General features: G+C 60.2%; 55 protein-coding genes (1 of these 55 running past the window's edge). 19 read left to right on the plus strand and 36 right to left on the minus strand.

The annotated features are described in order from the left end of the window. Nucleotides 1-11 precede the first annotated feature (11 nt). The 6 genes from CQ017_RS10580 (at nt 12) to CQ017_RS10605 (ending at nt 6117) form a co-directional block, all read left to right on the plus strand. The gene (locus CQ017_RS10580) at nt 12-908 is read left to right on the plus strand and encodes a sulfite exporter TauE/SafE family protein (RefSeq protein WP_096287260.1); all 897 of its coding nucleotides are present in this window, start codon (nt 12-14) and stop codon (nt 906-908) included. Between the two features lie 54 nt (nt 909-962). After that, complete coding sequence (locus tag CQ017_RS10585; protein WP_105553694.1) at nt 963-2291, plus strand: MFS transporter; 1329 nt, start codon at nt 963-965, stop codon at nt 2289-2291. 88 nt (nt 2292-2379) lie between these two features. Next, complete coding sequence (locus CQ017_RS10590) at nt 2380-2799, plus strand: DUF302 domain-containing protein (RefSeq protein ID WP_022876883.1); 420 nt, start codon at nt 2380-2382, stop codon at nt 2797-2799. A gap of 397 nt (nt 2800-3196) precedes the next feature. Further along, nucleotides 3197-3790: a recombinase family protein gene (locus tag CQ017_RS10595; protein WP_096287264.1), complete on the plus strand. Its 594-nt coding sequence runs from the start codon at nt 3197-3199 to the stop codon at nt 3788-3790. 6 nt (nt 3791-3796) lie between these two features. Beyond that, nucleotides 3797-5305 carry a Mu transposase C-terminal domain-containing protein gene (locus CQ017_RS10600; protein WP_258133592.1) on the plus strand — a complete coding sequence of 503 codons (1509 nt, stop codon included), beginning with the start codon at nt 3797-3799 and terminating at the stop codon, nt 5303-5305. Then, nucleotides 5305-6117: an AAA family ATPase gene (locus CQ017_RS10605; RefSeq protein ID WP_105553695.1), complete on the plus strand. Its 813-nt coding sequence runs from the start codon at nt 5305-5307 to the stop codon at nt 6115-6117. The genes CQ017_RS10600 and CQ017_RS10605 overlap by 1 nt, the downstream gene beginning before the upstream one ends. Before the next feature lie 38 nt (nt 6118-6155). Here the strand turns inward: CQ017_RS10605 and CQ017_RS10610 are convergent, their stop codons facing one another. Beyond that, nucleotides 6156-7049, minus strand: a complete 894-nt coding sequence (locus tag CQ017_RS10610) for an alpha/beta fold hydrolase (protein ID WP_258133593.1) — start codon at nt 7047-7049, stop codon at nt 6156-6158. A gap of 144 nt (nt 7050-7193) precedes the next feature. Continuing rightward, nucleotides 7194-7790: a bifunctional 2-polyprenyl-6-hydroxyphenol methylase/3-demethylubiquinol 3-O-methyltransferase UbiG gene (locus CQ017_RS10615; RefSeq protein WP_105553696.1), complete on the minus strand. Its 597-nt coding sequence runs from the start codon at nt 7788-7790 to the stop codon at nt 7194-7196. A gap of 407 nt (nt 7791-8197) precedes the next feature. Here CQ017_RS10615 and CQ017_RS10620 point away from each other — a divergent pair, with 407 nt between their 5' ends. The 3 genes from CQ017_RS10620 to CQ017_RS10630 all read left to right on the plus strand — a co-directional run bounded on the left by CQ017_RS10620 (nt 8198) and on the right by CQ017_RS10630 (nt 11837). After that, nucleotides 8198-8977 (plus strand): electron transfer flavoprotein subunit beta/FixA family protein, encoded by a 780-nt coding sequence (locus CQ017_RS10620; protein ID WP_181148498.1) that lies wholly within the window; start codon nt 8198-8200, stop codon nt 8975-8977. Nucleotides 8978-9041: 64 nt separating this feature from the next. Continuing rightward, nucleotides 9042-10034, plus strand: coding sequence for an electron transfer flavoprotein subunit alpha/FixB family protein (locus CQ017_RS10625; protein WP_105553697.1), 993 nt, complete (start codon nt 9042-9044; stop codon nt 10032-10034). Between the two features lie 78 nt (nt 10035-10112). Then, nucleotides 10113-11837, plus strand: coding sequence for a cytochrome b/b6 domain-containing protein (locus CQ017_RS10630; protein ID WP_258133594.1), 1725 nt, complete (start codon nt 10113-10115; stop codon nt 11835-11837). Between the two features lie 60 nt (nt 11838-11897). Here the strand turns inward: CQ017_RS10630 and CQ017_RS10635 are convergent, their stop codons facing one another. Next, on the minus strand, nt 11898-12386 hold the full coding sequence (locus CQ017_RS10635; protein WP_105553698.1) for a GNAT family N-acetyltransferase: 489 nt from the start codon (nt 12384-12386) through the stop codon (nt 11898-11900). Between the two features lie 107 nt (nt 12387-12493). Beyond that, nucleotides 12494-12940: a YdeI/OmpD-associated family protein gene (locus tag CQ017_RS10640; protein WP_096287274.1), complete on the minus strand. Its 447-nt coding sequence runs from the start codon at nt 12938-12940 to the stop codon at nt 12494-12496. A 78-nt stretch (nt 12941-13018) separates the two neighbouring features. Between CQ017_RS10640 and CQ017_RS18125 the strand changes: the two genes are divergently transcribed. Continuing rightward, nucleotides 13019-13165, plus strand: a complete 147-nt coding sequence (locus tag CQ017_RS18125) for a hypothetical protein (RefSeq protein WP_181150537.1) — start codon at nt 13019-13021, stop codon at nt 13163-13165. Between the two features lie 30 nt (nt 13166-13195). Then, complete coding sequence (locus CQ017_RS10645; protein ID WP_105553699.1) at nt 13196-13636, plus strand: hypothetical protein; 441 nt, start codon at nt 13196-13198, stop codon at nt 13634-13636. 110 nt (nt 13637-13746) lie between these two features. Here CQ017_RS10645 and rbfA read toward each other — a convergent pair whose 3' ends face one another. The 5 genes from rbfA to rimP all read right to left on the minus strand — a co-directional run bounded on the left by rbfA (nt 13747) and on the right by rimP (nt 19479). Next, nucleotides 13747-14181 (minus strand): 30S ribosome-binding factor RbfA, encoded by a 435-nt coding sequence (rbfA, locus tag CQ017_RS10650; protein ID WP_096287278.1) that lies wholly within the window; start codon nt 14179-14181, stop codon nt 13747-13749. A gap of 94 nt (nt 14182-14275) precedes the next feature. Further along, entirely contained in the window at nt 14276-17266 is a 2991-nt protein-coding gene (gene infB / locus CQ017_RS10655) for a translation initiation factor IF-2 (protein WP_105553700.1), read from the minus strand. A gap of 167 nt (nt 17267-17433) precedes the next feature. Beyond that, on the minus strand, nt 17434-17754 hold the full coding sequence (locus tag CQ017_RS18560; protein WP_096287282.1) for a YlxR family protein: 321 nt from the start codon (nt 17752-17754) through the stop codon (nt 17434-17436). 172 nt (nt 17755-17926) lie between these two features. Next, a complete protein-coding gene (nusA, locus tag CQ017_RS10665; RefSeq protein ID WP_096287284.1) occupies nt 17927-18910 on the minus strand; it encodes a transcription termination factor NusA in 984 nt (327 codons plus the stop codon). 2 nt (nt 18911-18912) lie between these two features. Then, nucleotides 18913-19479 (minus strand): ribosome maturation factor RimP, encoded by a 567-nt coding sequence (gene rimP / locus CQ017_RS10670; protein WP_096287286.1) that lies wholly within the window; start codon nt 19477-19479, stop codon nt 18913-18915. A gap of 164 nt (nt 19480-19643) precedes the next feature. Between rimP and CQ017_RS10675 the strand changes: the two genes are divergently transcribed. The 3 genes from CQ017_RS10675 (at nt 19644) to CQ017_RS10685 (ending at nt 23040) form a co-directional block, all read left to right on the plus strand. Then, a complete protein-coding gene (locus tag CQ017_RS10675) occupies nt 19644-20705 on the plus strand; it encodes a hypothetical protein (protein WP_141393561.1) in 1062 nt (353 codons plus the stop codon). Between the two features lie 339 nt (nt 20706-21044). Further along, nucleotides 21045-22295: a sensor histidine kinase gene (locus CQ017_RS10680; protein WP_105553701.1), complete on the plus strand. Its 1251-nt coding sequence runs from the start codon at nt 21045-21047 to the stop codon at nt 22293-22295. A 16-nt stretch (nt 22296-22311) separates the two neighbouring features. Beyond that, complete coding sequence (locus CQ017_RS10685; RefSeq protein ID WP_105553702.1) at nt 22312-23040, plus strand: response regulator transcription factor; 729 nt, start codon at nt 22312-22314, stop codon at nt 23038-23040. A 489-nt stretch (nt 23041-23529) separates the two neighbouring features. Here the strand turns inward: CQ017_RS10685 and CQ017_RS10690 are convergent, their stop codons facing one another. The 13 genes from CQ017_RS10690 to CQ017_RS10750 form a co-directional block, all read right to left on the minus strand. Then, nucleotides 23530-24336 (minus strand): TSUP family transporter, encoded by an 807-nt coding sequence (locus CQ017_RS10690; RefSeq protein WP_105553703.1) that lies wholly within the window; start codon nt 24334-24336, stop codon nt 23530-23532. A 48-nt stretch (nt 24337-24384) separates the two neighbouring features. Then, complete coding sequence (locus CQ017_RS10695; RefSeq protein ID WP_105553704.1) at nt 24385-26172, minus strand: proline--tRNA ligase; 1788 nt, start codon at nt 26170-26172, stop codon at nt 24385-24387. Between the two features lie 182 nt (nt 26173-26354). Beyond that, the gene (locus CQ017_RS10700) at nt 26355-26765 is read right to left on the minus strand and encodes a hypothetical protein (protein ID WP_105553705.1); all 411 of its coding nucleotides are present in this window, start codon (nt 26763-26765) and stop codon (nt 26355-26357) included. A gap of 123 nt (nt 26766-26888) precedes the next feature. Continuing rightward, nucleotides 26889-27623 carry a hypothetical protein gene (locus tag CQ017_RS10705; RefSeq protein ID WP_105553706.1) on the minus strand — a complete coding sequence of 245 codons (735 nt, stop codon included), beginning with the start codon at nt 27621-27623 and terminating at the stop codon, nt 26889-26891. 76 nt (nt 27624-27699) lie between these two features. Further along, nucleotides 27700-28434, minus strand: coding sequence for a hypothetical protein (locus CQ017_RS10710; RefSeq protein ID WP_105553707.1), 735 nt, complete (start codon nt 28432-28434; stop codon nt 27700-27702). 71 nt (nt 28435-28505) lie between these two features. Beyond that, a complete protein-coding gene (locus tag CQ017_RS10715) occupies nt 28506-29207 on the minus strand; it encodes a hypothetical protein (protein ID WP_146112473.1) in 702 nt (233 codons plus the stop codon). A gap of 194 nt (nt 29208-29401) precedes the next feature. Continuing rightward, complete coding sequence (locus CQ017_RS10720) at nt 29402-30181, minus strand: DUF4081 domain-containing GNAT family N-acetyltransferase (protein WP_255248472.1); 780 nt, start codon at nt 30179-30181, stop codon at nt 29402-29404. A 61-nt stretch (nt 30182-30242) separates the two neighbouring features. Beyond that, nucleotides 30243-31409 carry a flavodoxin-dependent (E)-4-hydroxy-3-methylbut-2-enyl-diphosphate synthase gene (gene ispG, locus CQ017_RS10725; protein ID WP_096287306.1) on the minus strand — a complete coding sequence of 389 codons (1167 nt, stop codon included), beginning with the start codon at nt 31407-31409 and terminating at the stop codon, nt 30243-30245. Nucleotides 31410-31539: 130 nt separating this feature from the next. Then, on the minus strand, nt 31540-32094 hold the full coding sequence (locus tag CQ017_RS10730) for an NADPH-dependent FMN reductase (RefSeq protein ID WP_096287308.1): 555 nt from the start codon (nt 32092-32094) through the stop codon (nt 31540-31542). Nucleotides 32095-32626: 532 nt separating this feature from the next. Next, nucleotides 32627-32926, minus strand: coding sequence for a YciI family protein (locus CQ017_RS10735; protein WP_096287310.1), 300 nt, complete (start codon nt 32924-32926; stop codon nt 32627-32629). A gap of 23 nt (nt 32927-32949) precedes the next feature. After that, complete coding sequence (locus tag CQ017_RS10740) at nt 32950-34299, minus strand: RIP metalloprotease (RefSeq protein WP_105553709.1); 1350 nt, start codon at nt 34297-34299, stop codon at nt 32950-32952. Then, the gene (dxr, locus tag CQ017_RS10745) at nt 34296-35519 is read right to left on the minus strand and encodes a 1-deoxy-D-xylulose-5-phosphate reductoisomerase (protein WP_096287314.1); all 1224 of its coding nucleotides are present in this window, start codon (nt 35517-35519) and stop codon (nt 34296-34298) included. The genes CQ017_RS10740 and dxr overlap by 4 nt, the downstream gene beginning before the upstream one ends. A 123-nt stretch (nt 35520-35642) precedes the next feature. After that, entirely contained in the window at nt 35643-36797 is a 1155-nt protein-coding gene (locus CQ017_RS10750; RefSeq protein ID WP_105553710.1) for an acyl-CoA dehydrogenase family protein, read from the minus strand. 220 nt (nt 36798-37017) lie between these two features. Between CQ017_RS10750 and CQ017_RS10755 the strand changes: the two genes are divergently transcribed. Beyond that, nucleotides 37018-37632: a TetR/AcrR family transcriptional regulator gene (locus tag CQ017_RS10755; protein ID WP_096287318.1), complete on the plus strand. Its 615-nt coding sequence runs from the start codon at nt 37018-37020 to the stop codon at nt 37630-37632. A gap of 71 nt (nt 37633-37703) precedes the next feature. Next, nucleotides 37704-38168 carry a GNAT family N-acetyltransferase gene (locus tag CQ017_RS10760; protein WP_096287320.1) on the plus strand — a complete coding sequence of 155 codons (465 nt, stop codon included), beginning with the start codon at nt 37704-37706 and terminating at the stop codon, nt 38166-38168. Between the two features lie 83 nt (nt 38169-38251). On the opposite strand, the gene CQ017_RS10765 is transcribed toward CQ017_RS10760, so the two are convergent. The 12 genes from CQ017_RS10765 to pdhA form a co-directional block, all read right to left on the minus strand. Further along, nucleotides 38252-38440 (minus strand): hypothetical protein, encoded by a 189-nt coding sequence (locus CQ017_RS10765; RefSeq protein WP_096287322.1) that lies wholly within the window; start codon nt 38438-38440, stop codon nt 38252-38254. A 41-nt stretch (nt 38441-38481) separates the two neighbouring features. Beyond that, a complete protein-coding gene (locus CQ017_RS10770; RefSeq protein ID WP_105553711.1) occupies nt 38482-40158 on the minus strand; it encodes an ABC transporter ATP-binding protein in 1677 nt (558 codons plus the stop codon). After that, nucleotides 40155-41210: an ABC transporter permease gene (locus tag CQ017_RS10775; protein ID WP_105553712.1), complete on the minus strand. Its 1056-nt coding sequence runs from the start codon at nt 41208-41210 to the stop codon at nt 40155-40157. Before CQ017_RS10775 ends, CQ017_RS10770 begins: the two co-directional genes overlap by 4 nt. Before the next feature lie 50 nt (nt 41211-41260). Continuing rightward, nucleotides 41261-42778: an ABC transporter permease gene (locus CQ017_RS10780; RefSeq protein ID WP_105553713.1), complete on the minus strand. Its 1518-nt coding sequence runs from the start codon at nt 42776-42778 to the stop codon at nt 41261-41263. 165 nt (nt 42779-42943) lie between these two features. Then, nucleotides 42944-44749, minus strand: a complete 1806-nt coding sequence (locus tag CQ017_RS10785) for an ABC transporter family substrate-binding protein (protein WP_096287330.1) — start codon at nt 44747-44749, stop codon at nt 42944-42946. A 434-nt stretch (nt 44750-45183) separates the two neighbouring features. Next, nucleotides 45184-46827 (minus strand): ABC transporter ATP-binding protein, encoded by a 1644-nt coding sequence (locus CQ017_RS10790; RefSeq protein ID WP_105553714.1) that lies wholly within the window; start codon nt 46825-46827, stop codon nt 45184-45186. Between the two features lie 2 nt (nt 46828-46829). Further along, a complete protein-coding gene (locus CQ017_RS10795; protein WP_105553715.1) occupies nt 46830-47843 on the minus strand; it encodes an ABC transporter permease in 1014 nt (337 codons plus the stop codon). After that, a complete protein-coding gene (locus CQ017_RS10800; protein WP_105553716.1) occupies nt 47836-48762 on the minus strand; it encodes an ABC transporter permease in 927 nt (308 codons plus the stop codon). Before CQ017_RS10800 ends, CQ017_RS10795 begins: the two co-directional genes overlap by 8 nt. Nucleotides 48763-48949: 187 nt before the next feature. Then, a complete protein-coding gene (locus CQ017_RS10805; protein WP_105553717.1) occupies nt 48950-50590 on the minus strand; it encodes an ABC transporter substrate-binding protein in 1641 nt (546 codons plus the stop codon). Between the two features lie 198 nt (nt 50591-50788). Further along, a complete protein-coding gene (locus tag CQ017_RS10810) occupies nt 50789-52138 on the minus strand; it encodes a dihydrolipoamide acetyltransferase family protein (protein WP_105553718.1) in 1350 nt (449 codons plus the stop codon). Continuing rightward, complete coding sequence (locus CQ017_RS10815; protein ID WP_096287334.1) at nt 52138-53139, minus strand: alpha-ketoacid dehydrogenase subunit beta; 1002 nt, start codon at nt 53137-53139, stop codon at nt 52138-52140. Before CQ017_RS10815 ends, CQ017_RS10810 begins: the two co-directional genes overlap by 1 nt. After that, a complete protein-coding gene (pdhA, locus tag CQ017_RS10820) occupies nt 53136-54254 on the minus strand; it encodes a pyruvate dehydrogenase (acetyl-transferring) E1 component subunit alpha (RefSeq protein ID WP_105553719.1) in 1119 nt (372 codons plus the stop codon). Before pdhA ends, CQ017_RS10815 begins: the two co-directional genes overlap by 4 nt. 152 nt (nt 54255-54406) lie before the next feature. Between pdhA and CQ017_RS10825 the strand changes: the two genes are divergently transcribed. Then, nucleotides 54407-54895, plus strand: a complete 489-nt coding sequence (locus CQ017_RS10825) for an Lrp/AsnC family transcriptional regulator (protein ID WP_096287769.1) — start codon at nt 54407-54409, stop codon at nt 54893-54895. 102 nt (nt 54896-54997) lie between these two features. Here the strand turns inward: CQ017_RS10825 and CQ017_RS10830 are convergent, their stop codons facing one another. Next, on the minus strand, nt 54998-55513 hold the full coding sequence (locus CQ017_RS10830; RefSeq protein WP_176484219.1) for a MarR family winged helix-turn-helix transcriptional regulator: 516 nt from the start codon (nt 55511-55513) through the stop codon (nt 54998-55000). A gap of 93 nt (nt 55514-55606) precedes the next feature. On the opposite strand from CQ017_RS10830, the gene CQ017_RS10835 reads away from it, so the two are divergent. Beyond that, nucleotides 55607-56278 carry an NADPH-dependent F420 reductase gene (locus CQ017_RS10835; RefSeq protein ID WP_255248473.1) on the plus strand — a complete coding sequence of 224 codons (672 nt, stop codon included), beginning with the start codon at nt 55607-55609 and terminating at the stop codon, nt 56276-56278. A gap of 35 nt (nt 56279-56313) precedes the next feature. Next, nucleotides 56314-57357: an LLM class flavin-dependent oxidoreductase gene (locus CQ017_RS10840; protein WP_096287342.1), complete on the plus strand. Its 1044-nt coding sequence runs from the start codon at nt 56314-56316 to the stop codon at nt 57355-57357. 105 nt (nt 57358-57462) lie between these two features. On the opposite strand, the gene CQ017_RS10845 is transcribed toward CQ017_RS10840, so the two are convergent. Beyond that, on the minus strand, nt 57463-57671 hold the final stretch of the coding sequence (locus CQ017_RS10845; protein ID WP_105553720.1) for a cation acetate symporter. 1414 nt of this gene lie beyond the right edge of the window; only the last 209 of its 1623 coding nucleotides appear in the window; the start codon falls outside the window, past its right edge; its stop codon occupies nt 57463-57465.

A 57671-nucleotide genomic window follows, 5' to 3' on the forward strand; every position in this document is an offset into this window, starting at 1 on the left:
AGGCCCCCTCCATGACCCTCACCCTCGCACTCACCCTCCTGCTCTCGGTGCTGATCGGGATCTCCCTCGGCCTGCTCGGCGGGGGCGGGTCCATCCTCACCGTCCCGATCCTCACCTACGTCGCCGGCATGAACCCCAAGGAAGCCATCGCCGCCTCGCTCTTCGTCGTCGGCGCGACCTCCGCCGTCAGCGCCGTGACCCACGCCCGCAAGAAACGTGTGCAATGGCGCACCGGACTCGTCTTCGGCGCCGCCGGCATGGCAGGGGCCTTCGGCGGCGGCCTCCTGGGGGGCCATATTCCCGGAACGATCCTCATGATCGCCTTCGCCCTCATGATGGTCGCCACCTCCCTGGCCATGATCCGCGGCCGTAAGAACCCCGCAGGCGCACCCCACCAGGGGGATCTGCCGGTGCCCAAGGTCATCATCGAGGGCCTGGTCGTCGGCTTGGTCACCGGGCTCGTCGGTGCCGGCGGCGGCTTCCTCGTCGTTCCGGCACTCGCCCTGCTTGGCGGCCTGTCCATGCCCGTCGCCGTCGGCACCTCGCTGGTGGTTATCGCCATGAAGTCCTTCGCCGGACTCGGCGGCTACCTCACCACCGTCACCCTGGACTGGACACTTGTCGGCGGAGTCACAGCCGCCGCGATCCTCGGCTCCTTCCTCGGCGCACGCCTGGCCGGACGCATCCCCGAAGCGGCCCTGCGCAAGGGCTTTGGCTTCTTCGTCCTGGCCATGGGCGTCTTCGTCCTCGTCCAGGAACTACCCTCCCCCGCCAACCTCATCCTGGGCCTCGCGGCCACCGCAATCGCCGCGGCCGCGGCCCTGTGCTGGTTTGCCATCCCCGCATGCCCCCTGCGACGCAAGTCCCTGGGTTCACCCGCCACCACCACGGCAACCGAAGCCCGCTAGCCCCGGCTCCCCTCCGTGTTGCCCCTCCAGCCTCGGCACTCCAGGAGTCCGCGCATGAAACCGTCCACCACCAAGATCCTCCCTGTCCTGGGTTTGCGCGCCAACGCGGCCCAGTTCGCGTTGCTTGTCGCGGTCAACGCACTCGTCGGCGGGATGGTCGGGCAACAGCAAACCGTCCTTCCGCTGCTGGCCCACGCGGAGTTCGGCCTGAGCGGATACACGTTCCTCTTCGCCTACGTGGCGGCCTTCGGGATCGCCAAGGCGACCTCCAACTGGTTCGCCGGGACCCTCTCGGACCGCTACGGACGCACCCCCGTGCTGCTGGCCGGGTGGCTCTTCGCCATCCCGGTGCCGCTCATGCTCATTTTCGCCCCGGACTGGAGCTGGGTCGTCGCCGCGAACGTTCTGCTGGGCATCAACCAAGGCCTGACCTGGTCGACCACCGTCATCATGAAGATCGATCTGGTAGGCCCGGCCCAGCGCGGCCTGGCCATGGGACTGAACGAGGCCGCGGGCTACGGTGCCGTGGCCGCCACGTCCCTGCTGGCCGGATACCTCGCCGAACAGTACGGGCTGCGTCCGGCGCCCTTCCTCTTGGGAATCGCCTACACCGCCTTGGCACTGCTGCTGTCGGGCCTTTTCGTCCGGGAGACCCACCCACATGCCCTCCTGGATGCCGGAAACATGGCTGCCCGGGGCGCCTCCGCCCGGCATGGCCTGGACGCCAACCTAGCCAACGGCCAAATCTTTTCCCTGACCAGCTTCCGGGAACCGGCCTTGTCCTCGGCGAGCCTGGCCGGCCTGGTGAACAACCTGAACTTCGGACTCTCCTGGGCCCTGTTCCCCCTCCTGTTCGCCACCGCGGATCTCAGCATGGGCCAGATCGGCCTGCTTTTCGCCCTGTATCCCGGGGTCTGGGGCATAGGCCAAATGGCGACCGGTGCTCTCTCGGACCGGATCGGACGCAAACACCTCATCACCACCGGCATGTTGGTCCAGGCCGGAGCCCTTGCGATCATCGCGCTCGGGGACGGCTTTGGTGCCTGGGCCTCGGGAACCGTATTGCTCGGCGCGGGAACCGCCATGGTCTACCCCACGCTGCTGGCCTCCGTGGGCGACGTCGCCCATCCCGCTTGGAGGGGACGCGCGGTGGGCGTCTACCGGGTCTGGCGCGACCTCGGATATGCCGTCGGTGCCATCATTGGCGGGATCGTCGCCGACCTGTTCGGGCTCAACGCCGGCGTCTGGATGGCCGCGGCACTCAGTGCAGCCGCAGGGCTGATCGTCGCGATCCGCATGTATGAAACGCACCCACCGCATCCCCGGCCGACCCCTGGGGGCAATGCCCTGGCAACACTTCCGCGCGACCACACCAACCCGTAGCATGGCCACAGAACCGAGGTCCCATGCCGTGGCGGAGCACGCAGTCGCGCTCGGCACGCCTCCACACCACGACCCGAGGAGAACCGCCATGACCTACACCCACGCCATCACCGTCCCGCTGTCATGGCAAGACGCCGTCGAACGGACACGCGGCGCCCTGGCAGAACAGGGTTTCGGTGTCCTGACGGAAATCGATGTGAAGGCGACCTTCACCCAAAAGCTGGGCCAGGAGGCCGGGGTCTCCGTGGGGGACTACATCATCCTCGGGGCCTGCAACCCGCAACTGGCCCAACGCGGCATCACCGCCGAACCGCAGCTGGGCGCACTGCTCCCGTGCAACGTCGTCGTACGTCGCGCTCCCGCCGCCACGGAAACCACCATCGAGGCCATCGACCCGCAAACCATGGTCAAGCTCAGCCAGAGCGACGCGACACGCGAGGTCGCCAACGAAGCCGACGCCAGGCTTCAGGCGGCATTGAAGGAAATCTCCGGAACAGTAGGTACCTAGGTTCTCACCTCATTGGCACAGGTCGCTCGCACGATTCCCACATCGCTAACGGGCACCGATTCCTGCGCGGAGCTCCATGCGGAGCCAGGTACCTCAGGAATCGGCCCATGAACCGTCCGGTTCCGGACAGTGTTAAGGGCACCAAACGCGCCGACCACCACCCGCCAAGTCAGCAAAGAGTGATGGGCGTTGCAGCCACGGACAACAGTTATTGAGCGGATAAGCCGGGAAACCACCGTCTTGAAAACCTAAAGATTATTGAGACACTCTCCTCAGCCCGGCCATGCCGTCTCAATATTCCGTAACGGCAAGGAGTCCAACCGTCTTATAAAGTCGTCCCAACGTAAAACGTCTTACCTGCTTGCCGTGCAGGGGTTTTTGAGCCACACTGGGGCAGGTGAGACATTTGGGATACACGCGCGTGAGCACTTCGAGCCAAGACGCGGCCTTGCAGCTCGATGCCCTGGTTGCTTTAGGGGTGCAGAAGCGCGACGTGTTCGCCGACGTGACTTCCGGCAGCCGCAGCGCGATCGATCGGCCCGGGATGAAGAAGCTGCTGGACTATGCCGAAGCCGGCGACACCGTCGTGGTGTGGCGGGTTGACCGGCTGGGTCGCTCCCTGATCGATGTCTTGAATACCGTGAACCTTTTGCGGGAGCGCGGGATTAATGTCCGCTCCATTTCCGATGGCATCGACCCGGCCACATCGACCGGTCGGATGATGCTGAACATGCTTGCTTCGTTGGCCGAATACGAGCGCGAATTGATCGTTGAACGAGTCAACGCCGGCATTGCCGCCGCCCGGCAATCCGGAACCCGTTTCGGCCGGCCGGTCTCGGACCCGGCGGTGATTGCCGACAAGCTCGCGATCGCCAAAGATGCCCGCACCAGGGGACGCACCGCCGAAGACGCAGCACGCCTGGTTGGCTGGAGCCGCGCAACGTTCTACCGCCACTTGGGCCAAGAGCCCGCATCTTCCAAGAGTCTGTGATCGGCCGTGTCCCTGCGAAGCGAAACGCGCAGGGACGTACCGCTGGGGCAAGACCAGATTGGCAGCAGTACCGAGAAAGCAGGAACTCCTCGTGACTACCTGGCTAAGGCAACAGCACGTTGGGAAATACTGCGGCAACACGTCGAAGACGGAGTGCCGTTGACGGTTCTGGCAGGGGAACACCATATCGGCCTGAGGACACTGCAGCGATGGCACCAGAGCTTCAAGCTCCACGGGAAGCCTGGTCTGGAACCGGTGGCACCGGGCAAACGCGGACGCCGGATGCCCAGCGAATTCGTGAACCTGGTCGAAGGCCTCGCCTTAGCTAAACCGCCCAGGACTACGGCAGCCATCCACGAACAAGTCAACAAGGTAGCGCTCCACCAAGGATGGGCACCGGTTTCCTACTCCACCGTCCGCTCGATCGTCGGCGCGATAGATCCGGGGATGATGACGCTGGCGCAGCAAGGTACGGCGGTGTACCGCGATAAATATGAATTGGTCTGGCGCCGCCGCGCCGAACGTCCGAACGCGGTGTGGCAGGCCGATCATACCGAGCTCGACATCCTGGTTTTTGACGCTGGCCACCAGCCGGTCCGACCGTGGCTCACCACGATCATGGATGATTACTCGCGAGCCCTGTGCGGGTACATGATCTTCACCGGTGCTCCCTCATCCTTGAATACGGCATTGGCGTTGCGTGAGGCGATCTGGCCCAAAAAGACAGCAGATTGGGCGATGTGCGGAATCCCTGATGTGCTCTATGTAGACCACGGAACCGATTTCACGAGCCACCACTTGGCGCAGGCCGCCAGAGACCTGCACTTCGAAATCATTTTCTCCGCTGTGGCCCGGCCGCAGGGCAGGGGAAAGATTGAACGATTCTTCGGCACCCTCAACACCGAACTCTTAGCCCGGCTGCCCGGCTACTTGCACAATGTGCGCAACCCCAAGCCGGGGCTGTCCATCGGTGAACTGGACATGGCGCTGGGTGAGTTCATTGGGCAGAACTACCACCAGCGCGAGCACCAAGAGATCAAGGAAACGCCTCAAACAGCGTGGCAGGGCAACGGTTGGTTACCGCGTCTGCCTGAAACCATCGATGAACTGAACCTGCTGCTGCTCACGGTCGCCAAGCCACGGATCGTCCACCGCGATGGCGTGCATTTCCAAGGGCTACGCTACATTTCCCCGTTGCTGGCTGCCTACGTCGGAGAATCCGTCATTCTCCGCTATGACCCGCGGGACGTTGCCGAGATCCAGGTCTTTCACCGTGGCCAGCACATCTGCAAAGCCGTGGATCCCGCGCATGAACGAGCCACAGTGACGTTCAAGGACATCCAGAAGGCACGCTCCGCACGCAAGCGTCAATTGCGCGGACAAATCAATGAACGAATCGCCACCGTCGCGGAATTTCTACCGGCCGGGCAACCAACCACGGAGGCACCCCAGCCTGATCCGGCGGTCCACCGAACCAAGAAAACGAAGCTGCGCACTTACGCGGAGGACGAGTAATGGGACCAACAACTTTTATCGCAACGAAGGAGCACCGCCGCTTCACTGAGTTCGCCAATGCGGTGCGTCGGCAGCGGACTATCGGGGTCTGCTATGGACAAGCTGGAATTGGCAAAACCCTATCGGCTAAACGTTATGCCAACTGGAGCCCGAAAGCCGAGGCGTTAATAGAGGAATGGGGCCGACGGGAGGACAGTGACCTCCAGATCTACAAGGATCTGGCCAAAACGCGGACCGTCTTCTTCACCCCAGGGGTTCTGACGACGCCTAAGCAAATCAAGGATGAACTCTCTCTGGTCACCACCCGGACCTCGATCTGTATCCATCAACATCTCGATACTTTAGGTGCCACGACGGGCCCGATGAATCAAGACAAGCATGTTGAGCTGATCATCGTCGACGAGTCGGAGCGACTCAACGCCACTGCCTTAGAAGTGCTACGAGATAGGTATGACAGGAACAATATCGCGCTGATGCTGATTGGGATGCCTGGCATCGAAAAGCAGTTCAGTCGATACCCTCAGCTCTATAGCCGTGTTGGTTTTGCTCACGAGTACCGTCCGCTTGCTCAGGATGAACTGCATTTCGTTCTGCAACGAAAGTGGCGTGCCCTCGGAAAAACTCTGGACTTGGAGGACTTCACCGATACGCAAGCTGTCGCGGCGATCGCCCGTATCACGCGCGGTAATTTCCGGCTGATCGATCGACTCTTCACACAAATGCAGCGAGTCATGAAAATCAATGAGCTGGACACGATTACCGATGATGTTGTTGAAGCTGCGCGATCCACGCTAGTGATCGGAATCAGTTGAACCGCCAATATTAGGTGCGCAGAAACCGCCAAACGAAGTTAACAATCACAAATGATGAGCTTTGACCTCGGCCAGCTACGGTGCAGGTTCCACGCGGTGATTGCGGGCCCGGAAATATCGCGTCGACCGTGTATCAGGGTTCCGGGTAGGTGCTCAATGCGCCCCATGCGTTCTAGCAACTGTGAATCTGTTCGGCCCAAATGCGTCCAATAGTGCGTGGTGAGTCGGGCAAAGGCGATTCGAAATGCTTCGTCCTCCCAGCGAGGATCGCGTGCAAATCCGCCGGCGCCAAGCGAGATGTGGGTGTCTTCCCAATGCGCCCATTCCTGCGAAGCATCCGCCCGGGTCTTCGAATCTGCGCTATTCAGCAGCCGGGCATAGGCCTCGACTATTCTCCCTTCTCCGCGTCTATATCCGACTCCGCCGTGCTCGGCGTACGAGGCGAATCTGTCCCATGCCTCGGGAAAAATCGAGCCGACTCCTTCGGTGATCCAATCGATTTCTCTTCTGCTAGTGGTGGTCACCGCGAACAGAACCATTCCAAGGACGCGTGCGGGGCGGGCCTGGGCGTACGCGAGCGCGAGCGTTGATCCCCAAGACACCCCATTGAGTATCCACGCGTTAATGCCTCGTGCCTCGCGCAGCGCCTCAATATCTTCAATGAGGTGGGCACTCGTATTATGCAGAAGCGACGTGTCCGGGTTCGAGGCATGCGGTGTCGAACGTCCGCAGCCTCGCTGCTCAAACCCGATAACACGGGTGTGTTTCAGGTCGAATCTGTGCCGATAGCCACTCGCGCCTAGGGTCCCGCCCGGTCCACCGTGGAGATATAGCGCCGGCACGCCGTCGGCTGCGCCCCATTCTTCCCAATAGATGCTTTGGCCGTCTCCAACGTCAAGCATTCCCCTCTTGCGTGCAAGCTCGTTTGCCACTTGCTAAACCTCTTTCGATTTCTTGGGAAAACGGCCCTTATGCTGTTTCCCCTAGGAGCAAATTGCGGAATCCGCCCCACACGCGGCAATACAGTGAAGGCCATTTTATTCGGCGGCTTTCCAGTGCTAGCCGGTCCGCGTCGATTAGCGGACAGCCAGGAGCGAGCCGTGAGTTCGTGCTTGGCCTTCGTTCCGCGATTCGGATTGGGTCACGGTGAATCCCGCTGCCTCGACATGTGAAGCCAGGAGATCCAAGGGCCAGTAGTAGGCGGTGGCAACCGCATGGTCGAAGGGTTCGAGGGTGGGGCCGGTGAAGAACCCCAAGGCAAGGCCGCCACCGGGGCGAATGCAGCGAGCGAACTCTGCGAGCGCCTCACCGATTAGTTCGGGAATGGTGTGAATCAGTGAATACCAGGCAAGCACGCCGCCCAATGCTTCGGAGCCAACGTGCAAGCTTTCTGCCCGGCCACGTCGGTACCGTTCTTGGGGGTAGCTCCTTTGAGCGATTTTAATGAACTCGGGAACGGGATCTACACCCTCTACGGCAATCCCCAAGGTACTCAAATGATGTGTCCATTGTCCCGGACCGCAGCCGACGTCAAGCACCGTGCCCTTGATACTGCGCGCCCACGTTTCGACAAAAGCCACATCGGCCGCGGCAGCATGTTCAATGCTGCCGACCGCATCCACATACTGGCTTGCCTTGGCTCCATATGAGGACCTGACGGATTCAAAAGTCATAACGCCACTCTAGATGTTTTGGATCTGAGGGCACCCAATGCCGTCGCCTCAGAGCCTTCCCCCCTAATATTCCGTTCCGTGATCGTTTCCGAGATCCGGGTGTGGGCGTTCGAGACGATGGCAAGATATTCGGCATCTTAGGACATATCCGTTAACACTGATCACCGATCCGCCGAATATTGCCTTCACCTAAATGGAAGATTTCGTCATGATTGTCTCTGAAGTTCGGCTTCTATGTGCGCCCCACCCCCATGAGCGCACAATAGACATGTAGAGTTTTTCCTAGTCGGTGACGTTGCTGCGAAGCGCTCGCCATCCGAGAAATTTTCATTTGAAGCGTTGTGCCAGGGCGTTGGATAATCTCCAGAACGTCTGGCCTTAAACAGAACCCTCAGAAGGAGACCAGCGTGAAAATCGCCGTCCTGACCAAACAGGTACCTGATACATGGTCGAGCCGTCGCTTGGACCTGCAAACCGGAATGCTCGACCGCGCAGCGGCAGACCTGGTCGCCGATGAGATCTGCGAACGCGCCTGCGAGGTCGCACTCCAAGCGGAAAAGTCATTGGGCGAGGTTGAGGTCATTGCCGTCTCCATGGGAGATGAGAAGGCAGTGCTTGCACTGCGCCGGCTGCTCTCCATGGGCGCGCATTCGGCGGTGCATATCTCCGACCCGGCGCTGGCTGGGTCGGATATGATCTCCACCGCCCGGGTGCTCGCGGCGGCTCTTGCGAAACTCGACGTCGATCTGATTCTTGCAGGCAACGAATCGACCGACGGCAAGGGTGGCATGGTGCCAGCAATGATCGCCGAACTCCTTGACCGTCCACTGCTGCCCTACGCCGACGAATTGGAAATCAGCGCAAGCGAAGTGACCGGAACCAGCCAGCTGGGCGAAACCACCATGAATTTGAGCGTGCAGCTACCCGCCGTTGTCTCGGTGACGGAGAAGTCCGCCGAGCCACGCTTCCCGAACTTCAAGGGAATCCGTGCGGCGAAGACCAAGCCATTGGAAACGTGGACCCTGGCCGACCTCGGCATCGAGGCAGGACCCGAGGCGGCCCACTTCCGTTCGGTGATGGTCTCTGCGGAGGACCGCCCCGAGCGAGTCGCCGGACCAAAGATTACCGATGACGGAACGGCAGCCACCCAGCTGGCCGACTTCCTGGCCGAGAAGCACTTTATCTAATTCAGCTCGGGTCTTTCCACAATCTTCATCCCCACGATTTGTCCTTGCTCAGGAGGATTTTCCCATGGTTCAAACCACCCACAGCGTGCTCGTCCATGTCCAGGTATCGCCGGACGGCTCCCCGCAGAACACCACCGCAGGCTTGCTTGGAACGGCCGCCCAGTTCGGTACCCCGGTCGCCGTTGCCGTCTGCGCCGCGGGCCAAGAGCAGCAGCTTGCGGCCAAGCTCGGTGAACTCGGCGCCGCCGAAGTTCACCTGCTGCCTACCGACCTTGACGCTTTGGCTCTTGGCTCGGCCGATGTGGCGGCGCTCGCCTCGGCCACCAGCACCGTGGCTCCGGCCGCGGTGCTGCTCTCCAATACGGCCTCCGGCCGCACCATTGCCGGTCGTTTGGCCATTCGGGTTGAGGGTGCCGTCTGCGTTGACGCGGTGGGCATGCGCTGGGCCGAGGACGAGCCGATCGCCATGCACTCGATTTTCGGCGGAGACGTCACCTCAGAATCCACCGTCGAGGGCGGACCGCGCATCTTCACGATTCGCCCCGGTGCCGTAGATGCCCGAGCCGAGTCCGTCGCGGCACCGCAGCTGACCATCATCGAGCCTTCGGCTCTGCCCAAGGTATCCAAGGGCGCCCAAATCCGCTCGGTCGAAGCGATGCAAAGCGATGCCTCCCGTCCGGATCTGCGCAGCGCCAAGATCGTCGTCTCCGGCGGACGCGGAGTGGGCTCGGCGGAAAAATTCGAGATCGTCGAGCAGCTGGCCGATCACTTCGGCGCGGCGATTGGCGCCTCGCGTGCCGCGGTGGATTCAGGCTTTGTCTCACCGAAGCTGCAGGTGGGCCAGACCGGTGTCATCGTCTCCCCGGACCTGTACATTGCCTTGGGCATCTCCGGGGCGATTCAGCACCGTGCGGGTATGCAGACCGCCAAGACGATCGTAGCCATCGATAAGGATGAGAATGCGCCGATCTTCGACCACGCAGACTTCGGCATCGTTGGCGACTTGTTTACCGTAGTCCCGAAACTGCTCGAGGAAATCCGCACCCGCCAAGGGTAATCACGGCATTCTCCACTCAGGTAGGTTCCGGCGAAGCATCACCTGCCGGATACGACGACGCGATGAGGTTCAACGATTATGACCAAGCAACGGATGGCAGGCTACACGCCCCTGCGCGCCAAAGGCGGGGTTAAACCCGACGCGGCCGCCGAGCCTGCACAGAAAATTGAGACACCACCGACGGCGAGCGTGCCCGCAGCACCGGTCACCGAACCGGTGGCCAGCGAGCCGGTACCCGCCGCTCCCCCAGTGCAGAGCGCTCCGGCCCCAGAACAGGTTCCTGCACCGGCCGAGACGGCGGCCGTTCAGCCTGAGCCAGCGCCGGCGCCCGTCTCGAACACCGCCGCTAGCTCCTCACGCCAACGCATGCAGGGCTATACCCCGCTCCGGGCCCCGGCCACGGACACCGCCAGCACTAGCGCACAGGTCGCGGCACCGGCTGCCGCCGCTGCGGAACCCGCTGGCGGGGCCGCAGCAAAGCCGGCGGCACCGCCGAGCGAAACTCCGCCGGCACCGGCCCCGGAACCGGCTGCTCCGGCAATTGCCGCTTCGGGCGCCGAGGCAGCTTCGGCGGATTCATCCGAACGGGCGGCAGTTCCGTCCAATCGCATGCAGGGCTACACTCCCCTGCGCCAACGCGAGGATGCGACTGCCGGAAAGTCCTCCGAGTCTGCGGCTCCCGTTGCCGAGGCCCCAGTGGCTGTCCCGGTTTCCGAACCAGTCGCCGACGATGCAGCCGCACTCGGGCAACCACCGGTCGTTGAAGAAGCCGCCGAGCCCGCGGCGCAGAGGCCACCGGCCGTTGCGGAACCAGCCGCGCAGGCCGCGAGCGCGGCCCAGCCTCCCGTCGCGGAAAAGCGCCCGGCCTCCGATGCCCAAGGAACTTCAAAGATCAAGATGAAGCCCTGGGTCAAGCCGGCGATCCTGGTGATCGGAGCGGTACTTGTTGCCCTGCTGGTAGTTCTTGCCGCGCGCGGCTTGCGCACGCTGGAACCAATCCAGGACTTCATCGCCACCTATGACGGGCATTCAACCATGCCCGACTCTGCGCCGCTTGGAATTCCGGCTTGGCTTGGTTGGCAGCATTTCTTGAATATGTTCTTTATCGTGCTGATTATCCGCACCGGGTTACAGGTACGTCATGAGAAACGACCGGCAGCGATGTGGACGCCCAAGGCGAACTCGTGGTTCTCCCCGAAGGGAAATAGCCCCAAGAAATATTCGCTCAGCATCTGGACCCACCAGGCCTTGGATGCGTTGTGGGTGCTGAACGGGGTGGTCTTCGTGATCCTGCTGGCTATTACCGGCCAGTGGATGCGAGTGGTTCCGACCAGCTGGGATGTCTTCCCGAATATGATCTCCGGCGCCATTCAATATGCCTCGCTCAATTGGCCTGTCGAAAACGGCTGGATTCATTACAACGCCTTGCAGATGACCTCCTACTTCCTCGTGATCTACGTGGCGGCACCGCTGGCCATTGTGACCGGTGTCCGGATGTCCAGCTGGTGGCCGACTCAGCCCAAGGCCTTGAACCGGGTCTATCCGATCGAGCTGGCCCGCAAGGTGCATTTCCCGGTGATGCTCTTCTTCGTCGCCTTCGTGCTGGTCCACGTATTCCTGGTATTCACCACCGGCGCGTTGAAGAACCTGAACCACATGTATGCCTCGCGGGACGCGGCCGATGCATGGGGGCTGGTGATCTTCTTAGTCTCGGTGGCGGTGGTCGCGGCGGCTTGGGTGTTCATGAAGCCAATGTTCCTCCTGCCGGTGGCAACGATGACCGGCAAAATTTCCAAGAACTAGGTCCGTTTACCACGGCGCCTGCAGGCTTCTCAGCGGAGCCGGCAGGCGCCGTTTGGCATCTCAGAGCACCGCTTCGAAAAGCAATAGCTTCGATTCACCGTCGTCGGCACGCACCATGCGAATCTCTTCGCCGGCCGCGATCTGCACAAACCCGAATTTCGCATGCAGGCGTAGCGATGAGACGTTTCGTTCGTTGGTGAAGTAGTACGCGCGCCGGCTCCGCGCAGCGATCCATTCCAGACGCGCCGCGGTGAGGGCCTGGCCGATTCCATGCCTGCGCCAGTTTGGATCTACGATGACCCCGCCGAGGTAGTGGCCTGCGGGTGCAATTCCGTGGGCGTCTTCGTGCCAATGGGTCTTCGCGATGCCGGCAATCTGAGTGCCGGCCACCGCCACTACGACGGTCCGGTGGGAGGTGCCCTGGATTGCCTGCGCCGTCCACGGGTCCCGGCCGCTGTCCACACACAGCTGGGCTATGGCTGCAGCGTCTTCCGCGCTTGCTGCGCGCAGCCGTAGATCCTGAATCCCAACGGCCCTTGGCTGTCCCATGTGGTCGGCTCCCTTGCGCCATGCTCGCCATCGGGCGGGCAATCCGCCCGGCCTATCCTCCGCGGTTGCCTTGAGCGCCGGTACCGACGCACCAAAGTTAGTCGACACTAGTCGACGCGTAGTGCCTTGATGACTTTTTCCACTCGTCGAGCACGGGTATCCGCGCCCTTTGCCGAGATGATCGGTTCAACATGACCGCGTTGCTTGCTGTAGGAGAGATTGTTCCAGGCGTCGGCAAGGGCCGGTTCCAGAGACAGTTTCACCGCAAGGTCCTCGGGGACTTCGATGATTCGCGGTGCCTCGTCGAGTTCCAGTTTCACGGTGACCTCATCCCCGGCACCCCGACCGGTGGCACCGCGCGTTTCGGAATTGAAAGAGATCAAAAATTGCCCGCCCATGGATGAGATGGTATTTCGATAGGTGTAGTCCCCGTCGATCGTCACCGTCACCGGCACCCGTTTGCCGTGATTGAATCCCCGGACGATTTCGTCGGGAACAACAATGCCCACATTATTTCCGGTCGAGGCCATCAAAGTGGTGGTGAATTCCGGCATGAGCTGCTCCTTTGTTTCAGGCAAGTCTTTGATCTCCACGGTAGTCCAGTATCTCCGCGCTGACCACCATCAATTCTCATGAGTTGCGAAACGCTGCCAGCGGCCCGCCGGGGAGCCAGCTTGGTCAACGCGCACTGGCCCCTGCTCTTCATGGTCCTCAATTCTTTCTGTGGCATCATGGACAGCACCCCCAACTCCACGAATACCGCGCGGAGCCATCGCTAATCACGCGTTGCAATCCATGCAAAGGAAAACTTGCCGGAACAAAAACCGAAACCCCACGAACTGCTGATCTTCATCCTCTATCTGGCCGCCTGCGCGCTGATGGCTGGACTTCCGTTTCTCCTCGGATTCCTCACCCCGCTCTGGCTCCCGCAGCTCGGCGAGCTGAAACAGGGCCTTTGGCCATGGGTTCCGCTCCTCGTCATCGTCTTTACCCTGGTACTGCTTGCTACGGGTGAAATCACCGACCGCCTGGTGCGAAGGCTATTTCCCGAGGCCGGCAAGATTGCCGGCAATACCTTGGAATCGTTGCTGAGCTTCGTGGCGATCGTGGGCTGCTACTATCTGGTCATGAGCACCTACCCGCTGGCCCTGGCGAGCGCCGCGGTCAGCGTGGCGGTCTATTTGCTCTGCACCCCGCTGATCAATCGGCTCACATCCAGCGCACCCCGCGATACACCCGGCGCCCCCTAGCTCTTGCTTTTTTCTGCACGCAAAAACCCCAGTGGCGCACGAACTGCTGTTCGGCACCACTGGGGTTTTTGCTCGCTCCCGATTCGCGGAAGCGCAGAGCATGAGGAGGCCTAGGCCTCTTCGTCCTCGTCGTCCTTCTTGTACGGATCGGCATCCCCTGCGTGGGTCTTGCCCTCGCGCAGCGAAGCGACCTCAGCGTCCTTTTCCTTGGCCTTGGCCAGCAGTTCATTCAGAAGCGAGGCGCTCTCTGGAATCTCGTCTGCGACGAAGGCCAGGGTAGGGGTCAAGCGAATGGTCAGGTTGCGTCCCAATTCCTTGCGCAGCGCACCGGTGCGCTTGGCGAGCATCTCGGCGATTTCCGCCTTGATCTCACCCTCACCGAACACCGTGTAGTACACGGTGGCGTGCTGCAGGTCGTTGGTGACCCGCGCGTCGGTCACGGTCACGTTGTCGATGCGCTCGTCTTTGATGACGGTGCGCAGCGACTGGGCCATGAGGACCTGTACGCGCTTGGCCAAACGGGCCGCACGGGCTGAATCAGCCATGGATCTCTCCTAAAAAATTGTCGTGAAAGTGAGGAGCGTGGGCGCTCACCGGTCAGTTTACCGGTGCGCGCCCACGCCGTTGCTCATCTAAGGATTAAGCTCGTGGCTTTTCGCGCATCTCGAAGGTCTCGATGATGTCGCCTTCCTTGACGTCGTTGAACGAGCCAAGGCCGATACCACACTCGAAGCCCTCGCGGACCTCGGTGACGTCGTCCTTTTCGCGGCGCAGCGAATCGATGTTCAGGTTGTCGCCCACTACCTTGCCATCGCGAACCAGGCGTGCCTTGGTGTTTCGCTTGATGGTGCCGGAGCGGATGATCGAACCTGCGATGTTGCCGAACTTCGAAGAGCGGAAGACCATGCGGATCTCGGCGCTGCCCAGGGCAACTTCCTCGTACTCTGGCTTCAGCATGCCGGTCAGGGCAGCTTCGATGTCATCGATTGCGGAGTAGATGACCGAGTAGAAGCGCATGTCAACGCCTTCCTTATCGGCCAGGTCTGCCACGCGTTCTGCCGGACGCACGTTGAAGCCAATGATGATGGCATTGTCAACGGTTGCCAGGTTGACGTCATTCTGGGTGATCGCACCGACGCCGCGGTGGATCACGCGCAGCTGCACGTCGTCGCCCACGTCGATCTTCATCAGCGAGTCTTCCAGTGCTTCGACAGCACCGGAGGCATCGCCCTTGAGGATCAGGTTCAGCGTATCGATCTTGCCATCTGCCACAGCCTGGTCGAAGTCTTCCAGGGTGATGCGCTTGCGGCGCTTAGCCAGCATGGCGTTGCGCTCTGCGGTTTCGCGCTTGTCGGCGATCTGGCGTGCGGTGCGCTCGTCGTCGGTGATCAGGAAGCCGTCGCCGGCGCGTGGCACCGAAGACATGCCCAAGACCTGAACCGGACGCGACGGCAGGGCCACGTCGAGGTTCTCGCCGTTTTCGTTGAACATGGCACGCACACGGCCGTGGGCGGTGCCCACAACCATGGTGTCGCCCACTGCCAAGGTACCGGACTGCACCAGCACGGTGACAACCGAACCGCGGCCCTTGTCCAGGTTCGCTTCGATGGCTACACCGCGGGCGGACTTGTCAGGGTTCGCCTGCAGTTCCAGCACGTCGCTGGTCAGCAGCACGGCATCGAGCAATTCGTCGATACCATCGCGCTGCAGCGCCGAGACATGGATGAACATGGTGTCGCCACCGTATTCTTCGGGAACCAGACCGTATTCGGTCAGCTGGCCCTTGACCTTGTCAGGGTTGGCGCCTTCCTTGTCGATCTTGTTGACCGCGACGATGATCGGCACGCCGGCAGCCTGTGCGTGGTTCAGCGCCTCAACGGTCTGCGGCATGACGCCGTCATCCGCTGCGACAACCAGCACTGCAACGTCGGTGACCTCGGCACCACGGGCACGCATGGCGGTGAACGCCTCGTGGCCCGGGGTATCGATGAAGGTCATCGCACGGTCGCGGCCTTCGTGCTCGTGGTTGATCTGGTAGGCACCGATGTGCTGGGTGATGCCGCCGTGCTCGCCCTCGGTGACGTTCGACTTGCGGATTGCATCCAGCAGTCGGGTCTTACCGTGGTCGACGTGGCCCATGATCGTGATGACCGGGGCACGCTCTTCGAGCTCGGCTTCGCCTTCAGCCTCAAGTTCGGCATCCAGGTCCAGGCCGAAGCCTTCGAGCAGTTCCTTGTCCTCGTCCTCCGGGGAGACGACCAGGACCTTGTAGCCCAGCTCTGCACCGAGGACCTCGAAGGTCGCCTCGTCCAGCGACTGGGTGGCGGTAGCCATTTCTCCCAGGTGGAAGAGCACGGTGACCAGTGCTGCCGGGTTTGCGCCGATCTTATCGGCGAAGTCGGTGATCGACGCACCACGGCGCAGGCGGATCTCGGAGGATCCGTTGCCGCGTGGAACGTTGACGCCGCCCAGGCTTGGAGCACTCATCTGCTCCAATTCCTGGCGCTTGGCGCGCTTGGACTTGCGCTGCTTGCCGCGTCCGGCGCCGCCCTTACCGAAGGCACCGCCAACGCCGCCACGGCCGCGTGGAGCGCCCGGACGGAATCCGCCGCCGCCTGCACCGGCACCCGGAGCGCCACCTGGACCGCCGCCGCCACCTGGACGACCGCGACCGCCGGCACCCGGACGACCGCCGGCTGCTGGAGCCGGACGATCGGTGCGGTTAGGCATCATACGTGGAGTTGCGCCACCTGCGGCGCCTGCGCCACCAGCGCCGGCACCTGCCGGACGTGGTGCACCGGTTCCGGCACCTGCTGGGCGTGGACCGCCCTGGCCCTGGCCGGCCGGACGCTGTCCGCCGGCACCCTGTGGGCGTGGACCGCGTGCTGGTGCACCATCACGTGGTGGACGCGGACCGCCGGTACCTTGACCGCCAGCACCCTGGGGGCGTGGGCCTCGGCCTGCTGGACGTGGACCGCCCTGGCCGCCTTCGCCGCGCATTCCCTGCTGTGCGGAGAATGGCGAGTTGCCCGGACGTGGACCGCCTGGACGTGGAGCTCCTGCGCCGGCGCCCTGTGGGCGTGGTGCACGGTTCTGGCCGCCGTCGCGGGAACCACGACGTTCATCGCCGCCGCGCATTCCCTGCTGTGAGGAGAACGGGCTGTTGCCGGGGCGTGGGGCGCCAGCTGGCTTGGGTGCCGGCTTTGGACCTGGGCGTGGACCGCCCGGGGCCGGGGCTGCCGGAGCCTTGGCTGCCGGGGCGTCCGCCTCGGGAGCCTTGGCCGCTGGTGCTGCTGCCGCCGGAGCGGCTGGAGCCGCCGGAGCAGCTGGCGACTTAGCAGCTGGGGCCGCCGGAGCCTTAGCTGCTGGGGTAGCCGGGGTGGCAGCTGGCTTGGCCGCAGGCTTAGCGCCTGGCTTTGGACCGCCAGCACGTGGTGCTGGGGTCGAGCCTGCTGGTTTGGCTGGGGCTGCCGAACCTGGGAAGGCATCGCGCAGTTTGCGCGCTACCGGAGGTTCAACGGTTGAGGAAGCAGAGCGAACGAATTCGCCCATATCCTGCAACTTAGTTAGGGCTTCTTTTGAAGTAATTCCGAGCTCTTTAGCGAGCTCGTGAACGCGGGGTTTAGCCACATCTCTCCTGTGTCGATGCGATCGGCTAGAACCCCGGGTTCAATAAGACTTGGGTGTTCTGGCTGATCAGCGTTGTAATTCGTGAAATTCTTCCGCCGCACGGTGGATCACGCAAAACCGATTGTTCATCGTTGTGCGCTCAACTTAGCGGACTCATCGGGTTGCCATCAGATTTCTGACCCGCTTTCATCATGATTGCCAGATAGCCGGCCCGTTGCCGACTGATCTTCGTATGCGGCGAACTGCTGTGCCACGCAGGAGTCATCAACCGAACTTCTAAAAGCTCGGGAAAATGCCTTGCGTCGCACAGCATGCCGCACACACTTTTCGGTTCCATGGGTCCAGGCACCCCGCCCTGCGGCGGAGCCCGAAAGATCCAGATGCACACCGCGCAGCGGTGAGTCCTGATTCAAAACCCAACGGAGTAGCTCATCTTGAGAAGTGATGGTTCGACAGCCAATGCACGTACGTTGCTGATGCAGTTTCATGCGAGCGCCATCCTCACCTTCCACAACTTGTCAACGAGCCAACTACTAGTCTAGCGCGTTTAGACCTCGGCGCACGCGTGAGGTCCAGATCACATGTACGCCGAGGCCAAAAAACGTGCTAGGCAAATCTATTTTCCGTCTCCCGTTGACCGGGATCAGGAATTGCTCAAAATTAGAACTGTGGTTCCTTGCCACCGGATGCGGCAATGATGTCGATGCGCCAGCCGGTCAGCTTGGCGGCCAGACGCGCGTTCTGGCCTTCCTTGCCGATGGCCAGAGACAGCTGGCTGTCCGGCACGACTACACGAGCGCGACGCTCGTCCTCGTCGAGGATTTCGACCGAGACGACCTTCGATGGGGACAAAGCGGCAGCGATGAACTTGGCCGGATCCTCGTTGTAGTCAACGATGTCGATCTTCTCGTCGTTCAACTCGTTCATCACCGCACGCACGCGGGTACCCATTTCACCGATGCAAGCGCCCTTGGCGTTCACTCCGGCTTGGGTGGCGTGCACCGCAAGCTTGGTGCGGTGCCCTGCTTCGCGGGCCAAGGCCTCAACCACGACGGTGCCGTCTGCGATCTCTGGAACTTCCATTTCGAACAGCAGGCGAACCAGATTCGGGTGCGAACGCGACAAGGTGATTGCCGGGCCCTTGGTACCGCGTTCGGCGGAGACCACATAGGAACGCAAGCGGCTGCCATGGGTGTAACGCTCGCCTGGAACCTGCTCGGGCGGTGGAAGCAGTGCCTCGACCTCACCGATATTCACCTGGACCATATGCGAGGAGTGGCCCTGCTGGATGACGCCGGAGATCAGCGTGCCCACGCGGGAGGAGTACTCCCCCACGACCACTGCGTCTTCGGCTTCGCGCAGACGCTGCATGATCACCTGACGTGCGGTGGACGCGGCAATGCGGCCGAAACCGTGCGGGGTGTCATCAAATTCGCCCAGCAGCACGCCGGTGGAATCGCGGTCCTCGACGAGGATTGCCACATGTCCATTGCTTTGCTCGATATGAGCGCGAGCACCGGGCATTGCGCCGTCGGTCTTGTTGTAGGCCAGCAGCAGTGCCGACTCGATGGTAGGGATCAGCACATCCATCGGGATGTCCCGCTCTTTTTCCAGGATGCGTAGCGCATCGAGATCAATATCCATGCCTAGCCCTCCAAATCTTCGTTATCAATGTTTTCAAATAGCGCGTCGTCGAAATTGATTTCCGGGTCAACGACTGCCTTGCGGATATCTTCCAGGGCGAAGGTCTTCGGTTCGTCGACCTTGACCTTCATGCCCTTTTTGGCAGGCTCGTGGTGCACGGAAATGACTACCTCGGTGTCGGTGACCTCGGTCAGCCGGCCACGCAGCTTGCTGCCGTCGGAGAGATTAAACTTCACCATCCGGTTCTTCGCACGGATCCAGTGACGATTCAGCGTCAGTGGGCGCGAAAGACCTGGGGAGCTTACTTCGAGTTCATATGGATCTACTGACGCGTACTTGGCGTCCTGATCCAAGGCATTAGAAATGGTGGTAGTTACTTCACCAAGTTCGTCCAAAATCACCGATTGGGTGCCGTCAGCCTTGTCGACGATGACCTGCACGGTCATCTGCTTTCCCGAAGGGCGGACAGAGACTTCTTCCAGCACCAGCCCGTGGGATTCCACTTCCTTCTCCAGCACGGTCGTCAACCGTTGTGCCTCTTGTTCGGTATCAGCCGGCTTAGCGGTCATGGATATCCTCCCACGTTATTCGATGTTGTCCTTTAAGGGTATATGCACGCACGCAAGATGAGAACTGCTTAATGGGCACAGGTGAAAGAACTCACGCGCAATTCGCGCATTCAGCGCGTTTGAACCGGGCTTAGCCCGCAACTTCATGGCATGATCGAATCGCCATGACTGAGAACTCGACACCGCAACCCACCCGACGCACCCCAAAAGCCAGGCGCGCACCGGGCTGGATCGCACCGCTGCTAGCCGGAGTTCTATGCGCTGGCCTCACCTGGGGTGTGGGCATGAGCATCTTTCGAGGGTCGTTGGAAGATCGTGGCCTGCCGGAGGAAATCCGCGGAAGTTCCGAAGCGCAGCTCCAGCTGTGGCAGTACGGCTCAACCCTGGCGCAACTCGCCTCCCAGGCCGACGCGTTGGCCGCGCTGGCAGGCTCGGACAGCGCCGGCGCCCTGAGCGAATTGAGCGCCACCTTGGCTCATGGCTCGCGGCTGGTTGGCCAGTTGAGTTTCGAGGATCAGCCAGCGGAGCCGTTGGCGCAAAGCTTCAGCCCCGAGGCGGTTTCCAAACTGGCCGAACAGGTTGCCGAGCTGAGCACCCATATGCCGGCCATCCCCGAAGAGCAGGCACCGCTGGCACCCGCGCTGACGCAGCTGGCCTTCCAAACAAATCTCGAAGCGCGCAGCGCGCTACGCACCGTAGCCAAGCAGGAGTCGGTGGATCAGCTGCCCGCCCCGCTGCTCTCCGGGCAGGGCGAAGCCGAGGGGGAACCTGTGGGTTGCCTCAGGGATCTGAAGCTCCTAGACGCGGAAACCCCGATTTCCGATCCGGCGTTGCATGATGACGTACGGGTGGCCCGGGCGCTGGACCGCGGCTATGCATTGGACTACATCCTGCAATTGCAGGCTGCGCGCGGAGCCAACGCGGATGCGGCGCAGATCGAAGAGCGCCGCACGATGTTGAATGCCGAACTGCGCAAGGTGCGCTCGGTGCTGCCAGGCGACTGTGCGGACCTACGCCAGTCGGCCTATGTTCTGCCCGAGGACGGATTCAATGAGCTCGGTTCGCTGGCCACAGAAGCCGAGGACGATTTTGTTCAAGCGCTAGCTCTTGCCTCGGGTGCCGCGAAGGACAGCGCGCAAGGCACGTTGGCCGAAACGACCTGGCAGGTTCTGATTGAGCAGCGCCAACGTGGACTAGATCCAGAACTGCTGAACGCCAGCGAGTAATACTCGCCAGGTATTACCTGCACGCCTGGGTCTGAACGATTCAGCGGCCGAAAACGTACCTGCTCAGAATGATGTGCCCGCATCGCCGTGTGTGACAAGATACATTCAACCGCACAGATTCTGAGGAGTTCCCAGTGTTTGATTCCCCCGGTGGAATTTTCGGCAGCCAGGCGCTCGCAGTCCTTTTGACGCCTGGCATCATCCTCTGGTGGACCGGCACTCGGTCGCGAGGAACCCTCGCAATTACTGCGAAGCCTCAGGTAGTCGGCTAATGGACGTCCCTTGCGGCCTCGGTTTTACCGGCTCAGACTACGCTGCATCCCGCCAAAGGATTCCACGGTGAGTTTCTCCACGCCCTCAGGACAGGCGCATTCCCCGCGCGGCACCGCAAGCGGCGTCCGGGTAGCCACGCTGGTGCCAGGCAAAGATCTGGTCCAACGCCTGTTCGTTGCTATCGCCGGGTTTATCTTCGAGATGATCGTCTGGTCCGCAAGGAACCCCGGGGGCTATGCAGGGACAATTCCATCCTGGATCATCATCACGGTTGCTGCTCTGGGTTACACCACCTTCGTGATGACCCGCTCGCCGATCCTTGGCTACTACACGATGATCTTGCTGAGCACCGGCTGCCTCATCGACCCCATGGCACCGACCTTGATGGTCGGGTTCCTCATTGCCGTTTTCTACCTGGCCCGGCGCTTGCCGCGACGCAGGGCATATCTGGCCCTGATCGGCGCAGCCATCCCGATACTGACCGCCTCGTTGGTTTCCACGAAGTTGCAAGTCATCGGTAACCTCACGACGGTTCTCCCCAGCGCGGCCGTCTTCACGCTGCTGGTTCTCGCGGTGTGGGGCTCGGGCGTGGCATTGGCCAGCTATGAGCGCACGCTGCGCACGGAACGTGCTTGGGCAATTCGTGCCCGCGAAGAAGCCACCACGACGGAGCGGCTGCGTATCAGCCGCGACCTGCATGATTCTGTGGCGCACTCGCTCACGGCGATCGTATTGCAGACCGCTGGCCTGAGGGCGGTGCAACGCACCAAGTCGCGCGAAATTGACCTGGATGCGGCACTCGCGGATATGCAGCAGACCGCGGAGCAGAGCATCCGCGAACTACACCGCCTGCTGGGACTCTTGCGCGGCGAGGGAGACGCCCCAGATTCTCCGCCGCGCGGAATCTCCGACTTTGCCGAGCTCATCCAGGCGGCGCGAACTTCGGGGGTCGAAATCCACGAGTCTATTTCCGGCCCCGAGCGTCCGCTCGATCCAAGCGTCGGACACGCTGCCTATCGTGTAGTCCAAGAGGGCCTGTCAAATGTGATGCGCCACGCCGGTCAAGGCGCCAAAGCCTACGTCGAAACCCATTGGGAGTCCGAAGAGCTGACAGTATCCATCCGTTCGCTATCCGGAATCATCGAAAAGTCGGGCCTCTCGGGCGGGTTCGGGCTGCTGGGCTTGCGCGAACGCGTCACTATCTGCGGAGGAACACTAGTCAGCGGTCCTACCGATAGCGGTTTTCTCGTCAAAGCGGTTCTGCCCGTGCGAACTGAACTAGGCTCGGGCCATAACAGCTCGTCGGATGATTTGTGAGTGGAGCGTCAACACGATGATCGCAGACCCAGAACCCACCGCCCACGGCCCGAATGCGAGTTCCAGAATTCGCATCCTCATAGTGGATGATCAGCCAATGGTCCGGGCCGGCATTTCCATGTTGCTTTCCGCCGAGCCTGACCTCTCGGTGATCGGCGAGGCGGGCTCGGGGCCCCAAGCTCTTGAACTTGCTGGCAAGCACCTCCCCGACGTGGTGCTCATGGATGTGCGCATGCCTGGGATCGACGGGGTTGAGGCGACCAAGCAGCTGGTTCGTGAAACCCGGGAGAACCAGGACCGGCTGGTCCGGGTGCTGATTATGACTACCTTTGATGATGAGGAGGTAGTGGTCAAGGCGCTCCAGGCCGGTGCCAGTGGATATCTGCTGAAACACGCCTTGCCCAACGAGATCGCGGCCGCGATTCGGCGGGTGGCGGCGGGTGAAACCTGGCTGGATGCGACGGCTGCCACCCGGCTCGTGCAGCGCCTGCACATGAGCTCCTCGGACTTGCCGGACATCACGGAGCTGCTGACTCCTCGAGAACAGGAAGTCCTGCGACTTGTGGCCGCGGGCCTGTCCAATCAGGAGATCCGAGACCTGCTGGTGCTCAGCGAGGCGACGGTCAAAACTCACGTGGCCCGAATCCTCTTCAAGACCGGCTCCCGGGACCGCGCTTCGGCTGTGGCCTTGGCGTACCGCTCGGGCTTCAGCCGTGCCGATGACAAGATCCCGGGACGAAACTGAAAGTTTCCAGAGAAAGATACCGTGCAGGTATGACGACGGCAGAACCTCAATTTGAGATCCTAGAACTAACGCCACAGCAATCCCTCAGCGCTTCGAGGGTGTGGCCTGGTGGGAGCGGTTGCTGCCACCGTATGACGTCCTAGATGACGGTCAGCCTTTTTGGGAACCTGCGTTAGGGAGAAAGCTTTTGGGGCAAATCCAAAAGCTCAGCTTCTTTAATGCGCCCGGCCTATGGGGATGGGTCAAGGCTGATTGATGTTGATTCTAGGTAAGGCAGTATGGGGACATTGCCTCCAGGAATTGCCGGCTCGCAGTCCAAGCGAACCGGCAATTCGTGGTTAAAGGGCATGCATTAATCCGCCCGGCCCACGTTGGGCAATTGGCCGCCGCCAACCACCGCGGCAAGCCGGTGTTCGGTTTCGGAAAGGCGATGATTCTAACCAGGCTGGCTGCCTTTCGCTGGACCGTTTCCCGGGAATCGTTGTGCCCCTAGGCAAAGATCATGTCTGAACCGAGTTTGATGATCAGTGCGCACACCACGATCACGAAAATGATCCTGATGAATTTGCTGCCTTTGGAAATCGCCATGCGGGCACCGAGGTAGCCGCCGGCCATATTCATCAATCCCATGGCCAACCCCAACCCGAAAACCACGTGCCCAGCCGGAATGAACAACACCAGGGCGCCAAAGTTGGTGGCTAGGTTGACGATCTTCGCTTTGGCCGAGGACTGCAAGAAGTTGTACCCCAGCACCGTGACCATAGCGATGATCAAAAATGATCCGGTACCCGGACCAATCATGCCGTCATAGCCGCCGATGATCAGTCCGATCGCTACCGCCCGCAGGTAGTGCCCGCTGCCCCGGTAGCGTAGCTTGCTCAGCTCTCCGGCTTTGGGCTTGAAAATTGTGAAGGCAAGCACCGCCACCAACGCGGCGATAATGATTGGCTGGATGGCTTCTTCGGGCAGAATCGTGGCAATGGCTGCACCACCAAAGGCACCAACCATGGCCATCAGGGCCATGGGGATTGCCGTTTTCAGGTCCGGGCTGGTCCGCCTGTAGTAGGTAATCGCGCTGGTGGCGGTTCCAAAAATGGAACCCAGCTTATTCGTGGCCAGGGCCTGTACTGGGCTCATTCCGGGAAAGAGAAGCAGCGCGGGCAACTGGATCAGTCCACCGCCACCGACAACTGCATCGATCCAACCGGCCGCAAACCCTGCCAGTAAAAGCAGGATCAGCGACGTCCAGCTGAACTCAACACCATCAAGTGACAAGAAGGAGAGAATCTCCGGCACCGCGCTGCACCTCTATTCATTTATTGCTTGTGAAAAGCTACCGGCAGTTTACGCGGTCAGCTCTTCCACCACGTCGGCAACGGCAACGTCACGACGCTCGCCGGTGGCACGATCCTTGACCTCAACCACTCCGTCGCTTAGCCCGCGGCCCACCACAACGATGGTTGGCACGCCGATCAATTCTGCGTCGGAGAACTTCACGCCGGCAGAAACCTTTGCACGGTCATCGAAGATAACCTCCATGCCCTTGGCTTCGAATTCCTTGGCTAGTTTTTCGCCCGCTGCCAGCAGCTCTTCGCCTTTGCCGGTCACGACAATGTGGATGTCGACCGGGGCGACCTGCTTTGGCCAGGCAAGGCCCTTTTCATCGTGGTAGGCCTCGGCGAGGGCTGCTACCGCACGGGTAACGCCAATACCGTAGGAACCCATGGTGACCACAGAGAGCTTGCCGTTCTTGTCCAGCACCTTGAGATCCAAGGCTGCCGCGTATTTACGGCCGAGCTGGAAGATGTGTCCCATTTCGATACCGCGTTCGGCACGCAGCGGGCCGGAGCCGTCCGGAGCTGGGTCACCTGCGCGCACATTAACCGACTCGATGGTGCCGTCGAAGGAGAAGTCGCGCTCGGCCACCAGGCCGAAGACATGCTTGCCCTTTTCGTTGGCGCCGGTGATCCAGCTGGAGCCGGAGACCACGCGCGGATCAACCAGGTAGGTGATCCCGCTGGAGGCTTCGGAGCCCAGCACCTGCTGGTCCAGTCCGTTGCCTGGGCCAATGTAGCCGGCGATCAGCTCTGGGTGCTTGGCGAGGTCTTCGGCACTGGCCGCTTCGACCAGCACTTCGCCGCTGATGTCCAGGGCCATGCCGATGGTTGCTTGCGCGCGCCTCAGGTCGACCTGGCGGTCCCCCGGCACTCCAATGGCCACGACGTGGCGGTTTCCTTCGGGGTCGATGACCGCGACGACGACGTTCTTGAGCGTGTCGGCCGCAGCCCATTCGCCTTCGGCGCGCGGGCGCAGCTCGTTGGCGGCGGCGACCAGCGTCTCGATGGTTGGGGTCTCCGGGGTATCGAGGACTTCGAATGCCGGAGCGTCGCTGAAATCGATTGCTTCGGGAACGACGGTAGTGACCGCCTCAACGTTGGCCGCGTAGCCGCCTGGCGAACGCACGAAGGTGTCTTCGCCGATGGCAGTTGGGTGCAAGAATTCCTCGGACTTCGAGCCACCCATGGCACCTGCCTGCGCGAACACTGGCACGACTTCTAGGCCCAGGCGCTCGAAAATACGAAGGTACGCGCCGCGGTGTGCGTCATAGGCTTCGTCGAGACCCTCGTCATCGATGTTGAAGGAGTACGAATCCTTCATGATGAATTCGCGGCCACGCAGCAGGCCTGCGCGCGGACGTGCTTCGTCGCGGTACTTATTCTGGATCTGGTACAGGTAGGCAGGAAGATCCTTGTACGAGGAGTACAGGTCCTTGACCAGCAAGGTGAACATTTCCTCGTGCGTTGGAGCAAGCAGGTAGTCCGCACCCTTGCGGTCCTGCAGGCGGAAAAGGCCTTCGCCGTATTCAGTCCATCGTCCGGTCTGTTCGTAAGGCTCGCGTGGCAGCAGTGCCGGGAAATGAACTTCCTGAGCACCAATGGCGTTCATTTCTTCGCGAACAATAGCTTCTACGCGAGCAAGCACCTTCAAGCCCAGTGGCAGCCAGGTATAAATGCCCGGTGCTGCGCGGCGAATGTATCCGGCACGAACTAACAGCTTATGGCTGTCTACTTCTGCTTCAACCGGATCTTCGCGCAAGGTGCGCAGGAACAGGGTGGAAAGCTTCAAAACCACGCGGGGCGTCCTTTTCCGTAAGTCGCCGGTCCATGGTGTGCCACTGGAGGTCGACTCAGCTATGCAAAATCTGATGTGTAATTGGCCTAAAAATAGCCTTCCACAATCCTAACCTCTATAGGCAAAACCCTAGTATTCCTAAGGCTGTGGAGACTACCGTGATTCTTACCGCAATAGAAAAACTACTGCCCTGGGAGGGTTTCTCTCCAGGCGTTGGCCGTCGTGCTCGAAACTCTCGCCAACCACCCTTCGATGATCACTTCACGAAGCTGATCTATCTTGATGTGTTCTAAATGGAATAACACAATGTCGGTCCCGGTCAAATGCTGAATATCAAAGAATAGTTCTCCGAAAGCATCAATCAGTTCTTTCTTGGCAATCTCCGAGGCGGTGCGCACCGCGTAGATTTCGCCTTGCGGGACAGATTGCCCCTGATCAACGAGTCTTTTCGTGTCAGCTTTCCCCAGCGGTCGCCGCCAGATGACCATGCCGCGGGGCACCGACCACTTCGCTCCGCTGCCATATCCACTAATGCCTTCCTCGAGCTGAGGCAGCGCTGCTGCTATTACTCGAATGTCTGCAATCGTGGCCATCCCCCCATGCTCTCGCGCGCACACGAGGATTCGCAAGTGCACAAGGTATATGTCGAGCTGGCATACAGCAACGCCGCCTGCATCCAGAATGGAAGCAGGCGGCGAATGGTGAAAAATCTCGCGTTACTGAGCCTTCTCCAACTCTGCAACTGCGACGTTGAGCTCCTTGACCAGCTCGTCGATTTTAGCCTGCTCATCCTCAACCGCACCGGAGTAGGAAATGGACACCGCATTGGGGCCGACAAGACCCTGAACGGTGTAGCTTCCCATCGGCACCTCGGTGCCTTCCATGCTGATGCTCGTCTTCGTTGCCGTGGTCACTTCGGCGTCCGAGGTGGCTTCAAGCATTTCAGCCGAAGCGTTGAGCTTCATTCCCTGCATTTCCATGGAGAAGCTGTCGCAGCCCTGCAGATCCTTGGCCTCGACGGTCTTCTTGATCTCGGATAGCTTTGCGTCGTCCTCGTAGGATGCAACGCTGTAGCTGGTTGACTCACCGGCCTCCGCGCCCGCGACGGTGGCAACGGCCATATTGATGCCTTCGATGTCCCATGAGCTTTGCTGCGCGACCAGTTCCGCGCACTTGGCAGGCTCGATGTTCATGCCTTTGACCAGTTCCTTCGCCTGTGGCAGAGACTCTGCGATCGCAGCACCGTCGATGATCTGCGCGCCGGATTCATCGGCTACTAACTTTTCTACGACTTCCTTTACCTTTGCGGAACTCAAAGGCTCCGCTGCCGGGGCTTGCTCCGAGGCTTGCGCCTCATCCGATGCCGCCGGGGCCTCATTGCCCGAGTCCGCGCAACCGGTCAGCGCCAGCGCCCCTGCAAGCGGAAGCAACCAAAGTGAACGTTTTTTCATGATTCAGTCCTCACGTTGAATGGTGTTGCTTCCACTGTATTTGAATAATGGTTAGAAATAAAAGCCCAAGGCCTAATTATTGCAACGATTTGATTTCGGCAAACGCTTGATCGGCCAGCTTCATCGCTTCTCCCGCGAGCAAGGGTGCTTCCACGGTTCCACTGGAAAATGTCACCAGAACGAAATTATTGCCTTCGAGAGCCTGCACCGCGACCGAATTCAGGTACTCGTCCGCCCCAACCTTCATTTGCGTGGCCATCGTCAGCGCCTGGTCTGCGGTTGAGTCAAGGTCCAATATCTGTCGGTCCGTGTTTACTTCCTGACCCGAGACGCTCACGCTGATCGATTCGCATCCTTCGATGTCGGACAGCTTCAGAGCCTCAGAGATATTTTTCCGGGTCTGTGCATCGGTGATCGAGAATATCTGGATCACTTTGCCCGTGGAGTCCCCCTGGACCGTTGCAGATGCCGCCACTGTGCCGGTCAGGTCCGTGACGGTGTACTCTTCTTGCTGTTTGGCGCACTTCTCCGGCTTGATCCCGTTGCTGCCTTCCATGGCCTTGGCATTCTCCAACTGGGGTTTCATCACCTCGTTGTCCAAGATCTGCGCAGTAGAGTCCTCGCCCACAAGCTTCGTGACCACGTCCTTGACCTGATCTGCGGAGAGCGATGCCCCGCTTGTTTGATCCTGCTTCTGGGACGGCGCGGGGCTCGACTCCGCCGTTACCGGATCAGCATTATCGCTTCCCGAGCAGCCAGTGAGAATCAGGGCTGCAGCCAGAGGTAGCAGCCAGAGGGAACGCTTGGTCATAGATCAATCCTTAGAATGCGCCACGGCTCCAAGCCTGGCTAGAAATGCTGGAAATTCGCAGCCCCGAGGTGCTACTCAAGTTCGGCGAACAACGCGTCGATTCGTTCCGAAGCGTCTTGGAGGCGCTCTTGCGTTTGCTCTGCAGTCGTCTGTTGCTGGATACCGACCATCACGTTGCCCTGTGCCGCTCGCACCATGAGTTGCTGTTGCGTTTGTGAGCCATCGCTACTGGTCACCACATAGGCGTCATTGAACGGCGCCATTGTTTTAGTTGGTTGTTTCGCCAAATGGTAGGCGAGAGTTTTCCCGTTGATGGTCACCGAATATCGTGCGCAGTCGGCGCTCGCCTTAGCTTCGCTTTCCCATTGGGCCTGCAATGCTTCTTCGTCTTGATAGACCGCAACCGTCAGATATCGATCTTCAAACTCCACCGCCGACATCTTGGCCTTGGCAAGTTGTTCGGTGACCGGAGCGGCGAAGGTAACACCGCATTTACTTGGCGAAACTTTCAATCCCTCAATCCAGGCCTGTGCTTCGGGGATACTTTTGCGCAATTGCGAATCCGATATGATCTTCGCCTTGGAATCGTCCTTGACGAATTCCTTGAGCTGCTTTTCAAGTTCATCGGCGTTGATCTGCAGTGCGCTTCCCGCCGTTGCCTCATTGGGAACAGACGGGGTACTGCAACCGCTAAGCAGGAGCGCCGCGAGGCAAAGCGCCGAGGCGAGGTACGTTTTAGAGCAATTGGCAAGAGCCACAGATTTTCCTGTCACGATAGTTACTGTGCTCGAGTCTAGAAGATTGCGCACCGTTCTCGGCGGATTATGGCCTCTGAGCCCGAGGCATGCCGTGCACAAACGCCGCGTTTTCTACCAGTTCTTGATGAGACGATTCTGGTCCGACACGAGGATTTGCGGCAATGAGCAACCTGCAGTCGACAACTGCGCGCGTCAGATCTCTGGACGTACTAGAAAAGGATCGTCGCGAACGTTCCAGCCTGCTCGAATCCCACCCGTTCATAGGACCGAATGGCAGGCTCGTTGTAATTGTTCACATACAAGCTCACAACCGGCGCAAATCGCAGCGCATAGTCAACCGTGGCTGCCATATATCCGGCGGCAAGTCCCTGTCCGCGATAGCGGGGGCTAATCCAAACACCTTGGATCTGAACTACCGAAGTGGTGACGGTTCCAAGATCCGCCTTGAAAATAATCTCGCCGTACTCGTCAACGTCGATCACGGTGTGCCCTTCGCGAATCAACTGACGCACCCGGGTTCGGTAATATCCACCGCCACTGTCCAACGGCGAGTATCCAAGTTCTTCTTCAAACATTGCAGCACTAGCAGGCAAGACAAGGTTGAAGTCCTGCAAGGTCGCCACGCGCAGAGACTCAATCGGCGTGATATTCGCCTGGTGCGCAATAGTCATCAATGGCTGATTTTCACGGACGTCGAAGAATGTCTGGGGTCCCGAGGCAAGGACATCTTGCATCGCCAGCACGGTCTCGGCTGGGCCAAAAACCGAAGCGAAACGTTGGCGCGTCTCCAGCGCTTGCTGAGCATAGGCGCGCGCATGTTCAGCGCTCATGGCGGTGGGCGCAATATTTGCGCCCACCCAGCATGCCGATTCCAGCCCTTCTTCACCGTTAATGCCGAGCAGGTGGGCAAAACCATCCGGAACGGCGGAACGGTGCAGAGCAAGCTGCGACCGGGTAAAGATATTAGCTACGGGGTCTTGATCAAGCAATGCGAGTAGGGCCGCAGTATCTCTACGTCCCAAGACCCGCACTTCCCCGGGCGGGCTCTGTCTAGCTGACGGAGACCACGGGAGAACCCGAGGCAGGATTCTCGTCATCGCCAAGATCCATTTCTTCAGCTAAACGATTAGCTTCTTCAATAAGGGTTTCGACAATCTGGTCCTCGGGGACGGTCTTGATAACTTCACCCTTGACGAAGATCTGCCCCTTGCCATTACCGGAGGCTACGCCGAGGTCGGCGTCTCGTGCTTCGCCCGGGCCGTTAACAACACAGCCCATCACCGCAACGCGCAGCGGGGCTTCCATGCCCTCTAGTCCGGCGGTGACCTTTTCGGCCAGCGTGTAGACGTCCACCTGAGCGCGACCACAGGATGGGCAGGAAACGATGTCCAGCTTTCGGGGACGCAAGTTCAAGGATTCGAGGATCTGGTTACCAACCTTGACCTCTTCGACCGGTGGAGCCGAAAGGGAGACGCGGATGGTGTCGCCAATGCCCTGTGAGAGCAGTGAGCCGAAGGCAACGGAGGACTTGATGGTGCCTTGGAAGGTCGGGCCGGCTTCGGTAACACCGAGGTGCAATGGCCAGTCGCCGGACTCAGCCAAGAGCTGGTAGGCGCGGACCATGATGACTGGGTCGCTGTGCTTGACTGAAATCTTAAAGTCGTGAAAGCCATGTTCTTCGAACAGCGAAGCTTCCCAGATGGCCGATTCTACGAGTGCCTCCGGGGTTGCCTTGCCGTACTTCTTCAGTAGCTTCGGGTGCAGCGAACCACCGTTGACGCCGATACGAATCGAGGTGCCATGATCCTTGGCAGCCTGAGCGATTTGCTTAACCTGATCATCAAATTTGCGGATGTTGCCTGGATTCACCCGGACGGCACCGCAGCCGGCCTCAATCGCAGCGAATACGTACTTCGGCTGGAAGTGGATGTCGGCGATGACCGGGATCTGCGATTTCATCGCGATGATCGGCAAGGCTTCGGCATCTTTATCGGTCGGGCAAGCGACGCGCACAATATCGCAACCGGCGGCCGTCACCTCGGCGATCTGCTGCAAGGTTGCGTTAATGTCATGCGTCTTGGTGGTGGTCATCGTTTGCACGCTGATAAGCGAGTTCGAACCGATGCCCACATTGCCAACATTAAACTGACGGGTCTTACGACGTGGAGTGATTACCGGCGGTGGTGCCGCCGGCATGCCGAGTTTGACCGAAGTCAATGGATGCCTCCGAAGTGATTGTAGGTATTTCTATATCAAGTATCGCACCGTCTGGCGTGCTATTGGTAAGGATGCGAGAAAAGCCACGACGAGCGCCGTGGCTTTTCATCACAGATTCAAGAAAAGTTACTTAGTTGGCTTCTGCAACGGTGCGGATGTTGCCCAGCACTTCGGCAACCTGTTCGGCAACTTCAGCGTCATCCTTCGGGTGAGTTTCGGCGAAGCGAACCACCGAGTTGGGGATGGAGAGCTTGACGTTCTCAAGGACGTTTGCCCCTGCAATGTTCAGCGCCTTGCGGGCTTCGTCTTGAGCCCATACGCCACCGTACTGGCCGAAAGCGGTGCCGATGACAACCGATGGCATGTCCTTCACAGCGCCAGCACCGAACGGGCGCGAGAGCCAGTCGATGGCGTTTTTGAGAACGGCTGGCATGGTGCCGTTGTACTCAGGGGAGATCAGCAGCAGCGCATCCGCCGCGCCAACTGCATCGCGCAATGCCTGTGCCGCCGCAGGCACACCGCCTTCAACATCGTGGTCTTCGTTGTAGAACGGCAGGCTGTCAAGGCCCGAGTACACGCTCACATCAACGCCTTCTGGGGAGTTCAGCGCGGTAGCTTCTGCCAACTGCTGGTTGGTTGAACCAGCGCGCAGGGAACCGACCAGAGTAATGACCTTTGTTGCCATATTGTGCTTCTCCTGTATTTAGTGAATCAATAAGTAGACAAAGCTGACGCTTCATCTACTCCAACGAGTGATCAGAAGATTCAATTCCGCCACAAGATATGACTTAGGGCACACTCGTGAGAACTCCTGGGCCATAGCTGCGCGTGCACCAACCAGCCAGCGGTCAAGCCGCGGCTGCTCAATCCCGATTAGTCCAATTCAGTCAACAGCGGCAATATCGCTTCTTGCTCTTCTTTTCGCGCCGATAGGTCATGCTCCCGCCGCCCTCTGAAGTTGGCCTGCATACCAATGCCCACTCGCTCTTCGGCGCCACAAGCGACGCTCACCCCTCGCTTTCTCACCTGGCCAAATATTGTGCGGCAAAGAGGCGGCGCTAATAAACGATGGATACTTACGCATAAATTGAAGCTGCAACTCAATTAGCGGCGGCCGCGAAGGCCAAAATTCATTGCGATCTTGTCGCTCAACGAATCAATGAAATCCCCGGCCACAAAGCCAAGGCCTGCGGTCGGGGTCGATAAGCATTGACTTTTTAGGAGGCGAACTGCGAAAGCAGGCCCATGACCGGGTTCCATTCGGTGATGTCGGTCTGCTCTAGCGCGCCGACCTTGCTGAATGGATCATTGGCCAACACCTCATTGAGGGCGGACTTATCCTCAGCTACAAAAATGAGCAAAGCACCGTCGGCTGCCGGGGTGGGACCCGAGGCGAGAAGACGAACCGAGCCTTCTCCAAGGAACTCACCGAGGTATGCGCGGTGCGCCGGACGGTGTTCGTTGCGCAGTTCGGTCGAGTCCTGAGCATAGGTGTATTCAACAGCAAAAACAGTCATGGCTACAGCTTATTTCGCCAGGCCTAGAAGATCGTGATTGGTTTGAAGATGTCTGCGTATATTAAGAGCCCGCCCATGACCAGCATCGCAGCAACGACTACGTAGGTGAGGGGCAACAGCTTGATGGTATCCACCGGAGCGATGTTCTTTTTTCCGAAGATCCGGGCTACGGTACGCTTCAGTCCCTCGTAGAGGGCACCGATCACATGCCCGCCGTCCAGCGGCAGCAAGGGAATCAAGTTGAAGGCAAATAGCGCCAGATTCAGTCCACCGGCCAGCGAGAGCAACGAGGCGATCTTGTCATTGATTTCGATGCCCTCATGAGCATTGATTTCACCGGCGATACGTCCCACACCAACGATGGAGACCGGACCGTTCGGGTCGCGCTCCTCGGTACCGAAGGCGGCCTGTGCTACGTCGACCATGCGCTGGGGCAGGTGCAGTATGACGTTGCCGATGTTCAGCAGCTGGTCCCCCACCACGCCGGGAATTTCGGTGACCGGCTGGGAAATGTTTTTCTCCTGCGAGCCCATCCCGACGAACCCAACCTGCGCGGTTTTCATGGCGCCGTTCTCGTCGATCACCGGATAGCCATCTGCATCCAGCACCGGCCGTTCGGTCAGATAGGGCGTCAGCGTGGTGTCATGCATGATGCCACCGCGTTCATATTCCAGGGCGATGCTTTCCCCCGGGTGGTCACGGATCACACCGGTGAGTTCATACCAGGCATCGTGCGCCACCGGGGCGCCGTTGACGGCGGTGATGGTGTCTCCCGGGAGCAACCCGGCGGCGTAGGCCGGAGCTTCCTTGTCGTTGGCGGTGCATTCGGTCGCCTCAGAATTTTCGGCGCTCGCGATGCACTGGTACACCTCGGAGACGGTGGTGGTCGCCGTGGGCACGCCAAAACCGGTGATCACCACGCCGATCAGCAGGAACCCGAGCAGCAGGTTGACGAAGGGTCCGCCGAGCATGATGATGATGCGCTTATAGATGGGCAGCTGATAGAACAGCCGGCCTTCGTCGCTGGCTTCCACGTTCTCATTGGCCTGCGAGCGGGCGTCGTCAACCATTTGCCCGAAGACTTTGTCGAAGAAACTCGGCTTCTTCTGCGTCGCGCCGGCTTTGCTGGCCGCGCGCGGCGGGTACATGCCCACCATTGAGATGTATCCGCCCAGCGGAAGTGTCTTCAGCCCGTATTCGGTCTCGCCACGCTTGACCGAAAAGATCGTCTTGCCAAAACCGATCATGTATTGCGGGACGCGCAGTCCGAATTTCTTGGCCGGAAGCAGGTGCCCGACCTCGTGCAAGGCAATGGACAGCCCGATGGCGACGACCATGAACAGGACACCGCCAAGGAACATTAATACGCTCATGCTTTTTCCTTCAGCAACGAGATTGCGTGGGCGCGCGCCCACCGATCGGTCTCTAGCACTAGCTCCGCCGAAAGCTCGGCGTTCACCGGGGTATAGTCTTCCAACACCCGGTCGATGGTTTCAACAATGTCGGTAAAGCGGATCTTGCCTTCATGGAAGGCGTCAACCGCAATTTCGTTCACCGCGTTGTACACGGTCATATGGGTGCCGGAGGCGGCAGCGGCCTGCTTCGCCAATTTCACCGCGGTAAAGACCGATTCGTCCAAGGGTTCGAAGGTCCACGATGCGGCGGTGGAAAAATCACAGGGTTTCGCGGCTCCGGCCACGCGATGCGGCCAGTTGATGCCCAAGGCAATCGCTAACCGCATATCCGGTGGCGAGGCCTGGGCGATCACCGAACCGTCGATGAACTCAACCATCGAATGCACTATCGACTGGCGGTGCACCAGAGGTTCGATACGCTCCAGCGGCACATCAAAGAGCAGGTGGGCTTCGATGACTTCTAGCGCCTTGTTGACCATGGTCGCAGAGTTGGTGGTGACCATCCGCCCCATATCCCAGGTTGGGTGGGCTAGCGCCTGTGCCGGGGTCACTTCGCGTAGCTGCTCATAGCTATATCCGAAGAATGGTCCACCGGAGGCGGTGACAATCAGCTTGGAGACTTCCTCCGGGGTGCCCGAGCGCAGGGCTTGGGCAAGAGCTGAGTGCTCGGAGTCCACCGGAGAGATCTGCCCGGGTGCGGCAATCTGCTTCACGACCTGGCCGCCGATAATCAGCGATTCCTTATTCGCCAGCGCGAGCAGGTGTCCGGCCTTCAACGCCGCGATGGTCGGTTCCAATCCGATGGCGCCGGTAATGCCGTTGAGCACCACATCAGATTCCATATAGCCAGCGATCTGCGCGGCGGCCTGCGGCCCTGCGAGGAGTTCCGGGGAGTAGTCGCCTACGCCTTTGTCCTGCGCCACCTGCGCGATCGCGGATGCGAGTTCATCTTTGCTCTCTACCGCCGCGCCCACGAGGTCCGGGCGGAAGGCGACTGCCTGTTCGGCGAGGAGCTTGAGATTGTAGCCACCGCTCAGTGCCGCGACGCTAAATTGCTCCGGGGCATTCTTGATGACATCCAGGCCTTGGGTGCCAATGGATCCGGTAGAACCGATCAGCGTGACACGGCGCGGATGGTCCGCAGTTTTAAAAGAAGATTGGATGCTCACCCACCCCATTATGGCCGTTATATCTGTGAGCTCCCAAAGTGCAGATCAACCGGCGCGCTCAAGCCAAGCCGTGCCGGCGAGCAAGTCTGAAGCTCAGCAGCGCGCCGGCCCGGCTCATTATGGATTGAGCCTTTACAGCCCGAGGCTGCGGGCGATCAGCATCAGCTGAACCTGCGTAGTGCCTTCACCGATTTCCAGGATCTTTGAATCCCGATAGTGGCGAGCCACCAATGATTCGTTGATAAATCCGTAGCCACCAAAAATCTGGGTGGCGTCCCGGGCGTTGTCCATGGCCGCCTCACTGGCGACGAGCTTGGCGTGGGCTGCTTCGATCTTGAAGTCTTTCCCGGCAAGCATTTTGGCCGCGGCCGCGTAATAGGCAAGGCGCGCGGTGTGGACGCGCGAAGCCATGCGCGCAATCATGAATGAGATTCCCTGGTTCTTGCCGATTGAAGAGCCAAAGCTCTGTCGGTTCTTCGCATAGGTTACCGCCTCATCCAGACAGCCTTGGGCGGCGCCGGTCGCAAGAGCCGCGATGGCGATACGACCCTCGTCAAGGATCTCCAAGAAATAGGCATATCCGCGTCCGCGTTCGCCGAGGAGATTCTCTTCGGGGACTCGGGCACCGTTGAAGCTCAGTGGGTGGGTATCGCTGGCATGCCAGCCGACCTTGTTGTAAGCCGGTTCCGCGGTGAATCCTTCGGTACCCGATGGAACGATAATCGTGGAGATTTCTTTTTTGCCGGTGGCCTCGTTGACTCCGGTCACCGCGGTGACCGTGACAAGCGAAGTGATGTCTGTTCCCGAGTTCGTGATGAATTCTTTGGAACCGTCGACAACCCACTGGCCATTTTCGAGCTTTGCTTTGGTTCTCGTGGCCGATGCGTCAGATCCGGCACCGGGCTCGGTCAGTCCGAATCCTGCGAGGTTCTTGCCGGCGGCGAGATCTGGCAGCCAACGCTGTTTTTGTTCCTCATTTCCGAAACGGAAGATCGGCATCGCCCCGAGTGAGACACCTGCCTCCAAGGTAATGGCTACCGACTGGTCGACTCGACCAAGTTCTTCCAGCGCGAGGGCCAGAGCGAAGTAGTCGCCGCCAGATCCGCCGTATTCCTCGGAGATCGGCAATCCAAACAGGCCCAACTCCCCCATTTGCGCAACAACTTCATAGGGGAAGCTGTGCTCCGCATCGTGTTTAGCGCTGACCGGCGCGACGACTTGCTGGGCAAATTCACGGACGACGTCGACCAGGTCTTGGTACAGTTCGTCGAGTTCGAGATCAATCACGGGCACTCTCTTCTTTCGAGGTTGTCCACACCGTCCTTGCGTTTTTGACGCAATGATCGATGGCGGGCCATGTTGGACGCGGAGGCCATATCTTGGAAGCTGACCGTCCGGCGCGTATGGTTAATTTCTATTAACTGTGTATGTCCAGCTACATTTTGACACTAGTGGCGTACTTCATAGTTGTCCATAGTTGGACGGGGTTTTCGAAGGAGTAAATGCATTGAGCAGATATCAATCGCTCACTGAGCCAACCGAACGCGAGCGTGCCAAGGCCGAACGCCGTGATGCGCTATTGCGCGAAGCGACACGGCTCTTTGCGTTGCACGGTTACGCCGGTGTTTCCTTAGAAGATCTGGGAGCCGCCTGCGGCATCTCGGGGCCTGCCGTGTACCGGCATTTTGCCGGCAAACAGGCGCTCCTCATCGCTTTGCTGGTAGATATGTCTAAGGACATCTACGCCGGCGGTCTGAAGGCCGCAGAGAGTGGCGGCAAGCCGTTGGAGGTGTTGTCCCGACTGGTTGATTTCCATACCGATTTCTCCCTCTCTCGACCAGACATCCTTCAGGTTCAGGACCGCGACTTGAAGTCGCTCCCGAAGGCCGAACTCGCCTTAGTCCGAAAACTTCAGAATAATTACATTGCGTTGTGGACCGAGCAGCTGGCCCAAATGCATCCCACCGGAAGCCCGCAGTCGCATCGCTTTAGGGCACACGCGGTCTTTGGCCTGTTGAACTCCACCGCACACTCGGCGCACTCACCACGCACCAAGAAATCCGGGTTAAAGCCGTTGCTCTCCAATATGGCACTCGCGGCTCTCACATCCCCGGTAGTCTAGAAACTAAGTCCCACTTATTCTGGGCGCGTTCAATCGGGCGCGTACCACCTCACGAAAGAAAGGCCTTTACCGTGCAACTACGTGAAGTCCGCCCTTCCGACTTGGACGCCTTCTTTGCTCACCAGCAGGAACCCGAGGCGAACCTGATGGCGGCCTATCAGGCCCGCAACCCTTCGGACCGGGCCGTATTCGATCATCACTGGAGCTCAATCCTCAACGATGAGTCGGTACTGGTTCGCACTATCGAGCACGAAGGCGACGTTGCCGGCTCCATTTTGGTCTTTGACGGTTCGAAGCCCGAGATCAATTTCTGGACCTCCACCAAGTTCTGGGGCAAGGGAATCACCACCAGCGCTGTGGACGCGTTCCTGGCCGAGTTCACTAAGCGTCCGCTGACCGCACACGTGGTGCAGGACAATCTAGGTTCGCTCAAGGTCCTAGAACGTCGCGGCTTCAAGCAGGTAGGCACCGAGCAGATCTTCTCGAACGCCCGTGCCGCGGTTGTCACCGAGATCGTTCTCCAGCTCGACGACTAACAGTCGCCTAAATACAGCTAACCGCAGTTCACCCGACGACGTGTGAACTGCGGTTAGCTGTTTAATGCTGATCTATCGGGGTTTCAAGGCCCGTAATAGCCCTTGCCTCGATCAATATCTTTTCTTGCATCCCGCAACGCCTTGGCCGTCTGCTCATCGCTATGGTCAAAGTCAGTAGCCTTGCGATCCAGGCTGCGATAGGCGCCAACGATGAACGGCAGCGCGCAGAGGGCGATGACGGCGGACATAATCAGGATCGATACCAGATCCATGGCTTGCGCCCCGCTTCCTTGGCCGGCCCGGTTCCCGCGGACTACTTCGTGGAATTCAAGGTCCGCCACGCTTCACGACGCACCGCCTGCTCGATCGGATCCGGCACCGGAGCGGCGGCCAGCAACCTGCGCGTGTAGTCGTGGGACGGTGCGTGCAGCACGGTATCTACGCGCCCCTGCTCCACCGACTTGCCGTTTTGCATCACCACAACCGAATCGGCGAGCATATCGACAACCGCCAAATCATGGCTGACGAATAGGCAGGCGAAGTTGAAATCGCGCTGCAACTCCTGGAGCATCTCCAACACCAGCGCCTGCACCGAGACGTCCAGCGCGCTGGTCGGCTCGTCGGCGATCAACAACTCCGGATTCAAGGTAAGGGCACGGGCAATGCAGATACGCTGGCGCTGGCCGCCGGAAAGCTCGTGCGGGTAGCGGTTGATGACATTTCGCGGCAGCTTCACCGCATCCAGCAGTTCCTGCGCACGTTTGATCCGCTCGGTCTTGCTGCCGACCTTATGCACCACCATGGGCTCGGTAATGCAATCGCCAATGGGGAATCGCGGATTAAGCGAAGCGGCCGGGTCCTGGAAGATCACCCCGATCTGCTTGCGCACCTGGCGCGCCTGGCGCGGTGAGAGCTTGGGCAGATTATGGCCCTTGACCGACAGCGTTCCGGAGGCCACCGGCAGCAGGCCGAGCACCGCCTTGGCGATGGTCGATTTGCCCGAACCGGATTCGCCCACGATGCCGAGCACCTCGCCCTTGGCGACGTCGAAGCTGACGTTTTCCACCGCCCGGAAGACGGTGCCGCGCATGTCGTATTCCAGTATCAGGTCCTTGGCTTCCAAGACCAGCTCGCGGTCGGCCTGCGCGATCGGTTCGCTGCGCGGTGCGGGCTCTTCTACGCTCACTCGCGAAAGGCGCGGCACGGAAGACAATAGGCGTTGGGTGTATTCGTGTTGCGGGTGCAGCAGCACCTGCTTTACATCCCCGGTCTCCACCAGGTTTCCTTGGAACATCACCGCGACCTGATCGGCCATATCTGCCACGACACCCATATTGTGGGTGATGAGCAGAATTCCCGTATTCAGCCGGTCTTTGAGTTCCCGGAGCAGGTCCAGGATTTCGGCCTGCACGGTCACGTCCAGTGCGGTGGTCGGCTCATCGGCAATGATCACCTTCGGTTCGCAGGAGATCGCCATGGCGATCACGATGCGCTGACGTTGGCCACCGGAGAACTGGTGTGGATACTGCCTAATGCGTTTGGCGGGATCTGGGATGCCCACCATGGTCAGCAGCTCGATGGCGCGGTCGGTGGCTTCCTTGCCATAGGCCACGTCGTGCAGCTCGAGCGCTTCGGTCAGCTGGCGTTCGATGGTCAGCACCGGGTTCAGCGCCGTCATGGGTTCTTGGAAGACCATGGCAATGTCGGTGGCACGCATTTTACGCATCTTGCCTGCCTCCAGTCCTACCACGTTGACATTGCCTATCTTGGCGACGCCGGTGACCTGGGCGTTCTCCGGCAGCAGGCCCATGGCCGCGGTGGAGGTCACCGACTTCCCGGACCCCGATTCACCGACCAGCGCCACGACTTCGCCCGGGCGTACCGCCAGGGATAGCCCCTTGACGGCGTGGACGTCGGGTCCGGCGGTTTCGAAGGTGACCTTCAGGTCATTGAAGCTCAGTGCATAGTCTTCTGTTGCTTCGGTGCTCATGGCTTTTCCTTACGGGTTGGCAGGGCAAAGAGCCCTGCCCGGCGGCGGCGCTTGCCGGTGTGGCGTGGATCGAAGGCATCTCGCAGACCATCGCCGAGGAAGTTGACGCTCAGCGCGATGGCGACGATGATCATGCCCGGCCACCAGAACAACCACGGACGTGAGGTAAACGCATTCTGGTACTGGCTGATCAGCAGGCCCAGCGAGGATTCCGGCGGTTGTACGCCGAAGCCCAGATACGACAGGGCGGATTCGAGCAGGATCGCGCCGGCAATGGCGAAGGTCGCGTTGACCACGATCACCCCGATGGTGTTAGGCAGCAGGTGCTTGAAAATGACCCGTGAGGTTTTTGAGCCCATGGCCTGGGCCGCCGCCACGTATTCGCGTTCGCGCAAGCTGAGGATCTCACCGCGGACCAGTCGGGCTAGACCGGTCCAGGTCACCAAGCCCAAGACGAGGGCCAAGGTGATGATCGAGCCGGAGGTCGCGCCGGCAAGCTGGCCAAGCACTGCGGCCAGCACCAGCAGCGGGATCACGATGAACAGGTCGGTCATGCGCATCAAAACCTCATCGACCCAGCCGCGGAAGTATCCGGCGATCGCGCCGATGACCGCTCCGAGGAAGGTGGATACCACGCCGACGACCACTCCGATGATGATCGATTTTTGGGTTCCGGTCATCACCAGCGCGAAGTAGTCCTTACCGATGGAGTCCTGCCCGAAGGGGTTCTCCCCCCAGCGGATTCCTTCGCCGCCGAGCCACGTGGGGACCAAGCTCAAGGTTGGCTTGCCGCCATCGATCACGCTACCGGCGTTGAGGTAGGACTTATCCCACCAGCCCGGAAATACTCCCCAGCCCACCGAGCTGAAGGCCATCACGGTAATGAAGACCAGAATGATGCTGGAGGTCATGGCGAGCTTGTGCTTGAGGAAGCGCCCAATAACGATGCGCCCCTGGCTTTTTGAATCTTCGGCCTGGCGGGCAAGCTTCGCATCCTCCAGTTCTGCAAGGGAGGTGACGTTCTCTGGCAGTTTGTCGTTGGTGTTACTCATCGCTTGTCCTTAATGTCCCAGACACGATTGGTGTGAATTGTCATGGCCGCCTAGACGCGAATGCGCGGGTCGAGCAGGGCGTAAACAATGTCTGCCATCAGGTTGAAGAGAATTGCTGCGGTGCCGGTGACCAGGAAGAAGGCCATCACCGGGTTGGCATCCACCCGGTCCAGACCGGTGGCGAACATTTCGCCCATGCCTTTCCAACCGAACACCCGCTCGGTAATCACCGCGCCACCGATCAGCCCGGCGAAGTCGAAGGCTGCGATGGTAGCGATGGGGATCATGGCGTTGCGGAATGCGTGGCGGAAAATCACCGTGCGTTCGCTCAGGCCCTTGGAGCGGGCGGTGCGAATGTAGTCTTGCTGCTGAACTTCGAGCATCGACGAACGGGTGTAGCGCGAGTAGCTTGCCAGCGAGATAATTGCCAGCAAAATGGTGGGCAGCAGCAGCTGGGTGCCATTGTCCAGGAAGTGGTCCCAGTAGCCGCCCTCGAAGTTCGCCGTAGAGGAGCCGATGGTGGAGATCGGGCGTCCCTTGTTGTCCAGGAAGCCTGGCCAAGCACGGAACAGGTGATCGACCACGGTCAGTGCGGCTCCGACAAAGCCGGTGGCCATCGCGACGCTGGCGGCGACCTTGCGCAGCCGCCCGCCCATGAAACGTCCGACCAGCGCGGGCAACAGCACCGCGAGGATTAAGCCGCCCAGCAGGATCCAGGTGTTCGGTTCGGCCATCAGGTAGAAGGTCGCGTAGTAGGCGATCAGCACGAGCGCCACGGTGATCAGCGCCGGATACAGCACTCGCTTTTCCTTCAGTCCCGTGCTCATCGCGGTGGCCGAGAGGGCGACGAGCGCGGTGAGCACCACGATGAATGCCGGTCCCATTTGCGGGTAGCGGTAGAAGTTCAGCCACAGCGAATACTGCATGGCCAGCGGCACGAAGACGGTGACCACCGCGAAGGTCAGCATGCGGCGCTTGAGCGATCCGGCGAGGAACGTCTGCAGGATCAGCCCTAGGATCATACCGACAAGTATTGAGGTTCCCAAGGAGATATCCGGTGCCGCGATCCAGTCGTTGAATCCGATAGCGAGGTATTCCTTGAGCAGCACCGCTGCCCAGAACACCGGAAGGGAGAAGAAGAGGAAGGTCAGGAAGGTGACGGTGTAGTCCAGACCCGAGTATTGGCGCACCGCGGTGAGCACACCGATGGCGATACCCAAGATCGCTGCGATCAGGGTGGCGATCAGCACCAGTCGCAGGGTCGAGGATGCGGCATTTGCCAGCAATCCGGAGACCTCCACGCCGTTGATATTCCGTCCTAGGTCGCACTGGCCGACAAAGCACTTTGAAACGCCGGTCAGCCAGTCCCAGTAGCGCAGGTACCAGGGCTGGTCCAGCTCCATGTACTCGATGCGTTGGGCCATCAGATACTCGCGATTATCGGCGTTGCTTTCGCGCAGATCCTTGAGTGGATCACCGGAGTTAATGACGAGGATATACAGCAGCAGCGAGGCTGCAAACAGCACTGCGAGGGCCGATCCAAGTCGCTTGGCGATGAATTTCAACACGGCGTCTATGTCCTACTTTCGTTGTCACCGAACGATTCGCGGCGCCCAGGGTGGTGGCGATTCTGAACCGTTGTGGGGATGTGGTGGACACACTGCGGGGCCCGACGATCTATCGGGCCCCGCAGTCGTTCACTCACGGTGTCTGAGTTCTGTGCCTACCGGCAGTTACTCTGCACGTACCCACTGATTTGCGTTCCAGACGATCTGGTCCTGGGTCGCGGTGTGGCGGACATTTTGGATATCTGAGCCCGAGGCACTCAGGCCTGGGTGGGCAAAGACTGGAATGCCGTAGAGGTCATCCCACAAGAGCTTCTCGATCTTCTTGACCTGCTCCTGGTGCACGGCCGGATCCAGCGAAGTGGCCAGGGTCTCCCACTCGGCGTCTACCTGTTCGTTGGAGTACTTGCCGAAGTTCTGCGGCTTGCCGGTTGCGTAGATGTTCTGACCCGAAGAAATCTGGCCGGAACCCGCCCAAGCGAACAGTGCTACCTCGTAGTCGCCGCGATCCTGGGCGCCGCCCGGTGCGAAGAACTTCGCATCGCCGTCATCCTCGATCTCGAATCCAGCCTCATCACAGGAGGATTTGATGGCTGCGACCTGGTTGGTACGGCGCTCGTTCGGAGCGGAGTAGCCGATGCGCACCTTGGTGCCCACTGCGTCCTGCTCTTCCAGGATCTTCTTCGCGCCTTCGATATCGACCTCATCGTAGCGTCCGTCATAGGAAGCCGAGACGACGTCTTCATAGTTGTCCTGGAACGGGAAGACCTCGCGGGCGTTCATGACAATAGCCTCTGGGTTCAGCGGCTTGATCAGGTTGTCAACGATGTTCTGGCGAGGGACGCACATGGCGAAGGCCTTGCGCAATTCCAAGTTGGTGAACGCGTTGCCCTCGGTGAAGTTGAAGTCCAAGTGCTCCCAGGTCAGCGTGTCACCCTTCTGGATGTTGATCTGATCGCCCAAGGCCTCAAGCTGGGAAAGTGTATCAACCGTTGGCTGCGGGTTGATGACGTCGAGGTCCTTATTCTGCAGGGCCTGCACCATGGCAGCATCTTCAACGAAGCGGAAGGTCAGTTCCTTGGTTGCCGCTGGAGTTCCGTAGTACTCCTCGTTGGCGACCAGGGTGACCGATTCGCCGGCCTTCCAGGAACCGAGCTTGTACGGTCCGGAAACGGGACTGATCGCTTCGTCCGGCAGGGTGCCCGGATTAGTCACCCAACCTTCGTTCCAGAACTCGGCGGCCTCCTTCAGCTTGTCGGATTCGCCGGCGAGAATGGCGTTGGCCAGCTCTTCGGTGCTCATGCCGGCTTCCTTGGCCACCACGTGTGCTGGGTGGAGCATCCAGGACTGCAAGGCCCAGTCCGGATCTGGAGCGGCGAATTCGACGGTGAATTCCTTGCCTGCAACATCGCCCTGCGGGCCCTTTGGCACGGTGTCGCCCAAGTCGACGGAGACCGAGTTGAACAATGGCTTCTCTTTGTCGCCGCCTTCGTTCAGGTTCAGGTTCTGCACGCCCCAGGCGAGCACCGAGTCGGCGACGGTGATTGGCGTTCCGTCGGACCAAACGGCGTTCTCATTGATGGTGTACTTGATCGTCAGCGGATCATCGCTGACCTTCTCGTAGGAGCCGAGATCTTCATTCGGGTACAGGGTTCCATCGGTACCGAAGTACGAGAAGCCTGCGAACATGCGGTCCACGATCCCGGAGTTATAGGTCGAGTAGGTGTTCGGGGTGAAGCCGTTGTAGCTGAGGAACTCCGGCGCACCGATCGACACGTTGATGGCGCCGTCCTTGGTGGTGATATCCCCCAGATCCGCGAGGCCGCTGTTGGTAACTTCTGCCGACCCGTTGCCGCCAGCTGCACCCGACTCGGATGCCGCTGGGTCGCCACCGCCGCCCGGTGCACATGCGGACAGCGCCAGAGCCATCGCTGCGCCTACTGCTACTGCCTTCGAAACACGTTGGAATCGCATTCCGCCTCCTTGAGAAATTGAACGATACGAGTTCTGAACCATGAAGCTCAGTGTGGAACACATCACATGATGGAACCATTGAGCAATAGACTAACCGGATTTTGCCATCTTGGATATAGAAAGATGCGTTTCACATCTACCAAGTGGCCCCGGGAAACAATCTGGTTACAATCGCCTTGTTACCGATCAGTTTAGAGATCCGGCTCACATCCGCGAGATTTCAAGGATTTCTTTCACATTGGGTTTTTTCAATCAGAAGACGCACTTCCGCGCGACGGTGGGCAAACTCATTTATAACGTTTTTGCAACATTTATTTCACATCCTCAAAAACTGAAACATTTCTTGAATAAGTCATTTTTAACGAACTCAGGGCAGTGACTTCTATATGAAGTCACTGCCCTGAAATGGACGGGAAATAGGCCGTTGACAGCGCCTAGATCAGGCTTGCACCCGGGATCGCCGCCAGCAGATTGCGGGTGTAGTCGCTCTTCGCGTTCTCGAAGATTTCATCCACCGTCCCCTGCTCAACCATCTGTCCGTGCTCCATCACGCACACGTTATCTGCGATCTCGCGCACGACCGCCAGGTCGTGGGTGATGAACAGGTAGGTGAGTCCCAGCTCGCGCTGCAGTTCGTCCAGAAGCTCCAGCACCTGAGCCTGCACCAGCACGTCCAGCGCCGACACAGCCTCGTCGCAGACGATCATTTCCGGCTTCAAGGCCAGCGCACGTGCGATCGCAATACGCTGGCGCTGACCGCCGGAAAGTTCATTCGGGAAACGGTGCATCGTCGAAGCCGGCATGGAAACCTGGTCCAGCAGCTCCTTGACCTTCTTCTCCCGGGAGGCCTGATTTCCAATACCGTGGATGCGCAACGGCTCCTCGATGGTGCGGAAAATGGAATACATCGGGTCCAAGGAACCATAGGGGTCCTGGAAGATCGGTTGCACACGGCGGCGGTACTTGAACAGATCGCGCTCGCTGAGTTTGCCGATGGCCTGCCCGTCAAAGACGATGTCACCGGAGGTTGCATCCAGCAGGTTGAGCACCATCTGCGCGATCGTTGACTTGCCCGAACCGGACTCGCCCACCACCGCGGTGGTCGTGCCCTTCGGGATCTCAAAGGAGACCTTGTCCACCGCGGTGAACTTGTCCTTGCGCCCGAAGCCCCTGCGGATGTCGAACACCTTGGTCAGGTTCGAAATCTTCAGCAGCGGCTCAGTCTTCTGCGCCGCGACTTGGTCTACCGCCAGCTCGTGCTTGTCGCCACGCTGGGCGGCCAGAGACGGCGCCGAATTGATCAGTCGCTTGGTGTACGGGTGCTGCGGATTGCGCAGCAATTCCAGGGCCGGGCCAGATTCGACGACCTGCCCCTTGTACATCACGATGACCTTCTCGGCACGCTCTGCTGCCAGACCCAGATCGTGGGTGATCAGCAGGACCGCCGTGCCCAGTTCACTGGTCATGGTATCCAGGTGATCCAGGATCTGCTGCTGAACGGTGACGTCCAACGCGCTGGTTGGTTCATCGGCAATAAGCAGCCGTGGACGGCAGGCCAAGCCGATGGCGATCAGCGCACGCTGGCGCATGCCACCGGAGAACTCGTGCGGGTACTGATTCGCTCGGGTTGCCGCATCTGGAAGACCGGCGTCCGACAATACCTGGGCAACACGCTGCTTCGGGTTGTTCCCCGCCAGTCCGTTGGCCTTCAGGGTTTCTTTCACCTGGAAACCGATCTTCCAGACCGGATTCAGGTTGCTCATCGGGTCCTGCGGGACCATGCCGATGTGGTTACCACGCAGCTCGACGAAACGCTTTTCGCTGGCCTTGGAGATATCTTCACCGTCAAAGAGAATCTGACCGGCGGAGACTTCGCCATTTCCCGGAAGCAAGCCGATGGCGGCCAAGGCGGTCGTGGACTTGCCCGATCCGGACTCGCCCACGATGGCCACGGTCTCCCCCGGCATCACCGTCAGGTTTGCGTTGCGCACCGCGTTGACCGGGCCATCAGGAGTACTGAAGGTAATGGCCAGGTCTTTGATTTCCAGCAGGGGCTTTGGATCTGCGTTCTGCACCATAGCTAGTTCCCCTTTCGGGTCTTTGGATCCAGTGCATCACGCACTGCATCGCCGAGCATGATGAAGCTCAATACCGTGAGGGACAAGAACAATGCAGGCCACATCAGCATCATCGGATTATTTCGCAATTGATTCTGCGCTGCGGCAATATCGTTGCCCCAGCTCATCACATTTGGTGGAAGCCCCAGCCCAAGGAAGGACAGCGTGGATTCGGCAACGATGTAGATACCGAGGTTCACGGTTGCCACGACGATCACCGGTGCCATGGCGTTCGGGATGACGTGCCGTACCAATGAGTTGAACCTTGAGAGCCCCAAGGCCCGGGAGGCCTTGACGAAGTCGGCATTCCTGGCTTCCAGGACCGCACCGCGGGTGATGCGGGCGACCTGTGGCCAGCCGAAGATGGAGAGCGTGATGATAACCGTCCACACGCTTCGGTTTTCCCGGAAGGCGGGAAGCTGCATCACGATGATCGCACCGAGAATCAACGGCAGTGCGAAGAAAATATCACCCAGGCGGGCCAAGATGATATCCAGCCAACCGCCGTAGAAGCCGGCCAGCGCGCCAATGGCACCGCCGAGAATCACGACGAAGAGCGTGGTGAACACTCCAACCATCAGCGAGGCGCGCGTGCCATGGATTACTCGGGCATACACATCGCAGCCCTGGAAGTTGAAGCCCATCGGATGCCCAGCACGGGAACCTTCATTGGAGTTCTCCAACGCGCAATAGGTCGGATCGGTGCTGCTGAACAAGCTTGGGAAAGCTGCGACAACGAGCACCGATACGATCAGAATAACCGAAACAATGAACAGCGGGCGCTTGCGCAACGAACGCCAAGCCTCGCCCCACATGGACAGCGGCTTCCCGGTTTCCTTGACCGCGTCGACTCCCTGCAAGGGGGTTTCATCCAGCGGTGCAACGAAGTGTGGAATATGGTATTTGGAGATCTTGCCGGCACGGTTTTTGCCGATGGGCAATCCGGCCTCAGGATTAGGATTCTGGTTCTCAGGCATATCGGATCCTTGGGTCAAGCAGAGCGTAAAGCATGTCAACAATGAGGTTGGCGAGCACGAAGACGACCACAAGCACGCCTACCACGGCCACTACCGTCGGGATCTCACCCTTGCGGATAGCTGAGAACAACAGGCTGCCCACGCCGGGGACGTTGAAGATGCCTTCGGTGACGATCGCGCCACCCATGAGCGAGCCCAGGTCGGCGCCCAGGAAGGTGACTACCGGGATCAGCGAGTTGCGCAGGATGTGCACGTTGACTACGCGTCCACGGCTCAAGCCCTTGGCGGTTGCCGTGCGCACGTAATCGGCTTGCTTGTTCTCGATGATCGAGGTTCGGGTCAGTCGCAATACATAGGCCAGAGAAACCAGGCCAAGCACTGTGGCGGGAAGAATCAATTCGCCCCACGTAGCGCCGCCGGAAACCGTTGGCTTGGCCCAGCCAAGCTCAACGCCGACTACGTACTGCAGCACGAAGCCGAGCACGAAGGTAGGAACTGCGATCACAATCAGCGATGCGAACAGCACTGTTGAGTCGAACCATTTGCCCTTGCGCATACCGGCGATGACGCCGAAAAGGATACCGAAGACGGCTTCGATGGCCAGCGCCATGACTGCCAGTCGCGCGGTCACCGGGAATGCGCGAATTAACAGGTCACGCACTTCCTGTCCGGAGAAGGACATGCCCAGGTCCAAGGTGACCAGATTCTTCAAGTACAAGCCGTACTGAATCCAGAATGGCTGGTCGAGGTTGTACTGGGCCCGCAGCGAAGCTTCCACCGCCGGGGTCATCGGCTTGCCGCCGGAGAGCGCGGTAATCGGATCGCCTGGGGTAGCAAAAACCAGGAAGTAAACGAGCAAGGTGGCACCGAAGAATACGGGAATCAGCTGCAGAAATCGTTTAAACGTAAAACTTAACATGAGCGCGTCTCACCTCGAGACGTCGCAAGGCGCTGGGCCATTTTATTTCCTCTTTCCGTCGGCGATCGCCAGACGTTCATTTGGAGAGGCAGGACTGACACGCCAAAGGGAGACCCAAATGGTGCAGGGTCTCCCTGAGACGTTTTTCAGCTGAAGCCCACCTGAGCAGGCGGCTTAGCTAGTGAACCTATTTGCCGGTGATGGCGTTGTAGATTGGAACACCGTTCCAACCGAACTCCACGTTGTCGACATTCTCGCTCCACCCACCCTGCACTGCCTGGTACCACAGTGGGATAGCTGGCAGATCCTTGAAGAGGATCTCCTGGGATTCGTTGAAGATCTTTGCGCCTTCGGCCGGATCCGTTGCGGCAAGCCCGTCCTTGAGCTTGTCGTCGAATTCCTTGTTCGAGTAGTCGCCATCGTTGGAACCTGCACCGGTGCCGTACAGCGCACCGAGGAAGTTGTACATCGACGGATAGTCAGCCTGCCAGCCGGAGCGGTGGGCACCGGACATCGTCTTCTTGCCCACGTCTTCACGCAAGGCCTTGAAGGAGGTGTACGGCTTGGCCACTGCGTTGATTCCCAAGGTGTTCTTCACCTGGTTGGCGACGGCTTCAACGAATTCCTTGTTGCCGGCACCATCGACGTTGTAACCGATGGAGAACTCTTCGGAGTCACCCCACGCCTCGATGGCGTTGGCTTCGTCCCACAGCTTCTTGGCCTCATCGGCATCAAAGTCGAGAACCTCGGAGCCTGGAATATCGGCGGTGTAGCCATCGAGCACCGGAGCGGTGAATTCTTCGGCCTTGACCTTGCCGCCGAAGTACACCTTTTCGATGATCTGCTCGCGATCAATGGAGCGCGAGATCGCTGCACGGCGCAGGTTGCCCTCTTCGCCCTGCTTGAAGTGATCCAGGTAGCCCGAGATGGTGATGGTTGCGTTGCCGGCGTAGGGAGCGTTGATCGAACGGTCGCCCAGTTCGTCCTGGTAATTGGCCAGCGCCGATGGCGGAATCTGGTCCAGCACGTCCAGGTTGCCCGCGAGAATGTCCTGGTAAGCGGACTCGGTCGACTGGTAGACCTTGAAGTCAACGCCGCCGTTGGCTGCCTTGCGTGGGCCCTCGTAGGACTCGTTGACCTCAAGCTTCAGGTTGACGTCGTGGTTCCATTCGGTCAGCTTGTATGGTCCGTTGCTGACCGGCATCTGGCCGTAGGCCTTCGGGTCTTCAAATGCTGCTTCGGGAAGCGGCATGAACGCGGTGTAGCCAAGACGCAGCGGGAAGTCGGATTCCGGCTGGCTGAGCTCGACGGTGAAGGTGTTGTCGTCGACAACCTTCAGGCCTTCCATCTCCTCGCTCGTTGCACCCTCGGCGCTGACTTCGTCATAGCCCTTGATGGACTCGAAGAAGTACGAGTTCAGCTGTGCGTTCTTGGCTGCGGCACCGAAGTTCCAAGCATCCACGAACGAAGCAGCGGTCACTGGGGAACCATCGGAGAAGGTGTGCCCCGGAGCGAGCTTGATGGTGTAGTTCTGGGAATCCTCAGTCTCGATCGACTCAGCGATTTCATTGACGGGCTTGCCCTTGGAGTCGTAGCTGACCAAACCGGTAAAGATCAGGTCCATGACACGTCCGCCGCCAACTTCGTTGGTGTTGGCTGGCAACAGGCCGTTTTGCGGCTCGGTGGTGTTAGCGGTGATGACCTTGGTGGCGTCTCCCTCGGATCCGCCTCCGGCGGATTCTTCCGAAGTCCCTCCGCCACAGGCGGTTAGGGTCAATGCCAAGGCAGCGGACAAAACCAGTGCCTTCGATGCGTGCGAGTATCGCATCCTTCTTCTCCTCAACAGATCGTTGCTGCTTCTGCAGTTCACAGACGCCATGGGCTCCAAGTTGTGAGCCATAGCACGTAGTGAACGAGATTACATCAAATATTGCGAAACAACCAATGAATAACTATGAAAGTAGTGCTTGAAATTGAGTTGATCCATCGATCAGCTCAATTTTTTACTCATGAAAGCCTCGGAAAATCAAATAAAAATGTTCATCATTCCAGGGTCTTCCAGTACCGCGCCCACACCGGCGAGGAACTCGCTAGCTTCCTTTCCATCGACCACGCGGTGGTCGAAGGACAGCGCCAAGGTTGAGGTATGGCGCAGGGCCACCTGATCCTCAAACTCCCACGGACGGCGCTTGACCTGTCCGAGAGCAAGAATTCCGGACTGCCCCGGAGGGAGGATCGGAGTACCGGCATCAACACCGAAGACACCGACATTGGTAATCGAGAAGGTGCCTCCGCTCAGCTGGGCTGGGGCTAGCTTTCCGGCTCTGCCCAGGTCGATGAGCTGCGTCAGCTCCTCGGCCAAATCGCGCAAGGACCTGATCTGGGCATCCTTGACCACCGGAACCAGCAGCCCACGCTCGCTGGCAACCGCCATGCCCAGATGCACCGACCCGAACTCGATGATCTCGTCATTCGCCGCATCCCACCGGGAATTGAGTGCGCGGTAGGTGCCCAGCAGCCGTGTGACGATCAGTGAGGTGAGGGTCGTGATGTTCAGCTTCACGTCCCTGAGCAATGGGTGCTTGCGCAACTTCTCGACGAGCTTCATCGATTCGGTCAAGTCCACCGTCAAGAATTCGGTGGCATGCGGAGCGGTGAATGCGGACTCGACCATCGCCTTCGCGGTAGCGCGGCGCACCGCGCTGATCTTCACGTGGCGATCGGCCGCGGCCGCGCCAACCGCGGGCGACGCCGGCTCCGCCGCTTTGGCCGGTGCCTCGATCAGCGCTTCGACATCTGCGCGCAATACCGCGCCGTCCGCACCGCTGCCGCGCACGGCGGAAAGCTCGATCCCGTGGTCCCGCGCGAGCTTGCGCACCGGCGGGGTGCTGCGGGTGGCCGTCCGGCGAGCGCCGGCAGGGACCGCTTCGGCGCTTTGCTCCGATGCTGGGCTGGCGGAATTCTGCGCCGCAGGAACGGCGGCAGGCGAAGCGGAGGCTGCACCTGCGCGAGCACGCCGGGCCGGACGGTTTGCGCTGGCCGCCGGAGCACCGTAGCCGACCAGTGTCGGCGTGCGCCCGGGCTCCGCCGAGGCACCGTCATCGCCGGACGGGGCATCGGCATCCGGCGCCGCGGCTTCGTCTCCAAAGGTCACCAACGGCCCGCCGACCGGTACCACTTCACCGGCGGAGGCATGAAGCTTCTGCACGATGCCGGCATATGGCGAGGGCAACTCGACCACCGCCTTCGCGGTTTCCACCTCGGCGATGATCTGGTTCAGCGTGACATGTTCGCCTACCTGGATCTTCCAGTTCAAGACCTCTGACTCGGTAAGCCCTTCGCCGAGGTCGGGAAGCTTGAAAGTATTCGGAGCCATCACTTGGCACCTCCAGTGTGCGTCTCGTTGCGGCGCATGACCGTATCCACGGCATGCATCACCTTGTCCAGATCCGGCAGGTGATGGGATTCAAGCCTCGAAGGCGGATAGGGAATATCAAAACCGGTCACCCTGATCGGCGCGTGCTCCAGATAGTCGAAACAGGTTTCGGTGATCTGCGCGCAAATCTCCGCGCCGATTCCCGAGGTGCGGCTAGCCTCATGGACCACCACAAGCTTGCCCGTGTGCTTCACCGAATCCGCGACGGTGTCCAGATCCAGCGGATCCAGGCAGCGCAGGTCGATGACCTCCAAGCCGATGCCCTCATCCTCGGCCGCCAGCACCGCATCCTTCAGGGTGTAGACCGTAGGGCCGTAGCCGACCACCGTGACGTCATCGCCAACATTGAGCACCTTGGCCTTGGGCGAGCCGGTCTTTTCCGGGGTGCGCAGCTCGACTTCCGCCTTTTCGTGATAGCGGCGCTTGGGTTCAAAGAAGATCACCGGGTCATCGCAGTCGATCGCCTGGCGCAGCATCACGTAGGCATCTTCTACGCTGGACGGGGCGAAGACCCGCAGCCCAGCGGTATGCGAGAAGTACGCCTCCGGTGATTCCGAATGGTGCTCGGGTGAACCGATGCCGCCGCCGTAGGGTATGCGCACGGTGACCGGCATCTTCACCCGTCCGCGCGAGCGGAAGTGCAGCTTCGCCAGCTGGGAGACCAGCTGGTCGAAGGCCGGGTAGGTGAACCCGTCGAACTGGATCTCCACCACCGGGCGGTAGCCGCGGTAAGCCAGGCCAATGGCACTGCCGACAATTCCGGATTCGGCCAGCGGAGTGTCAACCACCCGATGCTCGCCGAATTCCGCCTTCAGCCCGTCGGTGATGCGGAAGACTCCACCCAGGGTGCCGATGTCCTCACCGAGCAGCACCACCTTTTCGTCTTCGGTCAGCGCATCGCGCAAGGACTGGTTTAGCGCCTTCATCATTGAGGTGCTCATGCTTCACCGTCCTGGAAGTCTGCGAGGTACTGCAGGTAGTTTTCCTTTTCCCTGCGGTTGGGCCCATGGTCCTCGGAGTACACGTTCTCGAAGAGCTCGCTGGGTTCGGGATCCGGCATATTGGTAATGGCTTCGCGCAGTTCGGCGGCGAGTTTGTCCGCGGCGTTCTGCGCACGCTGTTGATAGGACTGCACGTCCGCGCCGAGCACCGTCAGGTGGTTGACCAAGCGATCGATCGGATCCTTGGCCTTCCACTCTTCGAGCTGCGCGTTCTTGCGATAGCGCGTCGGATCATCTGCGGTGGTGTGGGATCCCATGCGGTAGGTGACGGCTTCGATAAAGGTCGGGCCCAGCCCGTGGCGGGCGTGCGCCAAGGCGGCCTTGGTCGCCGCATAGACCGCGAGCACGTCGTTGCCGTCTACCCGCCAGGTCTTCACGCCGAATCCGCTGGCGCGGTCGGCGATCTGCGTGCGGCTTTGCAGCGCTACCGGCTCCGAGATGGCCCATTGGTTGTTTTGGCAGAAGAACAGCACCGGGGCTTGGTAACTTGCGGCGAAGATCAGCGCTTCGTTCACATCTCCCTGGCTGGTGGCTCCGTCGCCAAAGTAGGCCACGGCCACCTGCTCTCCGCCGTCAAATTTGATGCCCATGCCATAACCGGCGGCGTGCAGCGCCTGGGAGCCAATCACAATTTGCTGGCAGGCAATATTTACCTCGTGCGGATCCCACCCGCTGGCGGTGGCGCCGCGCCAGACGCTGAGCAGGTCCTCCGCCTTGACTCCCCTGGCCCAGGCAACTCCGTGCTCGCGGTAGGAGGGGAAAATGAAGTCGTCGTCTTGGGTGGCGCGCACCGAGCCGATCTGTGCGGCTTCTTGGCCGAGCAACGGTGCCCACAAGCCCAATTGGCCCTGGCGCTGCAAGGCGGTGGCCTCATTGTCCAGGCGACGCAGAACAACCATGTCGCGCAGGAAGTCGGCCAGGTCTTGTTCGGTAAGCCCGGTGAGGTGATGGTCTAGTTCTTCGTCCGGAGTTCTTTCTCCGGAGACGTTGAGCAGCTGGTGCGTAGGTAGGCAACCTGCGGCTACGTCGATGTGCTTGGTGGACACGATCGGCATCCTTACTCTCGCGTAGTCAGTGGTGGACGGCTGGTTCAGCATTACCACCTACCTGTGATGCTACTCACATAGCACATGTTGCACAATGGCAAGAAAAGAATTAAAGCAAAACGCACTATCTTGGCCCTTGCGTGAGTGCTAATGTGCGCATTATGCAGCCTTTAGACGCCACCGATCGACGGATCCTCCTATCGCTGTCCAGCAGCGCTCGCCGGACCGCTTCAGCGCTGGCAAATGCGCTGGGCCTGGGCCGAAATACCGTGCAGTCCCGGCTCAACCGACTGGAGACCGAGGTTCTCTCCACCGTGGATCGACGCATCCCGCCAACCGCCTTGGGATTCGGGCTGCTTTCCTTTATCGAACTGCATGTGGACCAGCGCCATTTAGAGGACATTGCCAAAAAGCTGGAAGAGATTCCGGAGGTACTCGAAGCGCACGGACTGACCGGCTCGGCAGATATCCTGGTGCGCGCCGCCGCGGCGAATGCCGAGGAGCTCTTCCGCGTCCATGGGTTGCTGCTGAGTATCGAAGGGGTCAATCGGGCGGATTCTGCACTGTCCATGGCGGAGCTCATCCCCTACCGCACCGCAAAACTCATTGAACTGTCGCTAGCCAATGACAACGGAAATAGGCGGGCGTAGCTCGCGAGCAAACTTGCCGAGGGCCACCCCTTGGCCAAAGGATGCCGGCACTGCGGGGGCGCCCAAGGAATCGGTCGCGCACTGCCCAGCGCGCGGTTCCAGCTAGCCCAGCTGATCCATGGCTTCACAGGGGTTCGCACCGGGCTGTGCGTTGTGAATCGTTGCCGACAGGGTTGAGATAAGCCCGGCCAGCTGCGCGCTTTGCGCGTCATTCAAGCCGGTGAGCAATTCCTGCTCGGCCGCAGCCACCTTCACCTCGAGTTCTTCGAGCAGTTTGACACCCTGCGCGGTCGCAATGATCTTGCGCGCGCGACGGTCGCTGGGCGCGGCAACGCGCTTCACCAGATTCGCTTCAACCAGCTCGTCGATCAGGTAAGTCAGCACCGTGCGGTCGATCCCCAGGTGGGAGCCGAGCGCCTGCTGGTTCGCAGGATCGCGATGCACCACGGTCGAAAGCAACTGATATCCGCGCACCTGCCCCGGCACTGGCGCGACGCTCTGCGCCATCGCGAGCTGATGTCCGCGCAGAATCATCCCCAGGTGCCACCCGAGGTCCCCTGGAAGGAAACCGGGAAGTGGCTGGTGGGCGCCGAGGGGTGTGCTGCGTGAGGTGCTCATGATCACCATCATATCCGAAGCAATGGGGTTGCCAAGATGTTCTGCCGCAAATATAGTCTGTAAAACAGCATAAATCTTTGAAGGATGGCTTTGGTGAACACACTCGAAGGGGCCCGTTTAGCCCCACAGGCAACTATCGGCATTCTTGGAGCCGGTCGCGTAGGTACCGCCATTGCCCGTTTGGCCCTCGCGGCCGGGTATCGAGTTAAGCTCGCAACCTCAAAACCCGCCGAAGAAAACTCGCTGATCATCGAGATCGTCACCCCGGGAGCCGAAGCAGTCGACGCCTCCGAAGCGGCCGCCGCCGACCTGGTCATCGTGGCCATCCCATTGCACAAGTTCAAGGACCTCGACTCCCATGCGCTGTCGGGCAAGATCGTCGTGGACGCGATGAATTACTGGTCCGCCACCGACGGGGAGATCCCCGACTTCGTGAATACCGCACTGACTTCTAGCGAAGTCGTGGCGGCCTTCCTCTCGGCCTCTCATGTGCTGAAATCCTTCAACCACATCGGCTATCACGAGATGGAACCCGACGCGCTTCCCGCCGCAACCGGCGAACGCAGGGCGCTGGCGATCGCCGGCGATAATTCCGCAGCCAAGACGGTGCTGCGCGGATTTATCGAACATATCGGATTCGACGCAGTGGATGCCGGTGACTTGGCCGCCGGGCGGCACTTCGAACCGGGAAGCGAGATCTTCAACGGAAGGTTTAACGCCTCCGAGCTCAACGAGCTGCTGCATGCGGTTCGCATCCCCAACTAGCCCGACAACCGACTCACCCAAAGGAACTTGCCACCATGGATATCGGCGCCTATAGCTTCGGCGACACCCAGCGAAACCCCGACGGTTCGCTAGGTTCCACCGCCCAAGCGATCAGCAACCTCTTCGAAGCCATCAAGCATGCAGATGCCAGCGGTCTTGACTACTTCGGAATCGGCGAACACCACACCACCACCATGCCGGCCTCCTCCCCCGGCGCGTTGATCAGCGCGGCCGCCGCCGCCACGAAGCACATCACGCTGGGCAGCGCGGCAAGCATAATCAGCACCGATGATCCGGTGCGGATTTATCAGCAATTTGCCACGGCAGACATCATCTCCGGCGGCGGTCGGGTGGAGATCACCGCCGGCCGTGGATCTTCGGTCGAAACCTTCCCCCTTTTCGGCTTTGACCTTCAGGACTATGACGAGCTGTATGAACAGAAACTGGATCTGCTCATGAGCATCAACGACTCCGCCTCCGAAAACATCACCTGGTCCGGAACCACGCGCCCGGCCCTGGCGAAACTGGCGGTAGTGCCCCGCCCGGCGCAGAACAAACTGCCGATTTGGCTCGCCACCGGAGGAAACGCAGCCTCGTCGGCGCGTGCCGGCCGGCTCGGATTGCCGGTCTCCTATGGGATCATCGGCGGTGCCCCGCACCGTTTTGCGCCGCTGGCAGAGCTCTACCGCAAATCCGGGGCGGCCGCCGGACACGCACTTCAGACCCTGAAGGTTTCGGTAGCGGCGCTGGGGCTTGTCGCGCCCTCCACGAAGGAAGCGGTGGAACGCTTCTACCCGGGCTGGTACAACCTGAACATCGAAATGGGACGCCTGCGCGGCTGGCCGAAACCGGACAAACGAGCCTTCGACGCCCAGGTGGCCGCCCCCGGCGCCTACTACGTCGGCTCCCCCGACGAGATCGCCGAACGCATCGTCCACCTGCACGGATACCTGGGCCACATGCGCCACTTCCTGCAAAGCGACATCGGCGGGCTGCCCCAGGAACACTTCCTGGAATCAATCACGTTGCTGGCCACCGAGGTCAAGCCGCGCGTCGAGCGGCTGCTCGCGCAGAAGTAGCCGCCGAGCCAAGGCCGGCAATTAAACGGGCGGGGGCCGGGATCAGCCATTGCTGGCTGATCCCGGCCCCCCGCTCTGAATCGTTATCCGCAACTGAGCACCGAACTAGTGATCGACCGCCTTTTCGGCACCGACACCGGTCAGCGAGCGAACTTCCATCTCTGCCTGCTTGGTAATATCTTCAACGCCTGGATCGGTGATCGAACCCAGCCAGCCCAAGAGGAAGGCCAACGGGATCGAGACAATGCCGGGGTTGGCCAGTGGGAAGATGGCCATATCGATGCTTGGGATCATCGAGGTCTCCGAACCGGAGA

It is taken from the genome of Arthrobacter sp. MYb224, assembly GCF_002975455.1.
Taxonomy (GTDB): Bacteria; Actinomycetota; Actinomycetes; order Actinomycetales; family Micrococcaceae; genus Glutamicibacter.

Bases quoted from the DNA above. Each gene is read 5' to 3' on its own strand.
- nusA (WP_096287284.1), bottom strand. From the start codon at position 18,910: ATGGATATTGATCTCGATGCGCTACGCATCCTGGAAAAAGAGCGGGAC.
- CQ017_RS10700 (WP_105553705.1), bottom strand. From the start codon at position 26,765: ATGGCCACGATTGCAGACATTCGAGTAATAGCAGCAGCGCTGCCTCAG.
- pdhA (WP_105553719.1), bottom strand. From the start codon at position 54,254: ATGCCGATCGTGTCCACCAAGCACATCGACGTAGCCGCAGGTTGCCTA.
- CQ017_RS10795 (WP_105553715.1), bottom strand. From the start codon at position 47,843: ATGCCTGAGAACCAGAATCCTAATCCTGAGGCCGGATTGCCCATCGGC.
- CQ017_RS10840 (WP_096287342.1), top strand. From the start codon at position 56,314: ATGGATATCGGCGCCTATAGCTTCGGCGACACCCAGCGAAACCCCGAC.
- CQ017_RS10685 (WP_105553702.1), top strand. From the start codon at position 22,312: ATGATCGCAGACCCAGAACCCACCGCCCACGGCCCGAATGCGAGTTCC.
- CQ017_RS10640 (WP_096287274.1), bottom strand. From the start codon at position 12,940: ATGCCGGAATTCACCACCACTTTGATGGCCTCGACCGGAAATAATGTG.
- CQ017_RS18125 (WP_181150537.1), top strand. From the start codon at position 13,019: ATGAGTTGCGAAACGCTGCCAGCGGCCCGCCGGGGAGCCAGCTTGGTC.
- CQ017_RS10785 (WP_096287330.1), bottom strand. From the start codon at position 44,749: ATGCGATTCCAACGTGTTTCGAAGGCAGTAGCAGTAGGCGCAGCGATG.
- CQ017_RS10800 (WP_105553716.1), bottom strand. From the start codon at position 48,762: ATGTTAAGTTTTACGTTTAAACGATTTCTGCAGCTGATTCCCGTATTC.
- CQ017_RS10605 (WP_105553695.1), top strand. From the start codon at position 5,305: ATGGGACCAACAACTTTTATCGCAACGAAGGAGCACCGCCGCTTCACT.
- CQ017_RS10590 (WP_022876883.1), top strand. From the start codon at position 2,380: ATGACCTACACCCACGCCATCACCGTCCCGCTGTCATGGCAAGACGCC.
- CQ017_RS10790 (WP_105553714.1), bottom strand. From the start codon at position 46,827: ATGGTGCAGAACGCAGATCCAAAGCCCCTGCTGGAAATCAAAGACCTG.
- CQ017_RS10825 (WP_096287769.1), top strand. From the start codon at position 54,407: ATGCAGCCTTTAGACGCCACCGATCGACGGATCCTCCTATCGCTGTCC.
- CQ017_RS10775 (WP_105553712.1), bottom strand. From the start codon at position 41,210: ATGAGTAACACCAACGACAAACTGCCAGAGAACGTCACCTCCCTTGCA.
- CQ017_RS10635 (WP_105553698.1), bottom strand. From the start codon at position 12,386: ATGGGACAGCCAAGGGCCGTTGGGATTCAGGATCTACGGCTGCGCGCA.
- CQ017_RS10675 (WP_141393561.1), top strand. From the start codon at position 19,644: ATGACTGAGAACTCGACACCGCAACCCACCCGACGCACCCCAAAAGCC.
- CQ017_RS10770 (WP_105553711.1), bottom strand. From the start codon at position 40,158: ATGAGCACCGAAGCAACAGAAGACTATGCACTGAGCTTCAATGACCTG.
- CQ017_RS10615 (WP_105553696.1), bottom strand. From the start codon at position 7,790: ATGACTTTTGAATCCGTCAGGTCCTCATATGGAGCCAAGGCAAGCCAG.
- CQ017_RS10705 (WP_105553706.1), bottom strand. From the start codon at position 27,623: ATGAAAAAACGTTCACTTTGGTTGCTTCCGCTTGCAGGGGCGCTGGCG.
- CQ017_RS10585 (WP_105553694.1), top strand. From the start codon at position 963: ATGAAACCGTCCACCACCAAGATCCTCCCTGTCCTGGGTTTGCGCGCC.
- CQ017_RS10625 (WP_105553697.1), top strand. From the start codon at position 9,042: ATGGTTCAAACCACCCACAGCGTGCTCGTCCATGTCCAGGTATCGCCG.
- CQ017_RS18560 (WP_096287282.1), bottom strand. From the start codon at position 17,754: ATGAAACTGCATCAGCAACGTACGTGCATTGGCTGTCGAACCATCACT.
- CQ017_RS10735 (WP_096287310.1), bottom strand. From the start codon at position 32,926: ATGACTGTTTTTGCTGTTGAATACACCTATGCTCAGGACTCGACCGAA.
- CQ017_RS10630 (WP_258133594.1), top strand. From the start codon at position 10,113: ATGACCAAGCAACGGATGGCAGGCTACACGCCCCTGCGCGCCAAAGGC.
- rimP (WP_096287286.1), bottom strand. From the start codon at position 19,479: ATGACCGCTAAGCCGGCTGATACCGAACAAGAGGCACAACGGTTGACG.
- rbfA (WP_096287278.1), bottom strand. From the start codon at position 14,181: ATGGCTGATTCAGCCCGTGCGGCCCGTTTGGCCAAGCGCGTACAGGTC.
- CQ017_RS10580 (WP_096287260.1), top strand. From the start codon at position 12: ATGACCCTCACCCTCGCACTCACCCTCCTGCTCTCGGTGCTGATCGGG.
- CQ017_RS10710 (WP_105553707.1), bottom strand. From the start codon at position 28,434: ATGACCAAGCGTTCCCTCTGGCTGCTACCTCTGGCTGCAGCCCTGATT.
- CQ017_RS10805 (WP_105553717.1), bottom strand. From the start codon at position 50,590: ATGCGATACTCGCACGCATCGAAGGCACTGGTTTTGTCCGCTGCCTTG.
- CQ017_RS10765 (WP_096287322.1), bottom strand. From the start codon at position 38,440: ATGGATCTGGTATCGATCCTGATTATGTCCGCCGTCATCGCCCTCTGC.
- dxr (WP_096287314.1), bottom strand. From the start codon at position 35,519: ATGGGGTGGGTGAGCATCCAATCTTCTTTTAAAACTGCGGACCATCCG.
- CQ017_RS10815 (WP_096287334.1), bottom strand. From the start codon at position 53,139: ATGAGCACCTCAATGATGAAGGCGCTAAACCAGTCCTTGCGCGATGCG.
- CQ017_RS10810 (WP_105553718.1), bottom strand. From the start codon at position 52,138: ATGGCTCCGAATACTTTCAAGCTTCCCGACCTCGGCGAAGGGCTTACC.
- CQ017_RS10730 (WP_096287308.1), bottom strand. From the start codon at position 32,094: ATGGCAACAAAGGTCATTACTCTGGTCGGTTCCCTGCGCGCTGGTTCA.
- CQ017_RS10740 (WP_105553709.1), bottom strand. From the start codon at position 34,299: ATGAGCGTATTAATGTTCCTTGGCGGTGTCCTGTTCATGGTCGTCGCC.
- CQ017_RS10830 (WP_176484219.1), bottom strand. From the start codon at position 55,513: ATGAGCACCTCACGCAGCACACCCCTCGGCGCCCACCAGCCACTTCCC.